Genomic DNA, 53442 nt, shown 5'->3' with positions numbered 1-53442 from the left:
CACCGACGCCATCATCGCCGCCGGCATTGCTCGCGTCGTCACAGCCCTGGAAGATCCCGATCCGCGCGTGGCAGGGCGGGGGCACCGCCTCCTCGCTGATGCCGGCGTCGCCGTGACCACGGGTCTTCTGGCAGAGGAGGCCGCCCGCGACCATCGCGGTCACGTCACCCGGGTGACAAAAGGGCGGCCGAGCGTTCACCTCAAACTCGCCCAGACCCAGGACGGCTTCGCCGGTGCGCCCAACGAGCGCCTGCGGATCACCGGCCCCATCTCCGACGGAGCGGTACATCTCTGGCGGGCTCATGCGGACGCGATCCTTGTCGGCATCGGCACCGCACGTGCCGATGACCCCTCGCTGACCGTCCGACTGCCGGGCCTGTCCGACCGCTCGCCCGTACGCGTTGTGCTCGATTCGAGCCTGCGCCTGCTGCCCTCGACCACCCTGGTCCGCAGTGCCCGCGACGTCCCAACCCTTGTCCTCACCACCCGCCGCGCGCCGGTCCATGCCAAACGCATGCTGGCCTCCTTCGGTGTGGAGGTGATCGGCGTCGATGCGGACGGCGCCGGACAGGTCGACCTTCATTCCGCGCTCCGAACTCTGGCCGAGCGGGGCGTAACGCGGCTCTGCTGCGAGGGCGGCCCACACCTTGCCGAGGCGCTGGCGGAGGCCGACCTCGTCGACGTCTTCACCCTTATCACAGGCCCGGTCAGCCTAGACGGCTCCGGCGGCCTGCCAGCCATCGGCCCGGTCCTGCAGGGGAGCCTCGACGGCGGCCGCCTCAGGGTCATCGACACCCGGATTCTCGGCCCTGACCGGGTCGTCACCTACGAGCGGAGCGCCTGAGATGTTCACGGGTCTCGTTACGGACGTCGGAGAGGTCGTGTCCGTCGCGGGCGACGACCGCCTGCGTCACATTCGCATCCGCTCGCATTATGATCCGGCGACGATCGCGCTGGGAGCCTCCATTGCCTGCTCAGGTCCCTGCCTGACAGCGGTCGCGGTCGAAGCGGTCGAAGGCGGCTGCATTTTCGCCGTCGATGCCGCGGCAGAGACGCTGGCCCGCACCCACGTGGCCCAATGGCGCGAGGGCCGACGCCTGAATCTGGAGCGCTCCCTGAAGATCGGGGACGAACTCGGCGGCCACCTCGTCACGGGGCATGTGGATGGCCTCGTCGAACTGATCGCCCGCGATCCGATCACAGGCGGCGCGGGCGATCCGCAATGGGCGCCCTCCGACCGCTTCACCCTGCGGGCGCCGGCGCTACTCGCGCGATTTATCGCCGAGAAGGGCTCCGTCTGCCTCGACGGAACCTCGCTCACCGTGAACACGGTGGACGGCGACCTGTTTTCGGTGCTGCTCATCCCGCACACGCTCGCGGTCACCACCTGGGGCGAGCGCCGAGCCGGGGACCACCTCAACCTCGAAGTCGACCTGATCGCTCGCTACGCCGCGCGCCTGTCCGAGAGCCGGGCCGCCGCAGAAGCCTGAGCAGGACGCCGCCACGCCCAGCGACCTAGGAAACAGGCATCGCGCTTGTGGGAGCGTCGCCTTCGGTCTATCGCTCGCGCCTGCGATCGAAGGGGCTCGCCCGGCGGTCGGATCCTGCGTGCCGATCATCGACCGCACCCGTGAAGGCCCCTCGATGGTATCCCTCGCCTACGCTGCCCGCACTGCTCCCGCCAACGTCAGGGGGGCGCGCGTCCTCGTGGTCGAGGCCCGCTACTACGAGGATCTCGCGGATGAGCTTCTGGCAGGCGCGGAAGCCGCACTGGTGGCGGCCGAGGCCGTCGCGACTGTGGTGACGGTGCCGGGTGCCCTCGAAATTCCGTCCGCCATCGCGATTCTGGTCGAGGCCGCCGCCCGCGCAGGCCAGCCCTACGACGCGGTGGTGGCGCTCGGCTGCGTCATCCGCGGCGAGACCGGTCACTATGACATCGTCGCGGGCGAGAGCGCGCGGGCGCTGATGGATCTGTCCGTCACCCTGCGCCTGCCGCTCGGCAATGGCATCCTGACGGTGGAAACCGAGGCCCAAGCCCAGGCCCGAGCCCGGGTCGCCGAACTGAACAAGGGCGGCGGAGCCGCCGAGGCCGCGCTCGCGGTGCTGTCGCTCAAGCGCGACGCGTCGGCGGCGTCGGTCGGAGAGGATTGAGCATCATGGCTAAGGACTCCGGGATGAAGACCGCCGAGCGCAGCGGCGCGCGCCTCTCGGTGGTTCAGGCGCTCTACGACATGGAGATCTCGGGCAAGGGCGTGATCGAGGCGCTTGCCGAGTTCGAAACCTTTTGGATCGGCCGTGAGGTCGACGGCATCGCGCATCCGACCGCCGAGATCGCCTTCTTCCGCGATCTCCTGCGCGGGGTCGTCGACGAGCAGCGCGCCATCGACCCCCTCCTCGACGGGGCGCTCGCCGCAGGCTGGCCCCTCAAGCGCATCGAGGCAGTCCTGCGGGCCATCCTGCGGGCCGGCGCCTACGAACTGATGTCTCGTCGCGACGTACCGGCCCGGGTCGTCATTTCCGAATATGTCGACGTCGCCCACAGCTTCTACGGCGGGGACGAACCGGGCATGGTCAACGGAGTGCTGGACAAGGTGGCGCGGGACGTGCGCGGCAGCGAGTTCGCCGGCCTCCCGGCCTCCGGTCGGGCCTGAACCCGCATGGCCCGGCCCGATGAGGACGGGCTGATCGCGCGCTACTTCGCGCCTCTGGCCGGCCCGGGAGCGGATGGTCTGCGCGACGACGCCGCCACGCTGTCGCCGAGACCCGGCTGCGACCTCGTCCTCACAGCCGACGCCATCGTGGCGGGCGTCCACTACTTCTCGGACGATCCTCCCGGTTCGATCGCCCGCAAGGCGCTCGGCGTGAACGTCTCGGATCTCGCCGCCAAAGGTGCGCGCCCGCGCGGCATCCTGCTGACGCTCGCTCTACCCGACGACTGGACCGAAGCATGGCTCGCCGCCTTCGCGGCCGGCCTCGGCGACGGCCTCGCCGATTTTGGACTCGACCTCCTTGGCGGCGATACCGTGCGGGCCGCCGGACCGGCGGTGATCGGCGTGACCGCGATTGGCGAGGTGCCTACGGGCGGCATCGTCAGGCGCCGGACTGCGCAGATCGGCGACCGGATCTGCGTCAGCGGGAGCATCGGCGATGCTGCCCTGGGCCTGCTGCTGCGCGGACCTCGTCCCCCGGATTGGGCTCGGGCGATGGCCGCGGCGGATTGCGATGCCCTCGTCGACCGCTACTGGCATCCCCGCCCGCGCATCGCCTTGGCTCCGATCCTGCGCCGCTACGCCCGAGCCGCTATGGACGTCTCAGACGGCCTCGCCGGCGATTTGACCAAGATGATCAAAGGGGAGGGGCGCTCCGCCGACATTGAACTCAGCAGCGTCCCGCTCTCCCCTGCCGCCGCTAATGCCCTGGCGCTGGAGCCCGCCCTGCTGCCCCTGATCGTGACCGGTGGCGACGATTACGAGATCCTTTGTGCCGTGGCGCCCGAGAACCTGGACGCCTGCCTCGCCGAAGCCGTCGCAGCCGGTACAGCGCTGGCCTGCATCGGCACGGTCACAGCCGGTTCCGGGCCTCCGGCCTTCCAGGATGCGGACGGCACGCCACGCGCTCTCTGTACCGGCTCCTTCAGCCATTTCTAAGATGCCGGCCGCTTCGCGGGGTGCCAGGTCTGAACCCACATGATACGGCCGGGAGCTTGTAAGAACTTGCGGTAAGCTCGCTTGATGCTGCGGTGCACAAATATTCACGGATGAGAAAGCTAAGCCGCATTTGCAAGCGTCGGTAAATTTTGGCACTCAGAGCAGGCATTCCTTGTAAGGAGATGCACAAGAACAGAACCGCCGCGCGTGGCCGAGACGCCCGCGCGAACGACGACCATCGCACGCCTGAAAAGCTGCGCACGCATCGAAATCACGGCCCAAAGTCCAGGAACGCCACGTCCGACCCGCACAGGCATCGCCAATCAAGGACCGTCGAATGACAGCTTTGTTGCTTATCATCCTGGGCGGGCTGTGCGCCGTTGCCTATGGCATCGTCACCATCAATGACGTGATGAAGCGCGACGCCGGCACCCAGCGCATGCAGGAGATTGCGGGGGCGATCGCGGAGGGTGCGCAAGCCTATCTTCGGCGCCAATACGCCACCATCGCCGTGGTCGGGCTCGTACTGTTCGTGGCGCTCGCCTACTTCCTCGGTCTGAAGGTCGCCGTCGGCTTCCTCATCGGTGCGATCCTGTCGGGGGCCGCCGGCTTCATCGGCATGAACGTCTCTGTGAGGGCCAATGTCCGCACCGCACAGGCGGCCTCGACCTCGCTCGGTGGCGGACTCGACGTGGCCTTCAAGTCGGGGGCAGTGACGGGGATGTTCGTGGCCGGCCTCGCGCTTCTCGGGGTCGCGCTCTACTACGGCTATCTCACCCGCGTCGCCGGCTTGTCGCCGGCCAGCCGTGATGTCATCGACGCTCTGGTGGCGCTAGGCTTCGGCGCCTCGCTGATTTCGATCTTCGCGCGCCTTGGCGGGGGTATCTTCACGAAGGGCGCCGATGTCGGCGGCGATCTCGTCGGCAAGGTCGAGGCCGGAATTCCGGAGGACGATCCGCGCAATCCCGCCACTATCGCGGACAATGTCGGCGACAATGTCGGCGACTGCGCAGGCATGGCGGCCGACCTGTTCGAGACTTACGCGGTGACGGTCGTCGCCACGATGGTACTCGCTGCGATCTTCTTCTCCGGCCAGACCGATATTGGCGGGCGCAACGTCCTCGAAGCGATGCTGCTCTACCCGCTCGCCATCGGCTCGGCCTGCATCCTGACCTCTATCGCCGGCACCTATGCAGTGCGGCTCGGGGCCAACCAATCGATCATGGGCGCGCTCTACAAAGGGCTGGTCACCGCCGGAGCCCTGTCGATCGTGGCGATTGCCGGCGTCAACTACGCCCTGTTCGGCGGCTTCAACACAGCCTTCACCACGAACGCTGGGATCACCTTCACCTCCGGTGGCCTTCTGGGTTGCGCGGTGATCGGCCTCGTCATCACGGCGCTGATCGTCGTCATCACGGAGTATTACACCGGCACCAACTTTCGGCCGGTGAAGTCCATCGCGGACGCCTCGGTCACGGGCCACGGCACGAACGTGATCCAGGGTCTCGCGATCTCGCTGGAATCCACCGCGCTTCCCGCCCTGGTGATCGTGGCTGGGATCATCAGTACCTACTCGCTGGCAGGCCTGTTCGGCATCGCCATTGCGGTCACCGCCATGTTGGCGCTGGCCGGCTTCATCGTGGCGCTCGATGCCTTCGGTCCGGTCACCGACAATGCCGGCGGCATCGCCGAGATGGCCGGCCTGCCGCCGGATGTGCGCAGGTCCACCGACGCCCTCGACGCCGTCGGCAACACCACCAAGGCTGTGACCAAGGGCTACGCCATCGGCTCGGCCGGTCTCGGTGCGTTGGTGCTGTTCGCCGCCTATACCTCGGACCTGAACTACTTCATCGCGAACGCCAGTCCGACGCAGTACCGCTTCTTCCAGGGCGTGAGCGTCGATTTCTCGCTCTCGAACCCCTACGTCGTGGTCGGCCTGCTCCTCGGTGGGCTCATCCCATTCCTGTTCGGCGGCATGGCGATGACAGCGGTGGGCCGCGCAGCTGGCGCCGTCGTGGAGGAGGTTCGCCGGCAATTTCGAGAGAAGCCCGGCATCATGCAAGGCACCGACCGGCCAGATTATGGGCGTGCCGTCGACATGCTGACCCGGGCGGCGATCAAGGAGATGATCCTGCCGTCATTGCTGCCGGTGCTGTCGCCGATCGTCCTGTTCTTCGTGATCCAGCCGATCGCAGGAAAGTCGCAGGCCTTCGCCACCGTCGGAGCGATGCTTCTCGGCGTGATCATCACCGGGCTCTACGTCGCGGTCTCGATGACGTCAGGCGGAGGTGCCTGGGACAATGCCAAGAAGTACATCGAGGACGGGCATCACGGCGGCAAGGGCTCGGAAGCCCACAAGGCAGCGGTGACGGGCGACACCGTCGGCGATCCCTACAAGGATACTGCCGGTCCTGCAGTGAACCCAGCGATCAAGATCACCAACATCATCGCGTTACTGCTCCTGGCCGTACTGGCGCATAGCTGACCTCGGGGCAACAGCACGGGACCGGTGAAACCCGTGTGAAGGGCATGTGATCCGAACATGCCCTTCACCGATTCACGGCAGGGTCCGTGGCTCGTGGATAGGACAGCCGTTATGCTCCGCCCGGAACCCGGCGGATTTTGGATAGACGGCGCGGCGCGCCCGCATGATCGATCCGAGCGGCCGGTGCGCCTCAAGGCCGTGCCAGGGATTGAAGGCGAGCCCATCATCAAGGGCCTTCACCTTGGCAGCACTCCAACTCTCCTGTCTTGGAATCCGGATGCAAGCCACCGCAACGTAGGGGCTCTCCGCCTCCGGCCAGGATACGGAAGCATCTTCCACCGGCATCGTCTCACTGTTGGTGAGGAGTTGCACTCGCAATTCCCAAGTGGCGTCGTGCTCGGCGAAGAAGGCCTTCACCGCCTCTCGTAAGCCGTCGGGCTTTCCATTCACGTTAAGCGCAGCGTTGGTCAGCGCCGTGAGTTCGGGGGAGACCGGCGCCACGGAGACCTTGGCCACATAGTCCCCCCAGCGCACCGGCACCTGGCTAAAGAACGTCTCGCCGAGGATATGGGTTTCGGGATGACCGCCGAGGCTGACCACTGTCGGGCTCTTGGTCCCGATTGATTCCAGAACTGTTTCGACGCCGCGCAGTGTGGCGGAGAACGCCTTCTTGAAGATCTGCGGCGTGTCGGTCGTAGCAGCCAGCAGCTTGAGACTTTTCAGAAATGTCGCCGCGTCCGGTGCCACGAAAGCGGGGGAATTCGCCATGACGAAGTCCTGCGTGTCACCCTCCGCATCCGGCAGACGCTCACCCGGGACTCCGAGAATTTTCAGGCCCAACCCGCGCGGTGTCGAGATGCTGTCATCGAGGATGTCGCCCGGATTGGTCGAGAAACGCATGACTACCGGGTGATCGGCCGGTTGCGCACACAGCCCCTGGGCCAGAGGCCCGGGAAGATCGGCAAACACCTCCAATCTCCCGGACAGCAATCCATGGGCCTTCGCATGGACACCGCGGACGGCGTGCCCGTAATCCTTGAGGGTCGTCCCCTGGATCTTCGCGAATTGGACGATCATGCCGTTCTGGACGTCGGTCTCGTTAGACTCGATACGCTCGAGATCGGGGGTGTAACGGACAGGCGACGGAACCGGCATGGGCAGCCCTTAAGGTGAGAGCGCGGGAGGTTTCACCGACAAACCATGCCCGCCAACCCACCGTTCCGGCATGGCAGCCGTCCCGCCGTTCACCGTCGCGTGCGCACCCGCACAAACGCATCATCCCCGCCGACCAAGTGGCTGGCCATCATCGGCGAAGCATCCACATGTTGCGGCGGCGACCGCCGCGCACGCTGCAAGTCGTCCGTTTGTCCTTGAAACAACGTGAGCTTCCCGCATGCCCTCTCTGTCCGACCCGATCCGTATCGGCGCGATCGAAGCCAAGAACCGCGTCTTCATGGCGCCACTCACCCGCGGACGCGCCACCCGCGCGCACGTGCCGACGCCGATCATGGTGGAATATTACTGTCAGCGCGCCAGTGCGGGGCTGATTCTCACGGAAGCAACCGGCATCTCGCAGGAGGGCCTCGGCTGGCCCTTCGCTCCGGGCATCTGGTCTGACGAGCAGGTCGAGGCGTGGAAGCCGATCGTCCAGGCCGTACACGAAGCCGGCGGCAAGATCGTCTGCCAGCTCTGGCACATGGGCCGCATCGTGCACCCGGATTTTCTCGGCGGACAGAAGCCTGTTTCGGCCTCGGCCACCACGGCCCCGGATGCAGCCCATACCTACGACGGCAAGAAGCCTTACGGGGAGGCCCGGCCGCTCGCGATCGACGAGATCCCGCGCCTGCGCGCCGATTACGAGCGCGCCGCCCGCAACGCCATCAAGGCTGGGTTCGACGGCGTGCAGATTCATGCGGCGAACGGCTATCTGATCGACCAATTCCTGCGCGACGGGTCAAATCTTCGGACCGATGCCTATGGTGGATCGGTCGAGAACCGGATCCGCCTGCTGACCGAGGTGACGCAGACGGTGGCCGACGCAATCGGCAAGGATCGCACCGGCGTCCGCCTGTCTCCCAACGGCGCGATCCAGGGTGTCGACGACTCGAACCCCAATGCCCTCTTCGGCGCAGCGGCTGCCGCTCTGTCGAAGATTGGCATCGCATTCCTCGAACTGCGCGAGCCTGGCCCAAATGGCACCTTCGGCACCGCCAATCATCCGCCGGTTGCCCCGACGATGAAGGCCGCGTTCAACGGTCCCCTGATCCTCAACTCGGATTACGATGGTGTCCGTGCGCAGGCTGCCCTGGACGAGGGACATGCGGATGCCATCGCCTTCGGACGTCCCTTCATCGCCAACCCGGATCTGCCGGCACGCCTCTTCGATGGCTCGCCGCTGAACAAGGACGAAGCGAAAACTTGGTACAGCCAGGGTCCCGAAGGCTACATCGATTATCCTGAACGGGACGCGGCCAAGGCGGCCTGATCCCTCACGTCCCCCTGATCACCGCACCAGCTCTTGCAGTGTTGGGCACAAGAGCTGGTGCGTACTTTTGGGGATGAAATGCCAACCTTGGCGCTATCCGCCGGAGGGAAGACATCCTATGTGTTGCGACCGTCGAGGATAGCTGCTTTTGCCTTCAGCCAAATTCTGTTCAGCCGCACCGACCGGGTGGACCGAGTCCGATCGACTGGCGGAGCTCGAAAGCCTTGATCTGACTGTAAATGGGCAGGAAGCGGTCTATGACGATCTGACCCGTATCGCCGCTCTGGTGTGCCACGCGCCCATTTCGCTGGTTAGCCTGGTCGAGGGGGAGCGTCAGTGGTTCAAGGCCCGGGTCGGGTTCGACTTGCCTGAGACACCGCGCCAAATGTCGATCTGCTCACATGCGATCGAATCAAACGCCCTCCTGGTGATCCCGGACCTGGCTCTCGATCCCCGCACTTGCGACAACCCCCTCGTCAGCGGAGAGCGGAAGCTTCGCTTTTATGCCGGCGCGGTGATCCGCTCGCCTTCGGGATTACCCCTCGGCACGCTGTGCGTCCTCGACCAAGTCGCCCGGCCAGACGGGATCACGCCGATGCAGGTCGAGATGCTGGAGGCTTTGGCGCGGCAGGCCTCGACGCTGATCGAACTGACACGGACGCGCAGCGAAGTCAGCGCACGGGAAGCGGAATTGCAGGCGAGCGAGCGTCGGTTCCGGGTCATGACGAGCGCGATGCCCCAGATGGTGTGGACCACCCAGCCGGACGGCTACCACGACTTCTACAATGATCGCTGGTACGAGTTCACCGGCGTACCCGCCGGCTCAACCGACGGCGACGCCTGGAACCATATCGTCCATGCGGATGATCGAGCGAGAGCCCTCGGCCGGTGGCGGCACAGCCTTGCCACAGGTGAACCTTACGAAGTCGCCTACCGCCTGCGCCACCATTCTGGAACCCATCGCTGGACCTTGGGCCGGGCTATGCCGCTGATCGACGCCGAGGGGCGAATCGAGCGCTGGTTCGGAACGTGCACCGACATTGAGGACCTGAAGCAAGCCGAGACTGAAACGCGCAAGCTCGCCGCCATCGTGGAACAGTCGCAGGACTTCATCGGCATCGCAGACAGAGATGGCGGTGTACAGCACATCAACGAGGCAGGGCGCCGGCTCGTTGGACTATCGGACATCTCGGCCGTAGCAGGAACGCGGATCGTGGACTACTTCATGCCCGGGAGTCAGTCGCTGATCACCGGAACGGTTCTCCCTGCCGTAGAGAGGCAGGGCTGGTGGGAGGGCGAGTTGGCCTTCCGTCATTTCGTGACAGGGGAGGGGATCTCGGTCCTCTACAACATCTTTCCGCTGCGCAACGACGAAGGCCGCTTCGTCGGATACGCCACCGTCACCCGCGACCTGCGCGAGCGCAAGCGGGCGGAGGAGGCACAGGACCTCTTGATCAAAGAGCTTTCCCACCGAATCAAGAACATCTTCGCCGTGGTGGGTGGACTTGCTGGCCTCTCGGCCCGCACCGACCCGGCTGCCCGCCCCTTCGTTTCGGCCTTCCGGCAGCGCCTCAGCGCCCTCGCTCAGGCGCACGAATACGTTAGACCGCACTCGCCCGCGAGTGCGCCTCCGGTGGAGGGCCAGACCCTGTTCGGCCTGATGCGGCTGATCATGGCCGCCTATGTTCAGGACGGCCGGGAGCGGATCACCATTGCCGGCGATGACGTGGCCGTGGGCGAGCGTGCAGCCACAGCTCTTGCTCTCGTCATGCATGAGCAGGCCACCAATGCGATGAAGTACGGGGGCTTATCGACCGAGGCCGGGAGCGTCCACCTGTCCGGCCGGCGCGATGGGGAAGCCTATACTCTGACCTGGGCCGAGAGCGGCGGACCGGCCGTCGCGGGACCGCCGAGCCGACAAGGTTTCGGGACGGTCTTGGCACAGCGCAGCGTGGCGGGACAGCTCGATGGGACCCTTCAGCAGGACTGGGCTCCGAGCGGCCTGGTGATGCGGCTCTTGGTTCCTGTGGGTAATCTTGGATCTTGACCCTGCCCCTCTATCGTCTCGTTGTGTTCGATTTCGACGGGACCCTTGCCGATAGCTTTCCCTGGTTTGCCAAAGTCATCAACGATGTGGCCGACCGCTACGCGTTTGCCCGCATCGCCGAGCATGAGACCGAGACCCTGCGGCGAATGGATGCCCGGGGCATCGTTCGGCACCTTGGGATTCCCGGCTGGAAGCTGCCGCTGATTACCCGGCACATGCATCGTCTCGCAGCCCGCGACATCGACGCAATCTCGCTCTTCCCCGAGATTTCTGAAATTTTGATCGATCTCGAGCGCGCAGGTCTCCGCCTTGGAATCGCAAGTTCCAATCGCGAAACCATCATCCGACAGGTCCTCGGACCGGCCGATGCTCGGCGTTTCACGCACTACGCCTGCGGAGCTTCCCTCTTCGGTAAGGCCAAGCGGCTGCGGTCGCTGATCCGGGAGGCGGGCGTCGTTCCCGCCGACACACTGTATGTCGGCGATGAAATCCGCGATTGGTCCGCTGCGGGTGAAGTCGGCTGCGCCTTCGGAGCCGTCTCTTGGGGGTATACAAGGGTCGAAGCCCTCGCGGCGTTGGCTCCGACGCATATCTTTTCAAATCCGGCGAGCATTCGAGATTGTGTCGCAATCACGCCGGCTCTTGCCGTTCGCGGACTGGAGGATCGCTGACCACGCGTCCCACGGAGGCAAGGCCTCCTCTCAGGCCTTCGCAAACACCGGATAGTTTCTGCATCGCATAACTGAACCGAACGAACCGAAGCAGGCGAAACCAGAAAGTCCTTCAGTCTCTGCTGCTTCGCACACGTCGGCTCCGCGACACAGCTTTCCTTAGGACGCGGGACAACTGCTCGACCGAGTACGGCTTGTGTAGCAACTCAAATCCATGCGTCCCCTCTTTTGCAAGGATATGGCTATAGCCGCTGGCAAGCACCACCGGCAGATCCGGCCGCCGTCGTGAGATCTCTTTCGCGAGTTCGATCCCGTTCATGCCCGGCATGACGATGTCTGAGAACACCACCTCGAAACGAAACGGAATTTTCTCAAGCTGATGCAACGCTTCCGCGGCCGAGGTGGCCCAGACCGTGTGGTATCCGAGTTCCGCCAATGTCTGGGTCGCGAACCCTCCAACTTCCGGATTGTCCTCCACCACAAGCACACAGGTGCCGTGCCCGTCCGTCAGAGGCTCGATCTCTTCGAGCACTGCAGGGATCTCTGCCTCTTCCGAGACGCGCGGAAGATAGAGCGTGAAGGTTGCGCCGCGGCCGGGAAGACTCTGGACAACCACCTCGCCGCCCGACTGTTTCGCGAACCCGAACACTTGGCTAAGTCCGAGGCCCGTCCCCTGGCCGACCCCCTTCGTCGTATAGAACGGCTCGAAAATTCGATGCAGATCACCCGGAGCGATCCCGGTACCGGTATCCGTGAGGGCAACGGCTACGAACGCGCCCTTTCGGATGTCCAGTGGTAGAATCCCGACAACTGGGCTGACCTCGATTGTCAGCCGGCCCTGGCCACCCATGGCATCTCGCGCATTGACCGCCATGTTCACGAGTGCAGTGTCGAACTGGCTCGGATCGGCGTTTACGAAACAGGGGGTCTGAGGCACCTGGACGACGATCTCGATGCGTGCGCCCGTCAGGGTCCCGATCATCTCGCTGATGGCCGACACTCCGGTCCCGACGTTGAAAGTTTCCGGCTTCAGCGCCTGCCGGCGTGCAAAGGCGAGGAGTTGGCCCGTGAGCTTGGCGGCCCGCGCCACCGTGTCGGAGATTGCGTCGACGTAGCGGCGGCGCCGATCCTCAGCCAAGCCAGGCCGCTTCAGGAGGTCGGTCGAGGACTTGATCACGGTAAGCAGGTTGTTGAAGTCATGCGCCACACCTCCGGTGAGTTGGCCGACCGCCTCCATCTTCTGTGCTTGGCGCAGAGCCTCCTGGGCCTGATCGAGGGCAGCCTCCCGCGCCTTCTCATCCGTAACATCGCGGGCGCTGCAATAAGATCGCCCTCTCTCCGGGACGGCCGTCCAAGAGAGCCAGCGATAGTTTCCGTCGCGCGTCCGATATCGATTCTCGAAGCGGAAGACCGGTATTGCCTGTGCCAAAGTCCGGATGGCTTCGGCGGTCCGGGCGACATCATCCGGATGGATGAGTTCGAGTACGGGACGCCCTGAAATTTCCGTATCCGTCCATCCTAAGACCACCTCCCACGCTGGGTTCACGCGCTCGAAGTACCCATCAGGATGAAAGACACCAAGGAGGTCGGGGCTGACCTGCCACGTCAGACCGCGCTCGTCGGACCGCAGGATGACCTGACGCTCGAGATCAGCATTGAGATTGCGAAGTTCCGCTTCGTTCCGACGGAGAGCGATCTCGGCAAGAGCCCGATCGGTCACATCGACGCCCTCGACGAAGATCCCGGTCACGACGCCATCGTCATCGAAAATTGGCTGATAGACAAAGTCGAGGTAGCGCTCGATCGCCGGGCCGCTCGCTTTGGTCTGCAGGGCGATCCTCGACGCGGTCGCCGTGAAAGCTTCCCCGGTGCGATAGACAGTGTCGAGGAGATCGAGATACCCCTGTGCCACGGCGTCCGGAAGCGCCTCGGCGACCGTACGGCCGACCACAGAGCGGTCGCCGACAAGGCGCCGATAAGCAGGGTTGGCGAGCTCAAATCGGTGCTCGGGCCCGCGTAGGACCGCCATGAAACTCGGGGCCTGGGCAAAGAGCATTTCGAGCCGCTCTCGCTCGGCACTGGCCTTGCGCTCGGCATGCACTCGCCCGGTGGTCTCCGCACAGGCGCAGAACATACCGACGACTTGTCCGGTCTCGTCGCGAACAGGCGTATAGCCGAACGAAAAGTAGGTCTCTTCCGGATACCCGTTACGATGCATGATGAAGGCGATGCCATCCATATGCGTCGCCTCGCCCGCGTAGGCACGGGACAGGATCGGCTCCACGCGATCCCAGATGTCGTGCCACAATTCGCGAAATGAACCGCCGAGGGCTTTGGGATGCCGAGCGCCACACATTGCGGCGTAACCGTCGTTGTAGAGGGTGATGTAGTCCGGCCCCCACACAATGAGCATCGGCTGCTGCGAGCCGAGCATCACTCCGACCAGGGTCTTGAGGGCCTGGGGCCATTCGGCTGGCGCCCCAAGCGAGGTCGCCAACCAATCGTGATTGCGCAAAAGCGCGCCGGCCTCGCCACCCTCTACGAGAAAGGCCTCGCGAAACGGCATCCTCTATATCCTCTGCCCGCCCGGGTCTGAGCCCGGGAGAGCCGATCATGCACCGAGGTCATTCCCATTGTGCAAATCTCCCCGCGTTTGGGAAGTTTGCCTCACGATACGGCGAGGCGCGTCATGCACTCGCCGCTGGACGAGTCCGATTACTGACCGCGATTGGCGCCGGGAACCACGCTCGTACCGGAACCGCTTCCGAACGGCTCATACTTGGTCAGACCTCGGAAGAGTTGGCTGATGAAGGCGCGGTCGGCACCGCTGGTGGGGGTCGTACGCTGAATGAAGTCGAAGACGCGCCCATCCTGAAGGCCGTAGAGGGCTACCCGCTCGACCTTGAAAGCGGAATTAAAATAAACCGCTGTGACCTTCTGATCCTCAACCTGCTCGCCAAGGAACAGGACGGTGCGGCGCGTGTTCTGGCTGATGTAGTACCAGGACTTGTTGCCGACGGTAGACACGGTGGAGGGTGTGCCCAGAGCCTGAAGCACCTGCTCGGCGCTCATACCGGGCTTAACGGTAGCCAGCGCCGCTTGGTCGATCTGATAGCCGTGACGAATGTCCTCGCCGATGCAGCCGGACACACCCGTTGAGATCACGCCGAGGACGGCGAGGCGAGCGAGCGACGAAACGAGACGGCGCGACATCGGCCACCCTTGCTGACAGTGAAAAACTGGACGCGTCTACCGGCTTCGGTGGCGGCTCGGCACCGAGCTGAAGAATCCCGATGGAGGTTGCACCTTGACCGTCCGCTGCCGTAACGCGGGGTTATGGTTTTGACAAGGCAAGCCCAGCCACATGCGCCGATCGTCTCTGTCGGTCATCAGCCAACCGTCGGGAGGACATACGCATGATGGCGGGACTGCTACAGCGCTTGCGCGCTTGGGGACAGCCAAGTCCGCGCCAGCGTTTGATCGAGACGCTGCACAGGCGGATCAATGATGCGGCGCGGCGCCCGGAATTGTACACCGATATCGGCGTGCCGGACTCGTTGGAAGGACGGTTCGAATGCCTGATCCTCCACGTCATCCTGGTGTTGCGGCGTCTGAACGATATGCCTGAGCCGGCGGCGGACGTGGCTCAGGACCTGATCAACTCGGTCTTCCTGCAACTCGACTCGTCGCTGCGTGAATCCGGCATCGGCGATTTTGGCGTGCCGAAGCGCATGAAAAAGCTCGGCTCCGCCTTCTATGGGCGTGCAGAGAGCTACGAGACCGCACTCGATGCCGGAGACGCAGAAGGCCTGAAAGCGGTCCTGGCCCGCAACGTACTCGGACAGGATACGCCTGCGGCGGCTGCAGGTTTGGCGAATTATGTCCTCGCCAGCGATGCCGCTCTGGCGCGCTCCGATCTCGACGGGCTGATCGGCATCGGCCCACAGTTCCCACCGCCTCGATCCTTTGCGATGCCCTTCGCGAAGTCGAACGCCGATCCGACACGGACAGCATCATGACACGTTACGAAGAAGCCGGGCCACTTTCACGCATTGTCAGCGTCGATCGCCTCAGGCGTAGCGACGGCAGATTGATCGTGACGGCGAGCCCGGAGGAATGCGCGGCTCTTGCAGCGGATTTCGGGATTCCGTCCATCCAAGACCTGGTGGGGACTTTCGAGACGAGTGGGCAGCTGTCGGCCTTCCGAGTGCGTGGAACCGTCGCCGCTCTGGTGACCCAGGTCTGTACCGTGACCCTGGAGCCATTCGAAGGCCCGGTTTCGGAGTCCGTAGACCTGCTGTTCACGGATACCGACCGCCTTGAAGGGACTGATGCGGAGGATGCCGACATCCCCGACCCCATCGTCGGCGGCAAGATCGATTTCGGAACGATCACGGGCGAGTTTCTGGCGCTCGGGCTGGATCCTTATCCGCGAAAGCCGGGCGTGGCCTTCGAACCCCATATCGAGGACGCGGACGAGGGACCGCTCGCAGCCCTGCGCGGCCTGAAGTCCGCCGAAGACTGAGTCCATGAGCCGCCTCGATGGGTCGGCATGCGAACGAAGGCTCAGATTTCGTTTGCCCGGCGGTCATCAATCGCTATTTTCCGGCGCGCCGGGGAGGGGGCCGGTTTTTCGAAACCACCCCGCCACCTTGCCCGTCCGCCTCGCTGTCTCTTCGTAGAGAGGCATTCCTTTTCCACGATCAGAGGCCACCGGCCACCCGATATGTCCCAGAGAGTGTGCATCTCGCTCGACGCCATGGGCGGCGACCATGGCCCCACCACCGTGGTGCCGGGCGCTGCCATCGCCCGCGAGCGCCATCCCGAGATGACGTTCCTGATGTTTGGGGATGAGGCAATCCTCACACCCTTGGTGGCTGCCGAACCGCGCCTGAAAGGCGCCGTGGAGATCCGCCACACGACGATCGCGATCGCGATGGACGAGAAGCCAAGCCAGGCGGTGCGCTCTGGACGCGGGAAATCCTCGATGTGGCGCGCCATTCAGGCCGTGAAGGATGGCGAGGCCGACGCGGCCGTCTCGGCCGGCAACACCGGCGCCTTGATGGCGATGTCGAAGATTTGTTTGAAAACGCTGGCGGGAATCGAGCGTCCGGCCATTGCCTGTCTCTGGCCGACGGTCCGAGGCGAGAGCGTCGTCCTCGACGTTGGTGCGACTATCGGCACCGATGCCGAGCATCTCGTCGAAATGGCCGTCATGGGCTCGGCCATGGCCCGGATCGTGTTCGACCTCGACCGGCCCACGGTCGGACTGCTCAACGTCGGCACCGAGGAGATGAAGGGCAACGAGGCGGTCAAGGAAGCCGCCCGCTACCTGCGCGAGACCGATCTGCCGAACCTCAGCTATTATGGATTCGTCGAAGGCAACGATCTCGGCAAGGGCACGGTCGACGTCGTCGTCACGGAAGGATTCACCGGCAACATCGCTTTGAAGACCGCAGAGGGGACCGCCAAGCAGATCGCCAGCTACCTGCGCAGCGCCATGAGCCGGACGCTCTCAGCCAAGATCGGCTACTTCTTCGCCCGCCAAGCTTTCAAAGCCCTGAGGGACAAGATGAATCCGAGCCGAGCCAATGGTGGCGTGTTCCTCGGGCTCGAGGGCATTGTCATCAAGAGCCACGGCTCCGAGGACGCGAACGGCTTCGCGGCGGCCGTCGACCTCGCCCACGATATGGCTCGGCACGACTTGATGCGCACAATCCGCGATATGCTCGACCTGACACCAGCCGCGGCAACGTCATGACGGGAGCAGCGAACAAAAGGACGGAACCATGACGGTTACCACCGGGACGGTTACCGCTGGGAAATTCTTGCGGTCCGTCGTGGTCGGCTGCGGCTCCGCCCTACCGGCCCGTTGCGTCACCAACGAGGAACTGAGCCGTACCGTCGATACCTCCGACGAATGGATCGTGCAGCGCACGGGAATACGGCAGCGCTATCTCGCGGATGCCTCGGAAACGACAGCCGTCTTGGGCACCCGAGCCGCGCAAGCAGCGCTCGACCAAGCTGGACTGACCGCCAACGACATCGATCTCATCATCTGCGCCACCTCCACGCCCGATCATACCTTTCCGTCCACCGCAACCGAGATTCAGGCGGCACTCGGTCTGAGAGGTGGATTCGCTTTCGACGTCCAGGCAGTCTGCGCCGGCTTCGTCTATGCTGTGACCACCGCCGACAAGTTCCTGAGCACCGGAAGCGTCAAGCGCGCACTGGTCATCGGGGCCGAAACGTTCTCGCGAATCCTCGACTGGGAGGATCGTACGACCTGCGTTCTCTTCGGCGACGGCGCTGGCGCCATCGTCTTGGAAGCGCGCGAAGGCGAGGGCAACAACGGCGATCGCGGCGTCCTGAGTGCAAGCCTGCGCTCGGATGGCCGACACCGGGACAAGCTTTACGTCGATGGCGGCCCTGGCTCCACTGGTACCACGGGCCACCTGCGCATGACCGGCAAGGAGGTGTTCCGGTTCGCGGTCGGCTCGGTCACCGATGTCATCGACGAAGCCTTTCGCGGATCCGACACCACCGCGGAGGACCTGTCCTGGTTCGTACCCCACCAGGCGAATCGACGGATCATCGAGGCCTCGGCCGATAAACTTGGGATTGCTCGCGAGAAGGTGGTGCTCACGGTCGACCGACACGGCAACACATCTGCAGCCTCGATTCCATTGGCCCTCGACGTCGCTTGTAAGGATGGCCGAATCCAGCGCGGCGACCTCGTGATGATCGAGGCGATTGGCGGTGGGTTCACCTGGGGCGCAGCCCTCATCCGCTGGTAAGCGGGTCACCACCCGCCACGGGGTGCCTCACGCACTGTTGACCCCAGACTGAACGCCGATTAGCGTGCGCAATCATAGAGATACTAAGAAAACACGAATCGCTTCGGGGAATGTTTCATGACGGGAAAGACGGTCACACGCGCCGATTTGAGCGAGGCCGTCTATCAGCAGGTTGGCCTGTCACGCACTGAGTCTTCAGCCTTGGTCGAGACGGTTCTATCCGAGATTTGTACCTGCCTCGCCAGCGGCGAAACTGTGAAGCTATCCTCGTTCGGATCCTTCGTCGTTCGAAGCAAGGGCCGCCGGGTCGGCCGCAATCCCAAAACCGGTGTCGAAGTTGCGATCGAACCGCGCCAAGTCATGGTCTTCAAGCCCTCAAATGTGCTGAAGGCCCGCATCAACGGCATCAATGGCGCGGGCGAACACGACGACGAGTAGGCTTGCGATGTCCCTCGCCACGCGGATCGACGACATCAACGAGTCCCATTGCGAGGGGGGGCCTCCCGTGCGGGAAGCGCCTGAGAAGAGCGCTGGGGCATTCCGCACCATCAAGGAGGCCGCCGACGAATTGGACGTGCCTCAGCATGTCCTGCGCTTCTGGGAAACGCGCTTTGTCCAAATTCGTCCGATCAAGCGGGCGGGCGGGCGGCGCTACTATCGGCCCGAAGACGTTGCCCTGCTGAAGGGCATCAAGCGCCTCCTCCATGGGCAGGGCTACACCATCAAGGGCGCCCAGCGGGTGCTGCGTGAACGCGGCCTCCGCTTCGTTCAGTCGGTGGGACGCGGCGAAGCCGTCGTGGCCGCACCGTCGATTCAGGATGCCGACGTGGATGTTCAAGGCGTCGAGCTCCCCGCGGCCGAGCCCCTGAGCCCAAACCAGCGGGCAGCCCTGGTCGACGTCCTCGGTGATCTACAAGCGTGCCGCGAAGCCATCGCCCACCTGCGGCGGCTGCCCGAGAGTAAAGCCGGCTCCTGAGGGATCGAACCATCGCCCACTCGACGGTCGCGCTCACGATCCCCACATTCTCAACAACCGGACCGAATCCACCGCGTCCCGCGCGGATCGTCCGGCGTGATCGGAGTTCGTCCGCATGCTGCTTGCCCGTTCCTTCACCTTCCTGGCCACCAGCGTCGTTCTAGCCGGACCGGCACTGGCGCAGACCACGGTCACCCGCAGCGAGACCGCCGCCAGCGGCAAAAGCGTACGCCTTGCCATCGTACCAAACCTCAAGAAGGATTGTTCGACAGGTCCGATGCCGGAGATCCGGGTCAGCGGTGCGCCCAAGAACGGCTCGCTCATCACGAAGGTCGGCAAGCTCAAGACGCCGGCGAAATATCGTTGCCCGGGCAAGGAGGCCGCAGTGCAGGCCGTGTTCTACCAGAGTAAGGACGGCTTCACTGGCGCCGACGAAGTGACGGTGGACGTCAAGGATTCTGACGGGAACGTCCAGACCCAGAACATCAAGATCACGGTCGGCGCAGCAAAACCTGATTTGACGGCGAAGAAGGATGCTACCGACCTCTGAGCCGCAGTCGGGGCCGCGGCGTGGCGTTGTCCGCGTGCCCCCACACCGAACCCAAGGGGCAGGCCGGAGTGTTGCCCTGTCGCACGCATCGCGCGGTCAAATTCCGCCGTGAATGCGCTGCGACAAAACTGGGCCTGTCAGTTGCATCCAAGGCGAGACAGGATGAAGCTGTCGCTGTCGTGAGGGGATCGGAAAGCCTATGCCGTCGACGAACGACCTGTTCCAGAGCTTCGCCCGTGGCTACGAGGCGCGTCGCGATACGGAGATGAGCCTCTCCGAGTATCTCGAGGCGTGCCGCGACGAGCCGCTGATGTACGCCTCCGCAGCCGAGCGCATCCTGGAGGCCATCGGCAAGCCAGAATTCGTAGACACCGCGAAGGACCCGCGCCTCGGGCGCGTGTTCATGAACCGCACCATCCGCATCTATCCCGCCTTCGCCGAGTTCTACGGAATGGAGGAGACGATCGAGCGCATCGTGTCGTTCTTCCGCCATGCGGCGCAGGGATTGGAAGAGCGCAAGCAGATTCTCTATCTGCTTGGGCCCGTCGGCGGCGGTAAGTCATCTCTGGCCGAACGCCTCAAGGCGTTGATGGAGACCCACCCCATCTACGTTCTGAAGGCCGGCAACGAGGTCTCCCCGGTCTTCGAGAGTCCCCTTGGGCTGTTCGACCCCGAGGCGATGGGAACCGAAATCCAAGAGCGCTACGGCATCCCCAAGCGCCGCCTGACCGGACTGATGAGCCCCTGGGCCCTGAAGCGGCTCGACGAGTTCAACGGCGACATCTCGAAATTCAAGGTGATCAAGGTTCGGCCGTCGCGCCTTCGCCAGATCGCCATCGCCAAGACCGAGCCCGGCGATGAGAACAATCAGGACATCTCCAGTCTCGTCGGCAAGGTCGATATCCGTCGCCTGGAGACCCTCTCGCAAGCCGACCCCGATGCTTACTCGTACTCGGGTGGCTTGAACCGGGCGAACCAGGGCGTTCTCGAATTTGTCGAGATGTTCAAAGCCCCGATCAAGATGCTGCACCCTCTCCTGACCGCCACGCAGGAGGGCAACTACGTCGGTACCGAGAACATCGGGGCGATCCCATTCACAGGCATCATCCTGGCTCACTCGAACGAGTCCGAGTGGCAGACCTTCAAGACCAACAAGAACAACGAAGCTTTTATCGATCGCATTTACGTGATCAAGGTGCCGTACTGCCTCCGGGTAACCGAGGAACAGCGGATTTACGAGAAGCTGGTCTCCGGATCCGAACTATCCGACGCTGCCTGCGCGCCGGGTACCCTGGAGATGCTGGCCCGCTTCTCGGTGCTCTCGCGCCTACGCGAGCACGCCAACTCCAATGCTTTCTCGAAGATGCGGGTCTACGACGGTGAATCCCTCCGCGAGGTCGATCCTCGCGCCCGTTCGATGCAGGAATACAAGGACGCTGCCGGCGTTGACGAGGGCATGGACGGGATCTCCACCCGCTTCGCCTTTAAGGTGATGGCAGCGACCTTCAACCACGATACCACGGAAGTTTCGGCCGATCCGGTCCACCTCATGTACGTGCTGGAGCAATCCCTGCGGCGCGAACAGCTGCCTCCGGAAACCGAGAAGCGCTACTTGGAGTTTATCAAGACGGAGCTGGCTCCGCGCTACGCGGAGTTCATTGGACACGAGATCCAGAAAGCTTACCTCGAATCTTACCACGACTACGGACAAAACCTGTTTGACCGTTACATCGACTACGCTGATGCCTGGATTGAGGACCAGGACTTCAAGGATTCCGAGACGGGCCAACTCCTCAACCGCGAACTCCTCAACCAGGAACTGACCAAGATCGAGAAACCGGCGGGCATCGCCAATCCGAAGGACTTTCGGAACGAGGTGGTCAAATTCGCGCTGCGCTCTCGAGCGCAACACGGCGGCCGCAACCCGTCCTGGACGTCCTACGAGAAGCTGCGTGAGGTCATCGAGCGACGCATGTTCAGTCAGGTCGAGGAACTCCTGCCCGTTATCTCCTTCGGCTCTAAGAAGGACGGCGAGACGGAGAAGAAGCACGGCGAGTTCGTCGACCGAATGGTGTCGCGCGGCTACACCGAGCGGCAGGTGCGCCGTCTGGTCGAATGGTACATGCGGGTGAAGCAGGCAGGCTAGGGCGCGCAATACGTCCCGTCCTACAGGTGAAGGGGCGGCCACTCCGGTGGCCGCTCCGGCCAGTCGATCCCACATTGATTCCGAGGGTGAAGGCACACACACCGGATGCACATCGTCGATCGTCGCCTGAACCCCGGGGGCAAAAGCCTCGCAAACCGCCAGCGCTTTTTGCGCCGGGTGAAGGATGTGGCCCAGCGGGCCGTGCGGGAATCCGCGCGGGAAAAGGACATCAAGGATCTCGGCAAGGACGGCCGCGTCTCGGTCCCGGTCGATGGGGTTCGGGAGCCGCGCTTCGCACGCCAACCCGGCACCGGCCTGCACGACCACATCCTGCCGGGCAACAAGACCTACGTGGAGGGCGACCGCATCGAGCGTCCGCCATCGGGTGGCAGCGGCAAGGGGTCGGGGGAGGGCGGAGAGGGCTCCGAGAACAGCGAGGATGCCTTCCGCTTCGTGCTCACCCGAGACGAGTTCCTCGAACTCTTCCTTGAGGACCTCGAACTGCCGGATCTGGCCAAGCGCCGCCTCTCGGTGGTGGAGACGGAAGGGCTGCGCCGCGCTGGCTACACAACCTCGGGCTCCCCCGCCAACCTCGCGCTGACACGCACCCTCCGTAACTCGATGTCGCGCCGCATCGCCCTGAAGCGGCCGAAGCCCGACGAGATCGCGGCCCTCGAAGCGCGGATTGCCGCCGCGCCGTCAAGCGATCCCGACCTGCCTGACATGTTGCTGGCTCTATCTGCTCTGAAGGAGCGTACGAAGCGCATTCCTTACGTCGATCCACTCGACCTCCGCTATCGCCGCTTCGAGCCATATCCCCGACCGGTAGCGCAGGCAGTGATGTTCTGCCTGATGGATGTGTCGGGTTCGATGACCGAGCATATGAAGGACTTGGCCAAGCGGTTTTACATCCTGCTTCATATCTTCCTGACCCGGCGCTACCGACACGTGGAGATTGTTTTCATCCGCCACACCGACAAGGCGACCGAGGTGGACGAGGAAACGTTCTTCGGATCGCGCGAAACCGGCGGAACCCTGGTGTCCTCGGCGCTGGTCGAGATGAAGCGCGTCATCGCCGAGCGCTACGACCCGAACGACTGGAACATCTACGCCGCGCAGGCCTCCGACGGCGACAACGTCTCCAGCGACGGCCCGACCTCGACCGAACTCCTGCGCGCCCATATCCTGCCGGCCTGCCAGCACTTTGCCTACCTGGAGGTCGGCGACGAGAACGGCCCTCGGGCCGGCTTCGTCGAGCACCGCACCACCCTGTGGCGCACCTACGAGGGCTTGGCGAAGACGGGCGCGCCCATCGCCATGCGCAAGGTCAATCACCGCCGCGACATATACCCGGTGTTCCGCGAACTGTTCGGACGCAAGGACACCCGGGCGGAAGCCGAGGCTTAGGCACCCGCGTATCGCCACACTGGCCGCGCGGGACAGTCACCCTCCAGGAAGGCGTACATCGCATGGTCGGCAGCATCATCCGCCCCACGCCCCAGATTATCCCCGGCGGACAGGATCCGCTCTACACTGGGAACGATTGGGACTTCGACACGATTCGGCGCATCCATGACGCCTGCGAAGCCGAGGCGCGGGACCTCGGCTTGTCCTGGTATCCGAACCAGATCGAGATCATCACTGCCGAGCAGATGCTCGACGCCTACGCGTCGATCGGCATGCCACTGTTCTACAAGCACTGGTCGTTCGGCAAGCACTTCGCCCAGCACGAGGCCGGCTACCGGCGTGGGATGATGGGACTTGCCTACGAGATCGTCATCAACTCGGACCCGTGCATCTCCTACATCATGGAGGAAAACACGGCGACGATGCAGACGCTGGTCATCGCCCACGCGGCCTTCGGCCATAACCACTTCTTCAAGAACAACTACCTGTTCAAGCAATGGACTGATGCTGAAGGCATCCTCGATTATCTCGACTTCGCCAAAGGTTTCATCTCGCGCTGCGAGGAGCGCTACGGCCATTCGGCAGTGGAAGCCGTGCTTGATGCCGCTCATGCGCTGATGAGCCAGGGGGTCCACCGCTACCCGCGAAAGAAGCGACCCGATCTCGCTTCCGAGCAGCGCCGCGAGCGCGAGCGCGCTGAACACGGCGAGCAAATCTACAACGACCTTTGGCGCACCCTGCCGCAGAAGGTGTCGACCGGGCGACCGGATGCGGCAGCGGAGCGGCGCAAGGCCTTGCTCGAACTTCCGCAGGAAAACATCCTCTACTTTCTCGAGAAGGCCGCGCCCCGACTGCGCCCTTGGCAGCGTGAGATTCTGCGCATCGTGCGCCTCGTGGCTCAATATTTCTATCCGCAGCGCCAGACCAAAGTGATGAATGAGGGCTGCGCCACCTATTGCCATTACCGGATCATGAACTCTCTTTCCGAGAAAGGTCTGATTGGGGAGGCAGCTTATCTTGAGTTCCTGCAGTCTCACACCAACGTCGTGCGTCAGCCAAATTACAATGAGCGCGGCTATAACGGCCACAATCCTTACGCCATCGGCTTCGCCATGATGCAGGACATCGCCCGTATCGTGGAGCAGCCGACCGAGGAGGATCGGGAGTGGTTCCCAGAGATCGCCGGCACAGGCGACGCGATGGCGACCCTACGCGACATCTGGGCGAACTATCGCGACGAGAGCTTTATCGCCCAGTTCCTGTCGCCTAAGCTCATGCGCGACATGCGCCTATTCCACGTTGTTGACGATCCGGACGAGTCGGAGCTCTACGTCGAGGCGATCCACGACGAGCGCGGCTACCGCAGGATGCGTCGCTCCTTCGCCCGGCAATACGATGTGGCTTGGCTAGATCCGGACATCGAAGTGGTGGATGTCGACCTCGAAGGCGATCGGCGCCTCATCGTGCATCACCGCGCTTTGAACCGCATCACGCTTCAAAAAGACGATGCCAAGCGGGTGCTGCAGCATTTGGCCGATCTCTGGGGCTACGATGCGGTTCTGAAAGAAATCGATCCGGCCAACGACACGGTCCTTGTGGAGCATCACGCCACCGCAAGACCGATCTTCTTTTAAGCTCATGTCACTAACAAACGAGAAGCAATTTTTCGACTCGGGCGACAACGTTTTGCCCAAGGTGGATTGGCGAAGCCGCCGAGGCGAGATAGCCTATTCCCATGATGAATAACGATCTGCGCGAATCGCGTGCCGCTTTGATCCTGCTTGCCGTGGCCGTCGGCTCAGTCCTGATCTTTGGCGCAGTTACGGTTCTGATCCAGCTTTGACGAGCGCAACACTTCGTCTTAATGGGTCCACGGTGCCGTTCTATTGAACTTGAAGTTGTCCGAATAGGACAATCCTTTACGCAAAATCGGTTTCTGCGGCTCCTCGACCCGGTAGGAAAGACCTGAGCGGGTTGCGTATGCCACCGCCTCTTCCTTGCTTTCGAATTCGAGATGAACCTGTTGCAGCATATCTGACGAGCCGATCCAGCCCATGAGCGGGTCCGTTTCGCGTGGCGAGGTCTGATCGAACTCGATTACCCAAACCTTCGCACGCGCAGTTCCGGACTGCGTCGGATCCTTCGCAGGTTGATAAATGCGGGCGCTCGACATCGGATGGTCCAACTCCGGAAAGCCGCGGCAAACGAATGGTCGGGGCGATAGGATTCGAACCTACGACCCTCTGGTCCCAAACCAGATGCGCTACCAGACTGCGCTACACCCCGACACGCTTGCGCGTAGAGGGGACGTACGGTTTCGAGACGCAAATGGCAACAGGTGCCGAACAGGATGTCGGTGATGAGGCTCACCAACTGACCCGTTCCCTGGAGAAAACGAAAAACGCCGGTCCCCCGCATGATGCCCCTTTGGCGATTGATGCTGCGGGCAACCGCAGGACCAAGTACCGACCCGAGATGTTGCTGAATGCTCCGGTAAGACTGCCCGTTACCAGCCAGGATTCAATAACCAGAAAAACGCACCTTAACTCACTGGTCACGATAATCGCAGTCGAAGGACCAATTGAGGTCGGAGCATGCTATGGAATCTCTAACGAGGGCATAGCGATGATTTTGATCCTACTGGCAGCCATCAGTGGAAGCGTGTTGACGATGGCGATCTTGCTGCCGCAAGGCATCTGGACTGTACTAATCTGTGCTCCTTTGATGGGAAGCCTCTTTGGTGGCGTGGCAGCCTTCGTGCTCATGGCGCGGCGTGGCGAGGATTGGGCTACCGGAACCGGCTTCGACCAGAGCGGCAGCGACCAGACCGACGCGATGGTCAAATCTCTGCGTGACATCGCCACGAAGGGTCGGGTTTCCGGTGAGATGATGCAACAGGCGACTACCGCGGGCGGGAAAGATTCCAAGGCAGCATAACAAGCTGCCTTGGGCGGTGGAGATTGGACGTATACACAACTCGAGAACGACACGGATCCCACCGAGCTCTCGGCTTGGTCGGATCGGTGTCGTTCTCGAATTTTCCGTTGCGTTGCTGCCTAGCTTGGACGTTTTAAACCCAGAACGAATGACGGCTTTCCGCCTTCGCCCGCCTTCAGATCACGAAGGTGATCCCGAGCTTCCGTCCATCCCGCCAAACGACGTGGCAGCGGCGCGGCTTAGCATAGGCGGACATCATCAAGGTGAACTGATCCGGCACGGCTGCAGGTGACTCGACCTCAATCTGCGCACCAGTCTCCGACTGATTCCAAACAAGGCAGTCAATTGCAGAGGTACCAACGTCCAGTGCCAACGAACCGATACGGAAAGCATCCGAGCGCCGGGCCGCCCGACGATTCTGCTCCACCCTACGTCTCCCGGCTTAGTGTCTAAAGGCAGTAGACGCGGCGGACGTTAACGATTTTTCGTCGAGACCGCGGAAATCCACCTACTGGCCTCGAAGGTCAGACGCGCACATCGACAAGGCGACTCTGCCCAGGCACCTCATCGTCACCTCTCGCATCCAGGCTCTGCTGAAACGGCTCAACGACAACTGAAACAGTTCGCGGCTCGGTCTCGTGGCGGAGAGCCGCGGTATTTCGGACATCGTGCAGGATCTCTGTGGCTCGGATGAGACCCACTTGCGTGATGGGAATGGTGATTGCCATAGGCGTCGATCCTTCGAAAAATTTCGATGGTCTCCGCTTCGTTACGCCAGGATATCGAGAACTTGGCGTTCCGAATCGATAGTCGACTTTAGAACTGCCGTATTCAGACCAATATTCGCTTGTTCTTGAATGAGCTGAACAGCCGTTGTCGAAAGATCGACCTGGGTTGCACTCGGCAGGCTGGTACCGAAGGTTGATATTCCCTCGGCCGCAGTGGCGTAGCGCTGTGTTGCCGCCAGAAGACCGCCGCTGCTGGCCGAAATTGAGCTGACCATTGCTTCCTCCTCGCACCAAAAGTGAGGCAAGCATGACAGCTCTGAATTTATCGTTCTGCAAATACATCGCATTGGATAGACCGAGCGCCTGTACCCGCTGCCATGCGAGAAGCTTGACCTAACGCTGTGGGAACACCACGTCACCGACGGGCGCGATCGGTCCCGCCCATCGTGCACCTGCCACGGAGAGCTCAATGATCGATCTGTATTACTGGCCGACCCCGAACGGCCACAAAGTGACGATGTTCCTTGAAGAAGCGGGCCTTTCCTACACTCTTCATCCCGTAAATATCGGCAAAGGTGATCAATTTAAGCCGGACTTCCTGAATATTTCGCCAAACAACCGAATGCCGGCGATCGTCGATCGTGAGCCAACCGGTGGCGGACCACCGATCTCGCTCTTTGAATCCGGCGCGATTTTGCTCTATTTGGCCGAAAAGACTCAGCGCTTCTTCGCCAGTGATATTTCAGGCCGCGCGGAGGTCCTGCAATGGCTATTCTGGCAAATGGGTGGTCTCGGACCAATGCTCGGTCAGAACCACCACTTCACCCAGTACGCGCCGGAGACCGTGCCCTACGCCATCGAACGATACGTCAAGGAAACCAACCGACTTTACGGCGTTCTTGATCGACGCCTTGCGGACCGCTCCTTTGTCACCGGGGCAGATTACACCATCGCCGACATGGCATGTTATCCGTGGATCGTACCGCACGAGAAACAGAGGCAGTCCCTGGAAGATTTCCCGAATCTCAAACGCTGGTTCCATGCCATCGCAGAGCGGCCGGCAACCAAGGCTGCCTACGCTCGGGCCCCGGAGATCAATCCTGACTTCGGTAAAGCGCTGAGTGAGGATGCCAAGAAGGTCATGTTCGGCCAGACGGCGGCGACGCGAGGATAAGAGGCGTCAACGCTTGAGGCTGTCGAGCGGCACGGGGGCGGCATGCGGACGCGTTGCCAACATACCGTCCAGAAGAGCCAGAACCTCGGCCCGGCCGCAATTCGCAGCCGGTTCGAAAGGTGTCCAGGTCTGGGTGAAGTCAAGTTGCGCGAAAACGTCCCGATAGCGTCGTAACTCTTTCGTGGTCAGTGGCACTCCGCGCACGAAAGCCTTGTGCGCGGAAATGGTGAGTGCCTTACGAAGATCGTGCGGATCGAGTTCGAACTTCAGCGCGTCGCCGCAGAACACGATTTTTCGTGCTCGATCGAAGAGGATCGCATGGCCGTCGAAATGGCCGGCGGTCCGGTGCAGTTCTAGGCCGGGGAGGGGCTCCAGGAAATCATCGTAGGGCCAGGAGACCTGCAGGGCAGCACTCCAGACAAAATCCGCCGCAGGCAGGCAGAGTTCGGGGTCGAAGCGATCCTGTAATTGCACAAGCGCCCCGTACGCATGCGGATGGGACGAGGACAACACCTGCATTCCTCCGAGGGCAGCGATGTGCTGGAGCGCCGCCTCGCTGAAGACCGGACAGGCCTCGAAGCCCATGTTCCCGGTTGGCGTTTGGATCAGGTAGGCGCTGGGACCGATCCCGGAGACGGGATCATTCCAAAAGCGCCAGATCCCAGCCTCGAGTTCTTCCCAGTGACAGGGGAATCGGTCCTGGGCCTCGCGTTCACTCCAGAACTGCCAGCCTTTCTGTGGCACCACGTGGCGCGCGTCGAGGCACATCGGGCAAGCCGGTGGCTTCTCGAAGTGGCGCTGCCAAAATCCACAATTGTCGCAGGTGTAAGCTGGCAGATCGAGGGCGCCGGCGAAGGGCAGATATCCGGGAGACACGGGACCGTCGCTCTCGTTGGCGGCAAAGGCCGCGGGTAGCCTCAGGCTGAGGCATCGGCATATAGGCCAAAGTCGGACCGTGGCCATACGGCCGTCTGCCTGAACTCGACCGGAGGATCATGCCTGTTCCCAATTTGCCGCTCGCGCATCGACCCGTTCCGAGCCTTGCCTTCGACCTGACGCGCCTGATCACGCGGCTGCGGCACGCGAGCCCGAGCGGGATCGACCGGGTGGATCTGGCCTATGCACGCCATTTTTTGGGGCAGGCCGGTGAACGCTTCGGGTTGGTCTCGACCGTTCTCGGACCGAAGGTCCTCAACAGGGAGGATGCGATCCGCATCGTCGATGCGGTGACAGAGGGCTGGGTCGAGGATCTCAATGCGCTGCAGGACCCGATCTATCGCCGATTGGCTTCCGAGCTGAGTGACAGCCCGACGGAGATTGGCACGAAGCAGACGGCGCGCAGGCAGGGCAGCACGACACGGCGCCGTATCCAGGCTGAAACGGCAGCGACCGTGTTGCCCGCTTGCGGACCCGACATACTGCCCCAGGGCACGATCTATCTGCACACCTCACACCTGCGCCTCGACAAGCCCGAGCGTTTCGACTGGCTCTACGACCGCCGCGATATCCGCGCGGTCTTCTTCGTCCACGACCTGATCCCGATCGACTACCCGGAATACGGTCGGCCGGGGGAAGCGGAGCGGCACCGGATCCGGATGGACACCATCGCGCGCCACGCCTCGCATGTGCTGGTCAATTCGCGGGATGTCGGTAACCGCTTCTCCCGATACTGTAAGGCACGTGGCTTACCAAAGCAGTCCGTCACGACGGCCCTGCTCGGCGTTGAGCCAGTGTTCCAGCCCCTCGGAGAGGGGACCTACGGAATTCCCCATCGACCGACTTTCGTCGTCTGCGGCACGATCGAGCCGCGTAAAAATCATCTCTTGCTGCTGCATCTCTGGCGCGACCTTCACGAACGCCACGGCGCGAACACGCCACGCTTGGTGCTCGTCGGCCGACGGGGTTGGGAAGCAGAGAACATCATCGACATGCTGGAGCGCTGTCCCGCGATGGCGATGCACGTCACCGAAGTGAGTGGCCTGTCGACCCACGGTCTCGCGGCACTCCTGCGCTCTTGCACGGCGCTGCTGATGCCGTCCTTCGCCGAGGGGTATGGGCTTCCCATCGTGGAGGCGGCAGCCAGTGGACTTCCCGTGGTCGCGTCGAACCTTGCGGTGCATCGCGAGATCGGCGGCGAATTTGCACACTTCCTAGATCCCCTCGATGGTCTTGGCTGGAGACAAACCGTGGAGGACCTCGCGCAGCCCAATTCGCCAATGCGTCGTACCTTGGTCGAACGGATGGCGGGCCGGTCTCTGCCGACCTGGACAAATCACTTCGCAACGGTCGAGGGTGTGTTGGCGCGGGTCGTTTGCGGTCCTGACGTCTGACGAATAAGAACAGGCGTCACCCGGGGTCGCCGGCACTGGCAGGCATCAGACAGGGACCGAACGGATGAAGGTTGTCGGCTTGGACCGGGATACGATCAAGGCCGGCTTAGCCGACCGATCGCTCCTGTTGATCGATGTACGGGAACAACACGAGTTCGATCAGGGACATATCCCTGGATCGATCACGCATCCCCTCTCGACTTTCGACGCCGCAGAAATCGCTGACTTGGTCGTACGCGACGGCCGGCGTCCGGTTTTTTCCTGCATGTCGGGCGTGCGCTCCGTCCATGCTCTGTCCGCGGCGCAGCAAGCCGGTCTGTCCATCGAGGAACATTATGCCGGCGGTTTCAAGGATTGGGCCAGCTCAGGCGAGCCAATCGAGATCTGATCAGAATCAGTTCGAGTCGAAAGATCGTCCAGCCGAACATCTGCGTTCCGCTGATCATGTGTGGCAGCGCACGACACGCCACGCGCCGTACCTCTAGCTGGCGCATCGTAGGGAATAACCATATGCGCATGCGCTCGCTCTTCCGACTTCTTCCGCTCCTCGGCCTCGTCGCGACCACCGGCGCCGGACCAGCCCTGGCACAGGCGCCGGGGGGGCCGCCGCCGAAGGTCACCACCGCCAAGCCGGTCGTGCGTGAGATCGTCGAGACCGACACCTATACGGGCCGCTTCGACCCGGTGGACATCGTCGATGTCCGTGCCCGGGTCACTGGTTACCTCGATAAGGTGAATTTCACGGACGGTGCCACGGTCAAGAAGGGCGACCTGCTCTTCGTCATCGACCGTCGCCCCTACAAGGCTGCGCTGGATCAGGCGCAGGCTGCACTCGTCTCGGCGAAAGCGCGCCTGAATTTCTCGCAGACCGACCTCGACCGTGCGCAGACCCTGAGCAAATCCGGCAACATCTCTGAACAGGTCACCGATCAGCGCCGTCAGGCCTCGCAGACCGCGCAGGCCGATGTCGACAGCGCCGATGCGCAGTTGCGCCAAGCCCAGCTCAACTACGACTTCACCGAGGTGAAGGCACCGATCTCGGGCCGCATCAGCCGGCGCCTGGTCACCGAAGGCAATATCGTCATCACTGATCAGACCCAGCTGACGACGATTGTCTCCCTCGATCCGATCTATTTTGGCTTCACGGTCGATGAGCGCTCGTTCCTGAAATATCAGGGTAGCCTCGGTATCGGCATGGGCCAGACGCAGAAGGGCAAGGGCGTACCGATCCTTGTGGCGCTGACGGGCGATGAGAAGCCGACTCGCAAGGGCACGCTCGACTTCGTGGACAACCGCGTGGACAATGCCACAGGCACGGTACTGCTGCGCGCTACGGTCGAGAACCCGGACGGCTTCATCAAGCCGGGTCTTTTCGGCGTGGTCTCCCTGCCGGCAACGAAGCCCTATCAGGGCATCTTGCTGCCCGACGAGGCAGTTTCAGCCAACCAGGATAAGCGCATCGTCTATGTGGTTGCCGATGACGGCACGGTATCGCTGCGCGAGGTCAAGCTCGGTCCGAAAGTCGATGGCTACCGAGTCATCCGCGACGGCCTCAAGGGCGACGAGAACGTGGTGGTAAACGGCGTGAGCCGCGTTCGTCCTGGCGCGAAAGTCACGGCTGAAGCGTCAACTCTGCCGCCGAGCAAGACCTGATACGCATCCCAATGCGATAGGCCCCGGCCGTCCGCGGCCGGGGAGCGGCCAACAGACCGCGGACGAAGAAACGGTGCCGCCTCGGACCCGCGCGTGCGGTCCGTTTGCGGCGAGAGGTTCAAGCGATGCGTTTTGCCCACTTCTTCGTCGATCGGCCGATCTTCGCGTCGGTCACGTCGATCGTCTTCCTGATCCTCGGTTACGTCGCCTACCTGGCCCTGCCGGTGGCGCAGTATCCGGAGATCGTGCCGCCGACGGTGACGGTGCGCGCGAGCTTCCCGGGCGCCAATGCCGAGACGGTTGCGGCGACCATCGCGACGCCGATCGAGCAGGAGGTCAACGGCGTCGACAACATGCTCTACATGACGTCGCTGTCGACCAATGACGGCAACATGCTGCTGACGGTGACCTTCAAGGTCGGCACCAACCTCGATATCGCCAACGTCCTCGTCCAGAATCGGCTCTCCGTCGCTCAGCCGCGTCTGCCGCCAGACGTACGCAACCTCGGCGTCACCGTGCGCAAGGCGTCGCCCGACCTGATGCTGGTGGTGCACCTGCTGTCACCGAAAAAGACCTACGACCAGAACTACCTTGCCAACTACATCTACCTGAACATTCGCGACGAACTCCTTCGCCTCGACGGCGTCGGCGACATCACGATCTTCGGCGGCAACGAGTACGCCGAGCGCGTCTGGCTCGACCCGAACAAGCTCGCTGCCTACGGCCTGACCACCTCGGACGTCATCACATCCTTATCCGAGCAGAACGTGCAGGTGGCAGCCGGCGCCCTGAACTCGCCGCCGGCCGCCACGGGCCAGGCCTTTCAGCTCATCGTGCAGTCTCAGGGCCGCTTCCAGAGCCCTGAGGAATTCGCCGACGTCATCGTCAAGGCCTCCGATGGTCGACTCGTTCGCGTGAAGGACGTGGCGCGCGTCGAGATGGGCCAGAAGGACTACACGACCAATTCGTTCCTGAACGACACGCCGGCCATCGGCATCGGTGCTTTCCAGCGACCCGGGACCAACGCGTTGGATGCAGCGGCATCCGTGCGCAAGGTGATGGACAGCCTCAAGAAGAACTTCCCACCGGACATCGAGTACCGCATCGCGTACAATCCGACCGAGTTCATCGAAGAGTCGATCCACGAGGTCTACAAGACGCTCTTCGAGGCCGTAGGGCTCGTGGTCATCGTGGTGCTGGTGTTCCTCCAGAGCTGGCGCACGGCGCTGATCCCCGTCATCGCCATTCCGGTCTCACTGGTCGGCACCTTCGCCGCCATGTCGGCCTTCGGGTTCTCGCTGAACAATCTGACCCTGTTCGGCCTCGTGCTTGCCATCGGCATCGTCGTCGACGACGCGATCGTGGTGGTGGAGAACGTCGAGCGCAACATGGCGGAAGGCTTGTCGCCTGGCGACGCCGCCCACAAGACGATGGATGAGGTCGGCGGCGCGGTCATCGCCATCGCGCTCGTGCTGTCGGCGGTGTTCATTCCCACCGCCTTCATCCCCGGTATTACCGGCCAGTTCTACAAGCAGTTCGCGCTGACGATCGCGGCGTCGACCATCATCTCGATGTTCAACTCGCTGACGCTCTCGCCCGCGTTGTGTAAGCTTCTGCTGAAGCCCCACCACGAGCACGCGAAGCCGAAGTTCTTCCTCTTCCGCTTCGTCGCCTGGCTGGCGGACATGTTCAACAAAGGCTTCGACTGGCTTTCCAACACCTATGGCCGGATCATCTACGGTCTGACGAATTACGCGATCGGGTTGATCGCCATGATGATCGTCTATGCAGGGGTCATCGCCGCGACCCTGCATCTCGTCCAGACCACGCCCACTGGCTTCATTCCCGACCAGGACCAGGGTTACCTCATCGGCGTGGTGCAGTTGCCCTCGGGTGCCTCCCTCGACCGTACCACCGCTGTGGTGAACCGGGCGGCGGCGGCGGCACGCAAGATCGAAGGCGTGACCAACACCGTCATCATCGCGGGCTTCGATGGCGCGACCTTCACCAACACGACGAACTCGGGCGTGATGTTCATCACCCTGGCGGGTGCCAAGGAGCGCGCGACGCAAGGACGGAGCGCGGCGGTGATCACCAACGAGGTGATCAAGGCCACCGCCGACATCCAGGAGGCCCGCGTCATCGTCATCCCGCCTCCGCCGGTGCGCGGCCTCGGTCAGGGCGGCGGCTTCAAGATGCAGATCGAGAGCCGACAGAGTTCGGCCATCGGTCCGTTGCTCGGCGCCGTCGGCGAAGTCCTCGGCAAAGCAAACCAGAGCAACGACGTCCAGCGGGTGTTCACCACCTTCGGCAATGATACTCCGCAGCTCTATCTCGATATCGATCGCACCGTGGCGCGAATGCTCAACGTGCCGCTGTCCAACGTCTTCTCGACCGTGCAGACGGCATTGGGAGGCGCCTACGTCAACGACTTCAATACGCTGGGCCGCATCTATCAGGTTCGCGTTCAGGGCGATGCGCAGTTCCGCGTCTCGAAGCAGGACATCGAGCAGCTGAAGGTCCGCTCCTCCACCGGCGCCCTGGTGCCCATGGGGACGCTGGCCACGATCCGGGAGATCACGGGTCCGCAGATCGTCCAGCGCTTCAATCTGTACTACTCGGTCCCGGTCCAGGGGACGGCCAAGCCCGGCATCTCGACCGGTCAGGCCCTCGACGCCATGGAGGCCATCGCCAAGGACACGCTGCCCGATGGCTACTCCTATGACTGGACCGAAATCGCCTATCAGCAGAAAGCCGCAGGCAACACCGCGATCTATGTCTTCGCCCTCGGTGTTCTCCTGGTGTTCCTGGTGCTCGCGGCACAGTATGAATCCTGGGCGTTGCCTCTCGCGATCTTGCTGGTGGTACCGACAGGTGTGCTCGCAGCTTTGTTCGGGGTGCAGTTGCGGGGGCAGGACAACAACATCCTCACCCAGATCGGTCTGATCGTGCTGATCGGTTTGGCCGCCAAGAACGCCATCCTGATCGTGGAGTTCGCGCACCAGCTCGAGGAAACCGAGCGCAAGGGGCCGGTGGCCGCCGCCGTGGAAGCTTGCCGCCTGCGCCTGCGCCCGATCTTGATGACCGCCTTCGCCTTCATCCTCGGCACGGTGCCGCTGGTGATCGCCACGGGCCCGGGCGCCGAGATGCGTCAGGCGCTCGGAACCGCCGTGTGCTTCGGCATGATCGGCGCCACGGTGTTCGGCCTCTTCCTGACCCCGGTCTTCTACGTGGTGATCCGTAAGCTCCTGATCTGGATCGCGAAAAAGCGCGGGAAGGATCCGCACGACACCACGCCGGACAAGCACGATCCGCACGCGGCGCCCTCCCACGCCTGATACGACCCAACAGCCCGGACGCGGATACCGCGCCCGGGCTTCACGTTAGGGGTTGCGCCCCGCAGACCGGAAAGCTAAAGACCCCTCAGCCCGAAGGGGCCGTCGGAGCGTAGCGCAGCCCGGTTAGCGCACTAGTCTGGGGGACTAGGGGTCGGAGGTTCGAATCCTCTCGCTCCGACCAATTAGATCAATCACTTAACCCCAAAGTGACCGATCATTCAGAGCCGGTTTGCAGGATGGTTTGCATCCTCCGGTTCCTACGATGCTCGTCCAGCTTCGCGATCGCAGAGCGCGCGAGGGCACGGGTTCGAGCAAGATACCGATCCAAAATCTTCTGAGCGTGGGCCTGCGAGTGCCCCGTAATGGTGGCGATCTCCGGCACCGTGCAGCCGGCCTCTGCCAGCATCGTGACCGCCGTTCCACGCAAATCGTGGAAGTGCAGCCTCTCGCTGATTGCGGCGGCTTCGAAGGCTGCGGTCCATTCCTCGTGAAAGCGGCGCTTGCCCCAAGCGACGCCGGCTTGCGTCACGAGAACCGTCGTTGCGCGTCGGGGCGCGGCATCCAGAGCAGCTTTGAGAGCTTGTGTCGCCGGAACGTAGATCATTCTGCGGCTCTTCCCCTGGCGCAGGGTGATCGCCGACCCGTCGTATGCGCTCCAGGGTAGGGCGAGGAGATCGCCCTGGCGCTGCCCCGTATGCAGGGCCAGCATCATGGCAAGGCATACCTCGGGTCCAGCTGCGCGCTCGAACGCCTCAACGTGCTCCGGCAGCCAGATCATCTCGGATCGGTCCGATCGATAGGCACGCTCAAACGTTGCCACCGGATTGTGCTTCAGGTGCCCTCGGTCGACGCCCCAGGCGAACACGCGGGCGAGGCGAGCCAGCTTCGCGTCGGCGGCGCGCGGGTGCGTCTCGGCCAGATCCTCGTGCCACTGCAGGAAGGCAGGCCGGCTCCGAGGATTCTCGACGATCGTGAGAGGAGTCGTGCCCCAGCGGGCCTCGCACGCCTTTAGGTCGAAAGTTGCGATCTCCCTGGTCGAATCGGCCAGCTTCTTGGTCCAGGCGTTCGACGCCTTGTACTGTCGGATAAGCCACTCGACGGTGCCGGCACTGCGCGCCATCGCGGCGGTACGTCCCGCAGCCTCGAACGACGCAACGAACTCTGCGGTCCCAGGTTCGCCTTGGAGCTTCGTACCGGTGGCCCGGTGGTAGTAGTAGAACCGCTCGGACCCGTCGGCGAGCTTCTTGCGGACCTTGTTGATCCCCCTCAGCCTAACGCGCATTTTGAGCCAGCCACTCGTCGATTGACGGGGCGGCATCAGCGACGAGACCTGACCGCCGGTCAAGCGCCCGGTCGATAGCCCTTCGATCCCAGCGCTGCGTACCCGAAATAGGGCCGGGGATGATGCCGCGGCGGCGCCAGTTGTCGAAGGCTTCAACGGTTTCGCAGCCACAATACTCGGCAGCCTGCTCTCGGCTAAGGCCGCGTGGGAAGAGGCCGATCGGAAGCGTGGTCAATCCGTCCTCCTGTCGGCCTGCGGTCTCTCCCCCTGACGGGTTGTTTCGGGCGGGGTGGCGAGGATCTGGGAAGCTACCCACGACCGCATCCGCGACCAGCGTTCCTCGGGCGTCTGCCTGCCCCATGCTTCATCGTTCTCGAAGACGATTTCCTGCGCCAAGGCGGGCGCGATTTCGAAGGTGCTGGCGACGGCTTGGTAGTTTTCGGGGTCCAGCTTTTCCATGTTGACGCCGCGCGCTTTGCCGAGCGCACCCAGTGCGCAGACGTTCTCAAAGCCAGTGCTGTCCTCGCGCACAAGGTCGTCGGCGATCAGGCGCTTTGCGGGCATTGCGTCTAGTGCGGCCAGCAGGTCGCGAAGAAACGCCTGGCCTCGCTTTCCGCGCGCTGCTGAGTTGACGGCGCCGCGCCAACGGATAGAGGTCCACTGATCGTCGCAATCATCGTAGTACCCAGACCGGCTCATCGATCGCTCTCCCCCGTCTCGGGCTTCTGCGTCTCGGGTGTGTTGGTGGCGAGGGCCGTCATGACTGCCTCCGCTCATGTCCGGTGAGACCCTGAAGCTGCACCTTCGGCTCAAGTGGCAGCATGGCGTCCAGCGCGGCCTCTGCATCGGCTTCAGGGCATCGCGAGTGCCCATGTCGGATCTTGGTGAGTGCGTCGCGAGCGATCTTGAGTGATCGCTGCAACTCGATGACGCGCTTCTTGTCGCTCATCGGCTCTCCCCCGTCGCGTTGTGGGCGGTAGCAAGGCACCGGATGGCGGCGGCCACATCTCGCAAGACGACAGAAGCGAGGTCCCAACGCCCATGCCCTATTTCATTTTCCAGAAGCGCGTCTCGCAGCTTTATCGCCAGCGCCTGCTGCTGATCCGCGACCTTCGCCGCCTCCTCAAGGCCCTGCCGTCTCCCCTCGGCGCGGGCTTCTGCGAGAGCGGTGGCGATGCTTTCCAGCGGCCAGAGAGGGCGTGACAGCTCGCCGTCCTTGCAGCATTTTGCGTCGATGAACCCGTAGTCGTTCGCCGTGTCGCGGCCGGGAACAACCCAGCAGTGAGGTTCGCCAAGGCTCTCAAGCATCGGTCTGCTCCTGGTTGGATAGGGCGGTGCGGATCATCCGGGCGACGTCTTTAAGGGCGAGGGCTTGGCCGGCGTAGTGAAGCGGCGCGACCTCGCTTTCGTCCTCATGGGGCTGGGCAGCTTTCATCCGGCAATAGGCCCGCTGGTCTTCAATTCTTTGCAGCAGCCTCTCCGTCTCTGCTCTCATGCGAGTGAGGTCGGCTTCGGCGGCGCGCATGCGGTCGTTCTCGATGACATGCTGCGCCAGCAGCTCACCGATCTGCTTGGCCTGCGCAGCGTTGGCTTCCTTAAGCAACGCAATGTCAGCTTGGTCTTCGTCCCGCTCTCCCGTGAGGCGGGCGATCTCCGAGGCGATGGGGCCGGAAGGATCACAGAGGGCCTGAGCGATAAGCCGGGCGGCCCGCTCCAGTCTCGCGGACGGATCTCCGCCAGTCAGCACATCATACGCCGTGCGCGCCACCGCCTCGCGCAGCGCCTCCGAGACGGACGGGTGAGTTTTGGTGGTCATGCGGATGCCTCTCGATTGGTGAGGCTGATGTTCCGTGGTAACGTAACGGCATGATTTCGCGCGGCTTCCGCTACCAGCTGGAACCGACGCCAGAACAGGGAGACCTGTTCCGGCAGTTCGCAGGCGTATGCCGTCTCGTGTACAACCTCTCTCTGGAACAGAGAGAGACCTGGGGCCGGAGACATCGGCTTGGTTACGTTAGTCAAGCTGCGGAATTGACCAGACTGCGCGCTGAGTTTGACTGGGTGCGTGCCGTTTACGTATCCTGCCAACAGCAGGCGATGCGCGATCTGGATAGAGCCTTCCAGAATTTTTACGCTGGCCGATCTGCTTTCCCTCGCCCTCGTCGTCGCGGTGTGGATGACACCTTCCGTTTCCCTGGCCGCGAGATCGCAACGAAGCGGCTCAATGCTGACTGGTCGGCAGTTCGATTGCCAAAAATCGGATGGGTGAAATACCGCGATAGCCGTCCGATCCGAGGTGTGGTCAGAAACGCTGCTATATCCCTCGACCCGCTCGGCTGGCACATCTCCTTCGCCTCCGAGATTGTTCACGAAGCGCCCGCGCCGCACCCGGATGTCGTCGGCATCGATCGTGGCGTAGCGACAACCCTCGCCCATTCTTCGGGTGAGACCGTGAGCATGCCTGAGACCTTGGAGCGGATCGAAATTCGCAAGCGTAAGGCGCAGCGGGTCGTCGCTCGACGCAAACGCGGGTCCAATCGTCGCCGCCGAGCTTTGGCCCGCGTCGCCCGCCTTCAGGCTCGCCAAGCTCGTATCAGACGCGAATTCCACCATCGTGCAGCTCTTGATATCGCCAAGCGCTTTGGCATTGCCGTGCTCGAAGATCTCAACACGAGGGCAATGACGAGTGCTGCGCGGGGCACAGTTGAAGAGCCGGGCAAGAAGGTTCGGCAAAAAGCCGGCCTGAACCGGGCCATCCTGAGCGCAGGGTGGTATCAGTTTGCGACCATCCTGAGGTACAAGATGGAGGAGCGTGGCGGTCAAGTCGTCACTGTACCAGCTCGCTTCACGAGCCAAACCTGCGCTGCGTGCGGTGTCGTTGATGCAAGGAGCCGCGAGAGCCAAGCGCGCTTCGTCTGCATCTCGTGTGGTCACGCCGACCACGCCGACATTAACGCGGCGATCAATATCAAACGGCGGTGGAGCACACCGTTGCTGGACGTGGAGGGTTTGCATAGGCTGCCCTTTGAAGCGTCAACTGGAGGAGGTCTCGCGATCTCTGAAAATCCCCGACTAAGCAGTCGGGGAGGATGTTAACGTCCGCCCTCCTGGGTCTGAGCGTCGGCCTGCGAGCGGTTTGCTACGGGGAGGCGAACCGATATGCCGACCTTGTCCGAAGTGGCGTTGAACTTGGCGACCACGGCGGCGCTCAGGTCGATGCCGGCCGTCACGGCGCAGAGGTCCGCGCAGATCACGACGTCGGCCAGTTCCTCAGCGAGATCGGCTGGCGTCGCTCGGCTCCCACGCCAGCCCTGGCGCTCGCGCTCCAGCTTCTTGATGACGTTGCAGGCTTCGCCCGTCTCGCCCGCAAGCTCGTTGCCTCGGAACGAGAGGTCTGGCACCTGCTCGGGGCACCATTCGGCCTGACGTGCGATGTTCGCCGCATGCAGAGCCGTCAGGGTCAGAGACCCGTCCCCCTGCTCCGTGCTGTCGGCCTGGGGAGGCGTGGGGGTGGCGGCGCGCTCTCGAAGCGATGTGAGGTGCTTTTCGAAAGCGATGCCGTCAGCGATGCGCGCAGCCTTTTCTACCGCAAGCGCAGTCTGTTCCATCTCCATCGCCCGGAGGTAGGCAACGGCGTGCTCGCACTTGAACCAATCCTGGCGGGATAGTGTCTCCACGGGGCGGCTCGCCTCGGTCCCGGTGGGCTGGGTGGCGAGGGCGGGTTTCAGATCAGGTATAGGGGCCGGGGCCGGGGCCGGCTTGAACCGGCCGTCGTCCATCTCGGACAGCGGGCGAACCCAGGTCGCCCCGGTGATGACGTTCCGATAGACGGCCACGAAGGCGTAATCGGCCAGCGGTTCGCCTGTTTGCACCTGAGCTTCGCGCGTCACGATCTCATACCAGCCGCCAGACTTGACATGCTGGACGTACTCCACCCCTCCCGCATCGACCGGGCGAGACGGGGCCTGTGCGGGGGCTGTCGGGGCGGCGGCGAGCAAAGCAGCACGCATATCGCATAGAGACGTATCCAGCGCGCAGCCAAGGTCTTTGCGCCAATCTTCGCCGGGATAGAATGCGTCCATTGCGGCGTGGAGCTGCTGTTCGGTCGGGTAGCTCTCCAAACCTGCCGCGTCTGAGGCCGGAGGCGCGGTGAGCGCGGCGGAATGCACGGCCCGGATCGCACGCGAGAAAGCTTCGAGGACGTGCGGCTCTGCCGAGAAACGAACCGGAAGCAGCGTTTGCCAAAACAGCTCTTCGGCTTCCCGCACCCGGTTCTGGCTCATGGGGGAGTGGGTCATGGGGCTCTCCGGATCAGGCTGCATCGCGCTTGGCGACAGGCGAAGGGCTGGAATCGCCACGGCCAAGAAGCGCCATGGCTCGAGCGAAGATGCCGGGACGGGGAGGGCCCGGGACCGGGACGGCGCGTAGGTGGGTGACCGTGGCCGACGGCCGCGCGTGGCCCTCGTCGGCCGCGAAGCTGCGGAGCAGGCAGACCAGGCGGTGAGCCTCAGCTGTGGCGGCCGCGTCAGCGTCCACAGCAGCCACGGCGCGGGCCGTCTCGGGATTGATCGCCTCATCCACGCCGATGCTGTTGGCGAGGCGCCTGCAGCGATCCTGGCGCAGCGCAGAGGCCTCTAAGCTGCCGGCCAGCGCGGCGAGGTCGAAGCCGGAGAGATCGGGATGGCTCAGCATGCCGGAGCCTCCGGAGCCGTGATGATGACCCGGCCGCCCCAGGCGGTGGCGACGCCGATACCGAAGGGTCGCAACAGGTGACGCACCTGCCGGATGCGCGTCGAGAAGTCGTCCGTGTTCGAGATCCCGGCCGCCTGCCGCACATCCTCGCGGGACAAGTCGGTGTTGGGCAGCGACTCCAGGATGAACTTCGCCATCTGGAAGACCCGTCGATTCCGCAGGGTGACCCGGATGTCGTCGCAGAGGAGGCTCTGTGCCTGGCGGTCGAGCACGAGGACGCCGCGGCGCCGGCGGGCGACCGCATCGGCATCCTGGTCGACGAAGACCACCTTGGGCGGCGATCGCAGCGGCGTGAGCATGTCGAGCTTCCTCATGGCGAAGGGGGCAGGGGGACGGACGCGGGGCTGTCCGCGAGCGGTGGTCAGCATTCCGGCCTCCGGTATCCGAGGGTGAGCTTGGTTACGGGCGTCGTGGCTCGGCGTGCTGGCGCGAACTTCCGGAAGCCTTGGCCCTGGATCTTCCCAGGTCGCGTGATGCCGAGGCGCGTGTCTTCGAGGCGCTTGGCCTTCGCGATGTCGGCGACGTCCTGCCGGGTCTTTTCCAGGTGGCACGGCGCGCACAAAACCTGGCAATTCTCCAGGGTGGCCTCACCGCCCATCTGATCCGGGATGACGTGATCGTAGGCGAACTTCTGAGGGGTCAGCGCGCACCCGCAGCGAACGCCGGTGTCGAGCAATCCTTCGCAGAGGCCGCCTGAGCGCTTCCATGCCTCGCGCCGGACAGGTTTTGAGAACTCGGTGCGTGTGCTCATGCCCGGACCTCGCGGACTTCCAGGTTCGCGATCCGGATGTCGTGACGAGGCTCACGGATCAGGTGGACTCGGCGCCCGACCGGGACGTCGGCCCCATGATGGAGCGCCCAGGCGATGCGCTGGCCGTAGAGTTTCCGCCCTTGCAGGTGCAGGGCGAGATAGCCGTTCTCTGAGATGGAGCCGGCCGGGGTGCCCGCGAGCTTCGCGTTGCTAACGGACCAAGCCCGGGCGTTGGCGAAGTGCGACAGGGGCCGCCGGCGCCATGTCAGCGCTCCGGTCTCGGGATCGTAGTCCAGACACTCGGCGAGCAGCCGGGGGTCGAGAGGCAAGGTGCTCATGCTGCCCTCCGCTCGACGTAATCGGCATAGGCGCGCTGAACCTCTCGGCGCTTCGCCCAGGCTCTGATCTCGGCGTAGGTCGTCCCGCGAAGGAGGCAGATTGCCTCCATGCACTGGTCGAAGCTGAAGCGGGCGACGTGACAGTCGTCGGTGGTCAGCCACATCTGTTCGGCGAGCCAGGCGTAGACCCGCTCGCGAGCGGCCTTCCGGGCGGCGTAACCGGACCGACGCAGGTACTCGAGTTGCTTGCCGTGGTAGCCGCCGGACTCGACAGCGCTGATCCAGATCGGGTCGAGGACGGCGTGAACGTCGTCGCGAAGTTCGGGGGTCGGGAGGTGGATCACCTGAGCCCCCCTCAGTACGTGATGGCGACGTGCGGGACCGCCCGACGGGCGATCATCGTCACGGCGAGCTTGGCGAGGTCCTCGGGCACGCCACCGGCCACAAGGGCGGCCATAGCCTCGCGATTGACCTTGCTGCGGCGGCGGCTGTCGGCCTCCCGGCGGGCGGCCTCTTCGGCTTCCTGCCTAGTCCTGTCCTCAGCCTCGCGCTTCAGCCGGAGTTCGGTTTCGGCGGCGCGGCGCTCCGCAGCTTCTGCCTGGAGACGCAGGTCGCGCTCGCGGCGGTCCGCGGCATCACGCTCAGCCTGCGCCGCGGCCTCCACGCGGGCGGCCTCAGCCTCGACGCGGCGACGCTCGGCGGCCGCTTCCCGCGCGACCCGGTCGCGCTCCGCGGCGGCCGCCTGCTCGGCACGGTCGCGCTCGGCGGCGACGGCCTCGGCACGGATACGATCCTCCCGTTCTGCGGCGGCGCGTTCCTCCGCCTCACGCTGAATCCGCGCGCGCTCGGCCCTCTCCGCTTCCAAGCGCTGACGCTCCGCCAAATTGGCGCGCAGCTCACGCAAGGCGGTGTCCTTCGCCATGGCGTATTCCGTGGTGAACTCCTCGAGATCCGGGCCGATGACGAAGGCTTCGGTGCTCGCGATGGCAGCGGCTATCTCGTCGACCGACGTGGCGCCGCCCGGCAGGCCGTAGAGTTCGGCGATGGCGGACCGATGCCGGAAGACGCGGGCTTCCTCGGCAAGCTCCCAGTCGGTCAGCGGCTTGCGGACCTCGTCGCGCCAGCCGTTTAGGATGCTCCGGACCCGCGCGCGGGATGCGTCGATCTTGCCCGGGATCAGCTTCTGTTCGGCAGCGAGGGCCTTCCCGACGCCCTCCAGGTAGCTCTTGGTCTGCGAGACCTTGTAGGCCATCGCCGCGACCGCCTTCCGGCCCTTTGCGGTGGTGATGTCGGGCGTGAAGCCGTCGATCTCCTGGCGCACGCGGGCCAGGAAGGGGTCCATCGCTCCGTCGGTCGTGAAGACATGCAGCGCGGTCTGCGCCGGGATCGTGACGAGTTCGGTCTGGCTCATAGTCGCTCTCCCAGCGCCCGAAGCGCGTTCTCGACGAGGTCACCGGTGGCGTTCGACACGCCAGAGTCGGTATCGGGGTCACGGCATTCGCTGCGGACGGCCTTCAGCGCCTCGAGGATCACCGGCAGGCCGTTGAGCGCTTGAGCGAAGGCGGCCGCGTCCCTGGCGGATCCTGGGAAATCCATCTGCAGGTGTGCGACGAGCGGCACGCCGAAGCTGATCCACATCGTGTCGTCGTCACGTCGGCCGAACTCGACGGGCATGGGCACGCCGCAGATGCGCTCGACGGGCTTCGCGGCTGCCTCGGCCTTCGCCTGGATCTCCGCGCGGTCGCTGTCCATCTCGGCGAGCTCGCGGGCGTTCCTGGCCTCAATGACCAGCGCAGCCTGGCGCCCAGAGGGCCGGGTGTTAGCGACGATCACCTCGGCGGGAAGCGGGCCGCGACCGGTGCCCTTGCAGGGCTTGCAGCGGCGGAAGGTGCGGCCCCTCGGGCCAGCGACCCGGCCCTTGCCTTCGCAGTGCTTGCAGGCCTCTCCGTTCCCGACCAGGAACTTGTCGTGATAGGCGACGGGCTCGGCGATCATGGCCGGACCTCCGGCATGCCGTTGTGCTCGACGCCATCGAGGAGCCGCCCGGCGAGCTTCTTGCCGACCTTGGAGACGAAGGCTGCGCCGGCTTCGGGGTAGAGCTCTTCGCGTCGGGCCGGGCCGTTCGTGTGTGCCCTCAGGGCGCGCCACCCGTTCGGGAAGGCGCTCGGGTTGCTGGGATCGTCCAGAATCCACTCGCCGTTCTGCTTGTGCAGGTACGGCACCCCGGCCTTGGCGCAGGCGTCCCGGATTGCGCGGTTCCAGTCCGGGTGTGTCGGTCGGGCCCGATGGGCGCCCTGGTCCGTCTCTCCCCCGGTGATGACCCAGTCGATGCGCTCGATGTCGGTGTCGGCCAGGGCGTCGCGGACCACCGTGAAGTCGCCCGCCGGGCCGTAGACGATGCGCGTGAAGTCGATCGGCCCTAGAAGCGGCTCAGCGGACACGAAGGTGAAGCGCGGGCGCAGGTCGTAGGCTGCGTCGAGCAGGTGCCGCACGTTCCGGTTCGCGCGCTCCTGGTCCTCGCACGTCGTGCCGAGCGCCGCGTTGCTCGGCAGGCCGCCGGCTGCCTCGGACATCGCGACGGCGTTCTGCGGCCGCTTCGTCAGCAGGAGCCACGTCAGGTGCGGCGTGGCCCGCATCAGGTCGAACCACTCGCGGCGCACGGCCGGGTCGGCGCGATTGTCGAAGGGATCGCACAGGCTCGGGAAGACGGTGGCGACCCGCCCTGCGGCCGCGGCCTGCCGGTTCCAAGTGAGCGGCTTGCGCCAGTAATCCGCGCTCGTCCGCGAGCGCTCGCCGTGCGGTCCCCAGGCGACCCGGCCGAGCCGAGTATCCATCAGGTGTTCGGCGTAGCATCCGTCGCACGCCGGGCTCACCTTCGTGCAGCCGATCCAGGGCGACCAGGTGTGGTCCGTCCATTCGATGGTGCTGTTCTCGGCCATCACCACACCTTCACGAGGAAGAGGACGGCAGCGACGAGAGCGACGATGAGGCTAGGGCCGAAGGCGTACATCGTCAGCGCGGTGACATCGTAGGCGGCGCGGTTGTCGTTGGCCGTTGGGCCGAGGCGCGGAAAGGCAATCATCGGCAGGACTCGTCTGTCGGGAGGTGGGGGAAGGAGCGCTCGTCCTCGCGGAGCGCGCTCGTCAGGGAGGCGACGACCAGCCAGGAGAGGCCGGTGAGGAAGCCGACGGTGACCGCGGCTGCGATGATCGCGCCGATGCCCATGGCTCACCCGGCCATCGGGCTGTGAAAGCCGGCGTCGAGGTCACCGAGCCGAGGGAATCGGACGCCGGCGCCGTGGGCCGCGGCGACCAGGCTGCGCTCAGCGGCCTCGGCCTCGTCGACCCGGCGCATCGCGGTAGCGAGCGGATCCTTCGGCCGGCACCCGGCTGCGATCTCGTTCTCCTGGAGACGGGACCGAAGGGCGACGACGAGCGACGGAATGGACCCATTCACCGCACCGGGCCCGCCCAGCGCCTCGGCGAACATCGAGCGCAGATCCTCAACGGTGCCCTCGAAGGTGGCGCGCAGGCCCTCGATCGCCCGAGCCCCGTTCAGGCCGTCGAATTCAGCACTCGTCGCATTCTTGAAAGCGAGCTTGTTGACCGCTCCCATGAGCCGGTGAGCGGCCACGTTCAGGATGTGCACCTGCGTTGCGAGGTCGTCGGCAGTCAAAGTCGGGTCGGAGTTGCGGAACGGAGCGCTCATGGCGGCCTCGGGCGATGTTCTGGATGGGATAGGGCGGCGCACCGTCAGCCCCGGCGCGGAGGCGGGGGGATCAGTGCGGGCGCGGCTCGGGCCGGCCGGCGATGCGGTCCAGGCTGTTCACGAGGCTGCGCGCGAGTCCGAGAGCGTGGAGCGTGTCCGCGATGGGCGCGGCCGCCTCCGGAAGGACGTAGAAGCGGGCGGCTCCACCCACCGTGCCGGCTGAGCGAAGATGACGGGCGGCAGCAACCGCATCGGAAGCACTGGAGCGCTCAAGGGCACCGAGCGTGCTGACAAGCTCGGTCACGGGGAGGTCGACGGCCGCGCCATCGGGCACCGCTATGCCGGCGATGGCGTCGAGCTGCGTCAGCGCCAGGCCGAACTCATCGACGCCAGGGCTGCGGAGCCAGGATGCCAGAAGCGCGGCATCCTCGGGGCTCGGCGCGATGGCGATGAAGCCCGCGCTGCGATGCTTCACGGTGCGGGAAAGGATGGTGTCGATGCGGGCGGCATCCAGCCGGCCGGCGCGCATCTGGCGAGCCGTCAGCCCGTGAAGCCGAACGGTCGTCTCGACCATGAAGGTGACGATCTGGTCGGGCTTCAGTGCAGCTTCACGGCGGCGCTTCGCGGCAACAGCGTAGCGGCTCTCGGTGGCGCGCTCGAGGGCCCGCTTGCGGCGACCCTGGCCCGTCCCATCGTTGCCGAAGGTGCGAAGGCTCAGCTCGCGGGAGGAGACCGTATCCGATGGGTGTTGGGGAGGCACTGGCGACTCCATCTGCCGTGAGGCGATGGACTACCGATACCGATATTTCGGTAGGCATGTCAACCGGTATTCCGGTTGTGTTCTACCGTTTCGGTTATATCAGGTCGGCGCAGCGGCTCTTCCCCATAACTATGATCGGTTGGTTATCCACACCGGCGGCAGCTATACCTCGTAGGAATTGGCGAAATTTGAACGGCCATCGCGTGAACGAGGCATGCATGCGACACCTAAAGAGCGGAACGGCTATCGCTCTTATGATTGTCTCGACGACATCATTGCGGGCGGCAGCGATCAGTGAAGGCGCTCCGGGGGCGGAATGTCGTGATATTGCGACGCCGAAAGCTCGACTTGCCTGCTTCGATAAAGTGTTCTCAAAAGCGGATGCGGCTACTCCTGGCTCGAAATCTCAGCCAAGCAAGCCTACTAGGCTTACCGCGATTGACCTCAAGCAGGTCAGCACATGCGATCAGAAAAAACTTTTTACGGAGCTTTCTGCGGCTCTGACACCAAAAACACAGTTCGAAAGCACTCAAGATTATGCGACGCGTCAAGGCGCCCAGATTAGAGATGCCCGTATTAAAACTGACGGAGTGTTCTGTGAGGCAACGCCCCCTCATCTTCTAAGCTATAATGCCGACACTAAAGAAGTTAAGATTTTCGTATTGGGACCTAAGCGCTCTTACGTCGAGATGCCTCAGGGTTCATATCAAGGCCAAAACTCTTTCGGGGCATCGGTTTTAATAACGAAATCAACTGAAGAAGTGTGGGAACTGGAGATGCCCCATTTCTCTGGGGATGTTATGGTCCCAATGTCGGTAGAGCAGGCTAAGACCGAGATGCAGGATCTGCGACTCGGAATGATGGGTGACATAGTGCAGCCGTACGCGAGCGATGCCACAATCAAGAACTCTCCGACTATTCAGGATCCGAGAGACCGCACAACTGTGACTCATAGCGTTCACTATAGGCCAAAAATGTTTGTGCTCTATAATGATAGAACGAAGGACGTTCACTGGACGTCAGCGGTTGTAAGCTGCAAATACTCTGAATACAGCACGACGACCTATCCGAAAATAGGTAGGTGTTAAGCCCCTACATCCTCGAAAATCTGGCCGCTACCCTTCCAATAATATGGGCGTTGCCGTCGATTAAGATATGTATGGGTTTGTAGTTGGTGTTCCGAGACGTGCATACGATCTGTGGCGGCTCGGTTCCTCTAACTATTTCAACCTGCTTAATGATCACCCCACCACCATCCCAGACTGCGAAGATACCGCCCTGTCGAGGGTCAACATCTTTGCGGTCAATGATGACCCGATCCCCAGATCGCAGGGCCTGCGCAGAGCCATCGTCCATCGAATCGCCCCGAACTGAGAGGACGTCGGCGAACCCATAGCTGAGCCCCAACTCGCGCTCGACGTATGCCTGTGGGAGCCCCCAGCTAGCGACCGGCTCATGCCCCGAAATATCACCATCCTGCCAGGACTGGTCGTCCATGCCGCCGCCATAAGCCGCGCCTGCTCGAATATCGTACTCAGGTAGGGACTTACGGGATACGGGATGGGCTTGACGAGATGAGCGCGCAGAGCGCAAGGGCGGCTCGGAGTCCTGAGAGGAATTGCGATCGGCGCTTTGCCCGAGAAGCCATTCTGGGCTGACACCACAGGCACGGGCGATTTCGATCAACTTGCGAGGACGACCGCCCTTCGTTTCGATGTCTGCGACGCCTTGCTGAGACATTCCAACTCGCTCCGCCAGTTCTGCCTGAGACAGACCAGCAGCTTCGCGCGCTGATTTCAATCGGTGCCCAAGGTGCTCCATGATTCCTGCTAGCGCCACGATTACCGACAGTCTCAACCGTAATTTCGGTTGCAGCTACCGTTTTTCCGGTATATTCCGGTCTCATGAGCCCTGCCCATGAAGCCCTCGCACGCGCTACCGAGATCGCGAAAGGCCAGCTTGGCCTAGCGAACGCGATTGGCACGACGCAGTCGAACGTCTGGACTTGGCTCAACAAGAGTAAGCGAGGGACGCCGGCAGAATGGGTACTGGCCATTGAAGCCGCGACTGGCGTTTCTCGCAGCAAGTTGCGCCCCGACCTGTACCCCACCCCCGCAGAAGCGAGCGCTGCCTAATGTGCGAGCAGCTGCGCATGTCTATTCTTGGCCCCGACCCACGTGTCCTCGCGTGGATCGGAGAGCTTGCAGCGAAGCTTTCAGCGCTTCCCGAAATTCCGCAGCGCGCGGTCGAGATCATCGAGCGGCCCGACGGCGTCATCCCCTTCGGACTGTATTTGGATCTCTGCGCCACAGGACGGACAGGTGAGCTTCGGACTGTTCTGAAGATTTCTCAGGCTCTCAGAGATTTCGGTCTGGCACTTGGGGCAAGGGATCTCGACCTTGAACTCGTCGGCGAGGGACATCGATTCATCTCCATCGGTAGTGTCACAGCATCCGATGTAGCGCACCCGGCCGCGCAAGACCTGTCGCGCGCGCCGCGTGTCGCTCTTTCGTCGGGAGGCGCATCATGAGCGCCACCGACATCAAGACCCGCCACGATGCCGGCATCCGGCGGCTGACCATGGTCGGTCAGTCCGTCCGTGAGATCGGGTACGAGCTGAAGCTGAGCCCACGCTTCATCCGCGCACGCCTGCCGATACTCGGCCTCGTGGAGAAGTCTGCTGAGAACGGTCGCGCGCGCTGGATCGAAGCGCGGATGGCCAGGACTCCCGATACGCGGGTCAAGCGCGGCGGCGGCAAGGTCGGGCGCTTCATTATTGGCGCCGCACGGCGCGACGAGACCGCATCGCGTCTGCTGAGCGTCATCGCCTCCGCGCCGCGTGACTCGTCCCTGCTCAGCGATCACGCGATTGCCTGCCTTCACCAGAGCGGGCTGACGCTGGTCGATCTTGAGGGCGCCTATGGCCTCCCGCAGATCGCTGCGGTGGCCGCCATCCGACGCGCTCACGGTGCTCGCCCGTGACCCGCGCCGTCGGCAGCCGCCCGGTCGGCATCTCTGTCCTGCGTAGCCGGCCGGGCGCTCACCCGTGCAACTGCAGGAACATCGGCCGCTCGCCGATGGCTCGGGCCACGACGCCGCGTGCCGCGTGCGCCGCTTCTGCGAGGTCAGGATCCAGCTGCGTCACGCCCATCATTGCCTCGGCAACGTGTCGGCTGAGTGATGCTCCGGCTTCCTCGTCCCTCGCCAGTTCCCTCTTCACCAGCCACGACACCATGGCATGCATCGCCAGGATCGTCGCGGTTCCGTTCGTCTCGTCGTCGGCCATGTCTCGGTCGTCCTCGGTTCGTGTTTCGCGCTTCGGCTCCAGCCTGCCAGCCCATGGCCGCCGCGCGTCCCTGCCCAGTGTTGCGTATCGGGTTTCGTCTCAGTCCTCGGTCTCGGCCTGCACCCCCTCTGTCGATGTCCAATCGACCACGGAGGGTTGTTCAGGTGCGGACAATTTTTGCCCGGAAACGGACAATGCAGAGCGCTGCTGATCTCACCAGCCCGATGCTGGACGCGCTCGTGCGCCATGCCGAGCGGCGCACCGGTTCGCGGATGCTCGCCTACGACACCGTCGCCCGCACGATCGGCGCGACGGGCTCTTGGGTCCGGAAGTTCCTCGGCAATCAGCCCGTGCGGCTGGATGCGGACACCTTCCTCCGGATTCACGCGACCTACCAAGCCAATTGCGACCGCTGGGACGCTCAAGCCGACGAAGATCGAGCGGCGTTCTTCGCCCTCGGGAGGGAGGACGATGGAATGGATCCGAGCTCGAACGAGGGCCTTCATGTGGCGCCGCGCGCGCGCGCTGAGGGAGGCCGGAAAGCCTCTGCCGTGGTGGCTCCGCTGGTGGGTCAGAGCGCATCGCGACTGAGCGGCCGCCCATGAGTGACGCCCGCGCCACCATCCTCGTCCTCACCGCTGATGGCGACCGCATCAAGGTACCTGTGCGCAAGCCGCACCGCCCGTGCGTGCCGCGCCCGGGCGCCTGACCCTTCCCGCCGGCGGGCGGCTCCCGCCTTCACCACCACAGAGAGCGTCCCATGCCCGATACGATCGCCGCACACCCGGAGACCGAAGAGACTGTCGCACGAGACCTCGCCGGCATCGCCCCGCTCAATGAAATCCTGATGATGACCGTCGGCGTCGTCGTGGCCTACGTCGGCAACAGCCATGTCTCGCAGGCCGATCTGCCGGCGCTCATCCACTCGACCTACGGCGCCCTGAAGGCGGTCAGCGAGGGCGTGAACTACGCGCCCGCCGCCGAGGCCGCAGCGCCGGTGCCGGCCGTCGCGATCAAGCGGTCCATCACCCCCGACGCCATCATCTGCCTGGAAGACGGGAAGAAGTTCAAGTCGCTCAAGCGCCACCTGCGCACGCACTACGACATGACGCCCGCGCAGTATCGGGCTCGGTGGAACCTCCCCTCCGACTACCCGATGGTCGCCCCGAACTACGCAGCCGCGCGGTCCGAACTCGCGAAGAACATGGGCCTCGGGCAGCAGCGCCGCGCCACGCCGGCCGCCGAGCCGATGCAGGCCGCAGCCTGAACGAAAGTCGCCCGGTCTCTCAAGCTGTAACGGGGCCGAAACAGCGAAAGACCGGGCGAAACGCTCCCCGTAGATCCCACGGAAAGCACCCTGACATGACCACAGGTCAGACGTCGTCGCAATCGAACAGCAATGCCGCAGGCATGCTGCGCTCCTACGCCGAGCGCATCGTCCGGCTGAAGGGCGAGATCAAAAACCTGCAGCAGGACGCGAAGGAAGTCGGCGCCGAAGCGGCCGGTAACGGCTTCGATAAAAAGGCTCTCGCGATCGTCGTGAAGCGCATGATGGAGGACGAGTCGGAGAAAGCCGCCCGGCAGGAGACCGAAGCGCTCGCCGACCTCTATCTGGCTAGCCTCGGTATGCTTGACGGCACACCGCTCGGCGATGCCACGCGCCGACGCGCAGATGATCCGCCGCCACTGCCGCCGCCCGCCGCGGCAAAGGGCGACGATGAGGAGGGTCCGGCCGAAGCAGGACCCGACGACGAGCCTGAGAGCACAGACGCTCCGCCGTCCGGCGCGATGGGTCAGGACGTAATCGATGCCGCCAGGGTCGAGGGCGAAGAAGCCGCCACCGCCGGCGCCAAGGTGTTCGCTAACCCCTACATCGCGGGCGATCCCCGTCGTGCTGCCTGGGATGAGGGCTGGTGTCGTGGAACGGGCTCGGACGGCATGGACCTCCCGGCCGCATTCCGCCGGAAGCCGAAGACCCCGGCTGAGAAGCGCTCGGGCGAGGGACGCTGATCGATGCGACGCGATCCTATCGCCGACGATTCCAGCCCCCGGAAGCGCGAGAGCAAGGTCGAGGCCGCTGTCTCGCACCTAACCGGCAAGCTGCGCGGGGTGGCCGAGGTGCGCAGTCCAACTGAAGCGGAGGAGCCAATCCTCGGCGCCAACGTCCGCGCTGCCATCTTCGGCTGGCTGGCCGAGATCAACGCGGCGGACGAGCTTGCAGCCGTCGGCGTAAAGCCGCGCAACACCGCGCTTCTGTTCGGCCCTCCTGGGTGCGGGAAGACGACGCTCGCACACCACCTCTCAGCTCGTCTCGGCGTGCCTCTCGTGTGCGTCGGCGCCGAGAACATCTTCGGCAAGTACCTCGGTCAGTCCGAAGGCAACGTGGCCAAGCTTTTCGACGCGCTCGCCTTGGCGGACACCCCGGCCGTCGTCTTCATCGACGAGATCGACGCTATCGGGATGAAGCGCGCCTCTGATTCCGGCGGTGGCGCCACTGACGCTCGCAACTCGATGCTGACGGTGCTCCTTCGCCGGATCGAGGAGTTCAAAGGCGTCCTGATCGGGGCCACGAACCGGGCGGACTCGCTCGACCCCGCACTGTGGCGGCGGTTCGGTATGCAGATCGTGGTCGACTTGCCTGACGACGACGCGCGGTTCGCAATCCTGAAGCGCTACGGCATGCCGTTCGACTTCGGCGAAGATGCCATCGAGATCCTGACGGACCTCACTGATGGCGCAGCACCGTCGCTCCTGCGCGATCTGATGGAGGGCGTAAAACGCTCCATCGTTCTCGGCTCACGCCTGCGCAAGCCGGCCGGCTCAGCGTCCGAGGCCTTCGCGAACGTCATCGCCCAGTCAAAGCCGCATCCGGACTACGAGCCGCCGCCGCTGTGGCGCTCACCCAACCTTGTCTCGAAGCTGAGCGACGTCGCTTGGCCGCCGGCGCGGGAGGCCTGACCCATGCGAACCTTCGCGCATCACCCCATTTCACGCCGCATGCCCATCAAGGGCGTGAAGATGCGCGAGTCCGACATCCAGTCGGCAGTGTGCCAGCACTGGCGCATGTTCGGTCTTCCGCACACCCTGGTGGCGGCGATCCCGAACGAAGCCGCGAAGGGTCAAGCCGGCCTCACCAAGGGCCTGCCAGACCTCCTGGTGATCGGCGGCAAGGTCCGCATCGGCTTCATCGAGCT

At 63.9% G+C, this 53442-nt stretch carries 62 protein-coding genes and 2 tRNA genes (2 of these 64 cut by a window edge); 36 read left to right on the top strand and 28 right to left on the bottom strand.

The features are described 5' to 3' along the window. From ribD to ACV7NL_RS19625, 6 genes are all read left to right on the top strand, one after another. Positions 1-844: the 3' portion of a bifunctional diaminohydroxyphosphoribosylaminopyrimidine deaminase/5-amino-6-(5-phosphoribosylamino)uracil reductase RibD gene (gene ribD / locus ACV7NL_RS19650; RefSeq protein WP_463356594.1), read on the top strand. 269 nt of this gene lie to the left of the window's left edge; only the last 844 of its 1113 coding nucleotides appear in the window; its start codon lies off the left edge, out of view; its stop codon occupies positions 842-844. 1 nt (position 845) lies between these two features. Next, the gene (locus ACV7NL_RS19645) at positions 846-1490 is read left to right on the top strand and encodes a riboflavin synthase (protein WP_463356593.1); all 645 of its coding nucleotides are present in this window, start codon (positions 846-848) and stop codon (positions 1488-1490) included. A 154-nt stretch (positions 1491-1644) separates the two neighbouring features. Continuing rightward, positions 1645-2151, top strand: a complete 507-nt coding sequence (gene ribH / locus ACV7NL_RS19640) for a 6,7-dimethyl-8-ribityllumazine synthase (protein WP_056184363.1) — start codon at positions 1645-1647, stop codon at positions 2149-2151. 23 nt (positions 2152-2174) lie between these two features. Beyond that, positions 2175-2651: a transcription antitermination factor NusB gene (gene nusB, locus ACV7NL_RS19635; protein ID WP_463357173.1), complete on the top strand. Its 477-nt coding sequence runs from the start codon at positions 2175-2177 to the stop codon at positions 2649-2651. Positions 2652-2657: 6 nt separating this feature from the next. Next, on the top strand, positions 2658-3647 hold the full coding sequence (thiL, locus tag ACV7NL_RS19630; RefSeq protein WP_463356592.1) for a thiamine-phosphate kinase: 990 nt from the start codon (positions 2658-2660) through the stop codon (positions 3645-3647). Between the two features lie 337 nt (positions 3648-3984). Beyond that, positions 3985-6132 carry a sodium-translocating pyrophosphatase gene (locus ACV7NL_RS19625; RefSeq protein ID WP_463356591.1) on the top strand — a complete coding sequence of 716 codons (2148 nt, stop codon included), beginning with the start codon at positions 3985-3987 and terminating at the stop codon, positions 6130-6132. Between the two features lie 72 nt (positions 6133-6204). On the opposite strand, the gene ACV7NL_RS19620 is transcribed toward ACV7NL_RS19625, so the two are convergent. Beyond that, positions 6205-7287, bottom strand: coding sequence for a catalase family protein (locus ACV7NL_RS19620; RefSeq protein ID WP_463356590.1), 1083 nt, complete (start codon positions 7285-7287; stop codon positions 6205-6207). Between the two features lie 238 nt (positions 7288-7525). Between ACV7NL_RS19620 and ACV7NL_RS19615 the strand changes: the two genes are divergently transcribed. The 3 genes from ACV7NL_RS19615 to ACV7NL_RS19605 all read left to right on the top strand — a co-directional run bounded on the left by ACV7NL_RS19615 (position 7526) and on the right by ACV7NL_RS19605 (position 11335). Next, the gene (locus ACV7NL_RS19615; protein WP_463356589.1) at positions 7526-8617 is read left to right on the top strand and encodes an alkene reductase; all 1092 of its coding nucleotides are present in this window, start codon (positions 7526-7528) and stop codon (positions 8615-8617) included. Positions 8618-8765: 148 nt separating this feature from the next. Then, entirely contained in the window at positions 8766-10664 is a 1899-nt protein-coding gene (locus ACV7NL_RS19610) for a PAS domain S-box protein (RefSeq protein ID WP_463356588.1), read from the top strand. Further along, the gene (locus tag ACV7NL_RS19605) at positions 10661-11335 is read left to right on the top strand and encodes an HAD-IA family hydrolase (RefSeq protein WP_156376030.1); all 675 of its coding nucleotides are present in this window, start codon (positions 10661-10663) and stop codon (positions 11333-11335) included. Before ACV7NL_RS19610 ends, ACV7NL_RS19605 begins: the two co-directional genes overlap by 4 nt. Before the next feature lie 112 nt (positions 11336-11447). On the opposite strand, the gene ACV7NL_RS19600 is transcribed toward ACV7NL_RS19605, so the two are convergent. Together ACV7NL_RS19600 and ACV7NL_RS19595 are read right to left on the bottom strand one after the other, a co-directional pair. Next, positions 11448-13901, bottom strand: coding sequence for a PAS domain-containing protein (locus ACV7NL_RS19600; protein ID WP_463356587.1), 2454 nt, complete (start codon positions 13899-13901; stop codon positions 11448-11450). Positions 13902-14050: 149 nt separating this feature from the next. Then, the gene (locus ACV7NL_RS19595) at positions 14051-14548 is read right to left on the bottom strand and encodes an outer membrane protein assembly factor BamE (RefSeq protein ID WP_056482105.1); all 498 of its coding nucleotides are present in this window, start codon (positions 14546-14548) and stop codon (positions 14051-14053) included. Between the two features lie 203 nt (positions 14549-14751). Here ACV7NL_RS19595 and ACV7NL_RS19590 point away from each other — a divergent pair, with 203 nt between their 5' ends. The 10 genes from ACV7NL_RS19590 (at position 14752) to ACV7NL_RS19545 (ending at position 24845) form a co-directional block, all read left to right on the top strand. Continuing rightward, on the top strand, positions 14752-15354 hold the full coding sequence (locus ACV7NL_RS19590; protein WP_056482108.1) for a ubiquinol-cytochrome C chaperone family protein: 603 nt from the start codon (positions 14752-14754) through the stop codon (positions 15352-15354). Next, a complete protein-coding gene (locus tag ACV7NL_RS19585; protein WP_463356586.1) occupies positions 15351-15860 on the top strand; it encodes a YceD family protein in 510 nt (169 codons plus the stop codon). Before ACV7NL_RS19590 ends, ACV7NL_RS19585 begins: the two co-directional genes overlap by 4 nt. 201 nt (positions 15861-16061) lie before the next feature. Beyond that, positions 16062-17096 carry a phosphate acyltransferase PlsX gene (plsX, locus tag ACV7NL_RS19580; protein WP_056482113.1) on the top strand — a complete coding sequence of 345 codons (1035 nt, stop codon included), beginning with the start codon at positions 16062-16064 and terminating at the stop codon, positions 17094-17096. Positions 17097-17124: 28 nt separating this feature from the next. Continuing rightward, entirely contained in the window at positions 17125-18132 is a 1008-nt protein-coding gene (locus ACV7NL_RS19575) for a beta-ketoacyl-ACP synthase III (protein WP_463356585.1), read from the top strand. A 117-nt stretch (positions 18133-18249) separates the two neighbouring features. Beyond that, complete coding sequence (locus tag ACV7NL_RS19570) at positions 18250-18570, top strand: integration host factor subunit alpha (protein WP_056184209.1); 321 nt, start codon at positions 18250-18252, stop codon at positions 18568-18570. 7 nt (positions 18571-18577) lie between these two features. Next, complete coding sequence (locus ACV7NL_RS19565; RefSeq protein WP_463356584.1) at positions 18578-19108, top strand: MerR family transcriptional regulator; 531 nt, start codon at positions 18578-18580, stop codon at positions 19106-19108. 115 nt (positions 19109-19223) lie between these two features. After that, positions 19224-19658 (top strand): 4-aminobutyrate aminotransferase, encoded by a 435-nt coding sequence (locus ACV7NL_RS19560; RefSeq protein ID WP_463356583.1) that lies wholly within the window; start codon positions 19224-19226, stop codon positions 19656-19658. 199 nt (positions 19659-19857) lie between these two features. Next, positions 19858-21804 (top strand): PrkA family serine protein kinase, encoded by a 1947-nt coding sequence (locus tag ACV7NL_RS19555; protein WP_247636792.1) that lies wholly within the window; start codon positions 19858-19860, stop codon positions 21802-21804. 105 nt (positions 21805-21909) lie between these two features. Continuing rightward, complete coding sequence (locus ACV7NL_RS19550; RefSeq protein WP_463356582.1) at positions 21910-23211, top strand: YeaH/YhbH family protein; 1302 nt, start codon at positions 21910-21912, stop codon at positions 23209-23211. A 62-nt stretch (positions 23212-23273) separates the two neighbouring features. Continuing rightward, on the top strand, positions 23274-24845 hold the full coding sequence (locus tag ACV7NL_RS19545) for a SpoVR family protein (RefSeq protein ID WP_463356581.1): 1572 nt from the start codon (positions 23274-23276) through the stop codon (positions 24843-24845). Positions 24846-25072: 227 nt separating this feature from the next. Here the strand turns inward: ACV7NL_RS19545 and ACV7NL_RS19540 are convergent, their stop codons facing one another. Further along, entirely contained in the window at positions 25073-25384 is a 312-nt protein-coding gene (locus ACV7NL_RS19540; RefSeq protein WP_463356580.1) for an ETC complex I subunit, read from the bottom strand. A gap of 36 nt (positions 25385-25420) precedes the next feature. Next, positions 25421-25497 (bottom strand) — tRNA-Pro (locus ACV7NL_RS19535). A 42-nt stretch (positions 25498-25539) separates the two neighbouring features. Between ACV7NL_RS19535 and ACV7NL_RS19530 the strand changes: the two genes are divergently transcribed. Beyond that, on the top strand, positions 25540-26148 hold the full coding sequence (locus ACV7NL_RS19530; RefSeq protein ID WP_463356579.1) for a hypothetical protein: 609 nt from the start codon (positions 25540-25542) through the stop codon (positions 26146-26148). A 175-nt stretch (positions 26149-26323) separates the two neighbouring features. On the opposite strand, the gene ACV7NL_RS19525 is transcribed toward ACV7NL_RS19530, so the two are convergent. After that, entirely contained in the window at positions 26324-26575 is a 252-nt protein-coding gene (locus ACV7NL_RS19525) for a pilus assembly protein PilZ (protein ID WP_056184196.1), read from the bottom strand. A gap of 342 nt (positions 26576-26917) precedes the next feature. Next, positions 26918-27151 carry a hypothetical protein gene (locus ACV7NL_RS19520; protein WP_463356578.1) on the bottom strand — a complete coding sequence of 78 codons (234 nt, stop codon included), beginning with the start codon at positions 27149-27151 and terminating at the stop codon, positions 26918-26920. Positions 27152-27345: 194 nt separating this feature from the next. On the opposite strand from ACV7NL_RS19520, the gene ACV7NL_RS19515 reads away from it, so the two are divergent. Then, positions 27346-28050 (top strand): glutathione binding-like protein, encoded by a 705-nt coding sequence (locus ACV7NL_RS19515; RefSeq protein WP_463356577.1) that lies wholly within the window; start codon positions 27346-27348, stop codon positions 28048-28050. Between the two features lie 6 nt (positions 28051-28056). Here ACV7NL_RS19515 and ACV7NL_RS19510 read toward each other — a convergent pair whose 3' ends face one another. Beyond that, entirely contained in the window at positions 28057-28926 is an 870-nt protein-coding gene (locus ACV7NL_RS19510) for an MBL fold metallo-hydrolase (RefSeq protein WP_463356576.1), read from the bottom strand. A gap of 119 nt (positions 28927-29045) precedes the next feature. Between ACV7NL_RS19510 and ACV7NL_RS19505 the strand changes: the two genes are divergently transcribed. The 5 genes from ACV7NL_RS19505 (at position 29046) to ACV7NL_RS19485 (ending at position 35552) form a co-directional block, all read left to right on the top strand. Continuing rightward, positions 29046-30380, top strand: coding sequence for a glycosyltransferase family 4 protein (locus tag ACV7NL_RS19505; protein WP_463356575.1), 1335 nt, complete (start codon positions 29046-29048; stop codon positions 30378-30380). Positions 30381-30444: 64 nt separating this feature from the next. Beyond that, entirely contained in the window at positions 30445-30768 is a 324-nt protein-coding gene (locus tag ACV7NL_RS19500; protein WP_056184185.1) for a rhodanese-like domain-containing protein, read from the top strand. Positions 30769-30896: 128 nt separating this feature from the next. Then, a complete protein-coding gene (locus ACV7NL_RS19495) occupies positions 30897-32033 on the top strand; it encodes an efflux RND transporter periplasmic adaptor subunit (RefSeq protein WP_200935840.1) in 1137 nt (378 codons plus the stop codon). Positions 32034-32158: 125 nt separating this feature from the next. After that, on the top strand, positions 32159-35371 hold the full coding sequence (locus tag ACV7NL_RS19490; protein WP_463356574.1) for an efflux RND transporter permease subunit: 3213 nt from the start codon (positions 32159-32161) through the stop codon (positions 35369-35371). 103 nt (positions 35372-35474) lie between these two features. Then, positions 35475-35552, top strand: a tRNA-Pro gene (locus ACV7NL_RS19485). 33 nt (positions 35553-35585) lie between these two features. Here ACV7NL_RS19485 and ACV7NL_RS19480 read toward each other — a convergent pair. The 5 genes from ACV7NL_RS19480 to ACV7NL_RS19460 all read right to left on the bottom strand — a co-directional run bounded on the left by ACV7NL_RS19480 (position 35586) and on the right by ACV7NL_RS19460 (position 38469). Next, positions 35586-36716: a tyrosine-type recombinase/integrase gene (locus ACV7NL_RS19480; RefSeq protein WP_463356573.1), complete on the bottom strand. Its 1131-nt coding sequence runs from the start codon at positions 36714-36716 to the stop codon at positions 35586-35588. 168 nt (positions 36717-36884) lie between these two features. Further along, positions 36885-37352: a hypothetical protein gene (locus ACV7NL_RS19475; protein WP_463356572.1), complete on the bottom strand. Its 468-nt coding sequence runs from the start codon at positions 37350-37352 to the stop codon at positions 36885-36887. Positions 37353-37410: 58 nt separating this feature from the next. Further along, positions 37411-37602 (bottom strand): hypothetical protein, encoded by a 192-nt coding sequence (locus tag ACV7NL_RS19470; RefSeq protein WP_463356571.1) that lies wholly within the window; start codon positions 37600-37602, stop codon positions 37411-37413. Beyond that, positions 37599-37961 carry a hypothetical protein gene (locus tag ACV7NL_RS19465; RefSeq protein WP_463356570.1) on the bottom strand — a complete coding sequence of 121 codons (363 nt, stop codon included), beginning with the start codon at positions 37959-37961 and terminating at the stop codon, positions 37599-37601. The genes ACV7NL_RS19470 and ACV7NL_RS19465 overlap by 4 nt, the downstream gene beginning before the upstream one ends. Next, positions 37954-38469, bottom strand: a complete 516-nt coding sequence (locus tag ACV7NL_RS19460; protein WP_463356569.1) for a hypothetical protein — start codon at positions 38467-38469, stop codon at positions 37954-37956. The genes ACV7NL_RS19465 and ACV7NL_RS19460 overlap by 8 nt, the downstream gene beginning before the upstream one ends. Before the next feature lie 50 nt (positions 38470-38519). Between ACV7NL_RS19460 and ACV7NL_RS19455 the strand changes: the two genes are divergently transcribed. Next, positions 38520-39749, top strand: coding sequence for an RNA-guided endonuclease InsQ/TnpB family protein (locus tag ACV7NL_RS19455; protein ID WP_463356568.1), 1230 nt, complete (start codon positions 38520-38522; stop codon positions 39747-39749). On the opposite strand, the gene ACV7NL_RS19450 is transcribed toward ACV7NL_RS19455, so the two are convergent. The 13 genes from ACV7NL_RS19450 to ACV7NL_RS19390 all read right to left on the bottom strand — a co-directional run bounded on the left by ACV7NL_RS19450 (position 39746) and on the right by ACV7NL_RS19390 (position 46962). After that, the gene (locus ACV7NL_RS19450) at positions 39746-40951 is read right to left on the bottom strand and encodes a MazG-like family protein (RefSeq protein WP_463356567.1); all 1206 of its coding nucleotides are present in this window, start codon (positions 40949-40951) and stop codon (positions 39746-39748) included. The two genes, ACV7NL_RS19455 and ACV7NL_RS19450, sit on opposite strands and share 4 nt — an antisense overlap. A gap of 13 nt (positions 40952-40964) precedes the next feature. Next, entirely contained in the window at positions 40965-41345 is a 381-nt protein-coding gene (locus tag ACV7NL_RS19445; protein ID WP_463356566.1) for a hypothetical protein, read from the bottom strand. Beyond that, positions 41339-41773, bottom strand: coding sequence for a hypothetical protein (locus tag ACV7NL_RS19440; RefSeq protein WP_463356565.1), 435 nt, complete (start codon positions 41771-41773; stop codon positions 41339-41341). The genes ACV7NL_RS19445 and ACV7NL_RS19440 overlap by 7 nt, the downstream gene beginning before the upstream one ends. Beyond that, positions 41767-42156 carry an HNH endonuclease gene (locus tag ACV7NL_RS19435; protein ID WP_463356564.1) on the bottom strand — a complete coding sequence of 130 codons (390 nt, stop codon included), beginning with the start codon at positions 42154-42156 and terminating at the stop codon, positions 41767-41769. Before ACV7NL_RS19435 ends, ACV7NL_RS19440 begins: the two co-directional genes overlap by 7 nt. Next, the gene (locus ACV7NL_RS19430; protein WP_463356563.1) at positions 42153-42494 is read right to left on the bottom strand and encodes a hypothetical protein; all 342 of its coding nucleotides are present in this window, start codon (positions 42492-42494) and stop codon (positions 42153-42155) included. The genes ACV7NL_RS19435 and ACV7NL_RS19430 overlap by 4 nt, the downstream gene beginning before the upstream one ends. Then, positions 42491-42838 carry a zinc-finger-containing protein gene (locus ACV7NL_RS19425; protein ID WP_463356562.1) on the bottom strand — a complete coding sequence of 116 codons (348 nt, stop codon included), beginning with the start codon at positions 42836-42838 and terminating at the stop codon, positions 42491-42493. The genes ACV7NL_RS19430 and ACV7NL_RS19425 overlap by 4 nt, the downstream gene beginning before the upstream one ends. Positions 42839-42849: 11 nt before the next feature. Further along, positions 42850-43905 carry a hypothetical protein gene (locus ACV7NL_RS19420; RefSeq protein WP_463356561.1) on the bottom strand — a complete coding sequence of 352 codons (1056 nt, stop codon included), beginning with the start codon at positions 43903-43905 and terminating at the stop codon, positions 42850-42852. Next, positions 43902-44489, bottom strand: a complete 588-nt coding sequence (locus ACV7NL_RS19415; protein ID WP_463356560.1) for a hypothetical protein — start codon at positions 44487-44489, stop codon at positions 43902-43904. The genes ACV7NL_RS19420 and ACV7NL_RS19415 overlap by 4 nt, the downstream gene beginning before the upstream one ends. Then, positions 44486-45433, bottom strand: coding sequence for a DUF5131 family protein (locus tag ACV7NL_RS19410; RefSeq protein WP_463356559.1), 948 nt, complete (start codon positions 45431-45433; stop codon positions 44486-44488). The genes ACV7NL_RS19415 and ACV7NL_RS19410 overlap by 4 nt, the downstream gene beginning before the upstream one ends. Beyond that, positions 45433-45576: a hypothetical protein gene (locus ACV7NL_RS19405; protein WP_463356558.1), complete on the bottom strand. Its 144-nt coding sequence runs from the start codon at positions 45574-45576 to the stop codon at positions 45433-45435. The genes ACV7NL_RS19410 and ACV7NL_RS19405 overlap by 1 nt, the downstream gene beginning before the upstream one ends. Beyond that, a complete protein-coding gene (locus tag ACV7NL_RS19400; protein WP_463356557.1) occupies positions 45573-45719 on the bottom strand; it encodes a hypothetical protein in 147 nt (48 codons plus the stop codon). Before ACV7NL_RS19400 ends, ACV7NL_RS19405 begins: the two co-directional genes overlap by 4 nt. A gap of 3 nt (positions 45720-45722) precedes the next feature. Continuing rightward, positions 45723-46202, bottom strand: coding sequence for a hypothetical protein (locus tag ACV7NL_RS19395; RefSeq protein WP_463356556.1), 480 nt, complete (start codon positions 46200-46202; stop codon positions 45723-45725). 70 nt (positions 46203-46272) lie between these two features. After that, a complete protein-coding gene (locus ACV7NL_RS19390) occupies positions 46273-46962 on the bottom strand; it encodes a hypothetical protein (RefSeq protein ID WP_463356555.1) in 690 nt (229 codons plus the stop codon). On the opposite strand from ACV7NL_RS19390, the gene ACV7NL_RS19385 reads away from it, so the two are divergent. Further along, on the top strand, positions 46944-48050 hold the full coding sequence (locus ACV7NL_RS19385) for a hypothetical protein (protein WP_463356554.1): 1107 nt from the start codon (positions 46944-46946) through the stop codon (positions 48048-48050). The genes ACV7NL_RS19390 and ACV7NL_RS19385 overlap by 19 nt on opposite strands. Positions 48051-48054: 4 nt before the next feature. Here ACV7NL_RS19385 and ACV7NL_RS19380 read toward each other — a convergent pair whose 3' ends face one another. Further along, positions 48055-48783 carry an XRE family transcriptional regulator gene (locus tag ACV7NL_RS19380; RefSeq protein ID WP_463357172.1) on the bottom strand — a complete coding sequence of 243 codons (729 nt, stop codon included), beginning with the start codon at positions 48781-48783 and terminating at the stop codon, positions 48055-48057. 83 nt (positions 48784-48866) lie between these two features. Here ACV7NL_RS19380 and ACV7NL_RS19375 point away from each other — a divergent pair, with 83 nt between their 5' ends. Genes ACV7NL_RS19375 through ACV7NL_RS19365 form a run of 3 tightly spaced genes read left to right on the top strand, consistent with a single transcriptional unit; the run spans position 48867 to position 49944 of the window. Continuing rightward, positions 48867-49097: a YdaS family helix-turn-helix protein gene (locus ACV7NL_RS19375; protein ID WP_463356553.1), complete on the top strand. Its 231-nt coding sequence runs from the start codon at positions 48867-48869 to the stop codon at positions 49095-49097. Next, entirely contained in the window at positions 49097-49492 is a 396-nt protein-coding gene (locus ACV7NL_RS19370) for a hypothetical protein (protein ID WP_463356552.1), read from the top strand. The genes ACV7NL_RS19375 and ACV7NL_RS19370 overlap by 1 nt, the downstream gene beginning before the upstream one ends. After that, positions 49489-49944, top strand: a complete 456-nt coding sequence (locus ACV7NL_RS19365) for a hypothetical protein (RefSeq protein WP_463356551.1) — start codon at positions 49489-49491, stop codon at positions 49942-49944. The genes ACV7NL_RS19370 and ACV7NL_RS19365 overlap by 4 nt, the downstream gene beginning before the upstream one ends. 58 nt (positions 49945-50002) lie before the next feature. On the opposite strand, the gene ACV7NL_RS19360 is transcribed toward ACV7NL_RS19365, so the two are convergent. Beyond that, on the bottom strand, positions 50003-50248 hold the full coding sequence (locus ACV7NL_RS19360) for a hypothetical protein (protein ID WP_463356550.1): 246 nt from the start codon (positions 50246-50248) through the stop codon (positions 50003-50005). 224 nt (positions 50249-50472) lie between these two features. Between ACV7NL_RS19360 and ACV7NL_RS19355 the strand changes: the two genes are divergently transcribed. From ACV7NL_RS19355 to ACV7NL_RS19335, 5 genes are all read left to right on the top strand, one after another. Next, positions 50473-50853: a hypothetical protein gene (locus tag ACV7NL_RS19355; protein ID WP_463356549.1), complete on the top strand. Its 381-nt coding sequence runs from the start codon at positions 50473-50475 to the stop codon at positions 50851-50853. A gap of 242 nt (positions 50854-51095) precedes the next feature. Beyond that, on the top strand, positions 51096-51515 hold the full coding sequence (locus tag ACV7NL_RS19350) for a Ros/MucR family transcriptional regulator (protein WP_463357171.1): 420 nt from the start codon (positions 51096-51098) through the stop codon (positions 51513-51515). Positions 51516-51610: 95 nt separating this feature from the next. Continuing rightward, the gene (locus ACV7NL_RS19345; RefSeq protein WP_463356548.1) at positions 51611-52258 is read left to right on the top strand and encodes a DUF2312 domain-containing protein; all 648 of its coding nucleotides are present in this window, start codon (positions 51611-51613) and stop codon (positions 52256-52258) included. A 3-nt stretch (positions 52259-52261) separates the two neighbouring features. After that, positions 52262-53206, top strand: a complete 945-nt coding sequence (locus tag ACV7NL_RS19340) for an ATP-binding protein (protein WP_463356547.1) — start codon at positions 52262-52264, stop codon at positions 53204-53206. Between the two features lie 3 nt (positions 53207-53209). Then, a protein-coding gene (locus ACV7NL_RS19335) for a VRR-NUC domain-containing protein (protein ID WP_463356546.1) crosses the window boundary here: on the top strand, positions 53210-53442 show its 5' portion. It continues 199 nt past the right edge of the window; the window shows 233 of its 432 coding nt (coding positions 1-233); its start codon is at positions 53210-53212; the stop codon falls past the right edge of the window.

This window comes from Methylobacterium sp. Ger2507, from assembly GCF_055231875.1.
Note: the sequence above shows the minus strand (reverse complement) of the source record. Positions and strands in the feature narration are given on the sequence as shown.

Excerpts from the sequence above, each read along its gene's own strand:
- ACV7NL_RS19645 (WP_463356593.1), top strand. The coding sequence starts at position 846 with ATGTTCACGGGTCTCGTTACGGACGTCGGAGAGGTCGTGTCCGTCGCG.
- ribH (WP_056184363.1), top strand. The coding sequence starts at position 1,645 with ATGGTATCCCTCGCCTACGCTGCCCGCACTGCTCCCGCCAACGTCAGG.
- nusB (WP_463357173.1), top strand. The coding sequence starts at position 2,175 with ATGAAGACCGCCGAGCGCAGCGGCGCGCGCCTCTCGGTGGTTCAGGCG.
- thiL (WP_463356592.1), top strand. The coding sequence starts at position 2,658 with ATGGCCCGGCCCGATGAGGACGGGCTGATCGCGCGCTACTTCGCGCCT.
- ACV7NL_RS19625 (WP_463356591.1), top strand. The coding sequence starts at position 3,985 with ATGACAGCTTTGTTGCTTATCATCCTGGGCGGGCTGTGCGCCGTTGCC.
- ACV7NL_RS19620 (WP_463356590.1), bottom strand. The coding sequence starts at position 7,287 with ATGCCGGTTCCGTCGCCTGTCCGTTACACCCCCGATCTCGAGCGTATC.
- ACV7NL_RS19615 (WP_463356589.1), top strand. The coding sequence starts at position 7,526 with ATGCCCTCTCTGTCCGACCCGATCCGTATCGGCGCGATCGAAGCCAAG.
- ACV7NL_RS19600 (WP_463356587.1), bottom strand. The coding sequence starts at position 13,901 with ATGCCGTTTCGCGAGGCCTTTCTCGTAGAGGGTGGCGAGGCCGGCGCG.
- ACV7NL_RS19595 (WP_056482105.1), bottom strand. The coding sequence starts at position 14,548 with ATGTCGCGCCGTCTCGTTTCGTCGCTCGCTCGCCTCGCCGTCCTCGGC.
- ACV7NL_RS19590 (WP_056482108.1), top strand. The coding sequence starts at position 14,752 with ATGATGGCGGGACTGCTACAGCGCTTGCGCGCTTGGGGACAGCCAAGT.
- ACV7NL_RS19585 (WP_463356586.1), top strand. The coding sequence starts at position 15,351 with ATGACACGTTACGAAGAAGCCGGGCCACTTTCACGCATTGTCAGCGTC.
- plsX (WP_056482113.1), top strand. The coding sequence starts at position 16,062 with ATGTCCCAGAGAGTGTGCATCTCGCTCGACGCCATGGGCGGCGACCAT.
- ACV7NL_RS19575 (WP_463356585.1), top strand. The coding sequence starts at position 17,125 with ATGACGGTTACCACCGGGACGGTTACCGCTGGGAAATTCTTGCGGTCC.
- ACV7NL_RS19570 (WP_056184209.1), top strand. The coding sequence starts at position 18,250 with ATGACGGGAAAGACGGTCACACGCGCCGATTTGAGCGAGGCCGTCTAT.
- ACV7NL_RS19565 (WP_463356584.1), top strand. The coding sequence starts at position 18,578 with ATGTCCCTCGCCACGCGGATCGACGACATCAACGAGTCCCATTGCGAG.
- ACV7NL_RS19560 (WP_463356583.1), top strand. The coding sequence starts at position 19,224 with ATGCTGCTTGCCCGTTCCTTCACCTTCCTGGCCACCAGCGTCGTTCTA.
- ACV7NL_RS19555 (WP_247636792.1), top strand. The coding sequence starts at position 19,858 with ATGCCGTCGACGAACGACCTGTTCCAGAGCTTCGCCCGTGGCTACGAG.
- ACV7NL_RS19550 (WP_463356582.1), top strand. The coding sequence starts at position 21,910 with ATGCACATCGTCGATCGTCGCCTGAACCCCGGGGGCAAAAGCCTCGCA.
- ACV7NL_RS19545 (WP_463356581.1), top strand. The coding sequence starts at position 23,274 with ATGGTCGGCAGCATCATCCGCCCCACGCCCCAGATTATCCCCGGCGGA.
- ACV7NL_RS19540 (WP_463356580.1), bottom strand. The coding sequence starts at position 25,384 with ATGTCGAGCGCCCGCATTTATCAACCTGCGAAGGATCCGACGCAGTCC.
- ACV7NL_RS19530 (WP_463356579.1), top strand. The coding sequence starts at position 25,540 with ATGGCAACAGGTGCCGAACAGGATGTCGGTGATGAGGCTCACCAACTG.
- ACV7NL_RS19520 (WP_463356578.1), bottom strand. The coding sequence starts at position 27,151 with ATGGTCAGCTCAATTTCGGCCAGCAGCGGCGGTCTTCTGGCGGCAACA.
- ACV7NL_RS19515 (WP_463356577.1), top strand. The coding sequence starts at position 27,346 with ATGATCGATCTGTATTACTGGCCGACCCCGAACGGCCACAAAGTGACG.
- ACV7NL_RS19505 (WP_463356575.1), top strand. The coding sequence starts at position 29,046 with ATGCCTGTTCCCAATTTGCCGCTCGCGCATCGACCCGTTCCGAGCCTT.
- ACV7NL_RS19500 (WP_056184185.1), top strand. The coding sequence starts at position 30,445 with ATGAAGGTTGTCGGCTTGGACCGGGATACGATCAAGGCCGGCTTAGCC.
- ACV7NL_RS19495 (WP_200935840.1), top strand. The coding sequence starts at position 30,897 with ATGCGCTCGCTCTTCCGACTTCTTCCGCTCCTCGGCCTCGTCGCGACC.
- ACV7NL_RS19490 (WP_463356574.1), top strand. The coding sequence starts at position 32,159 with ATGCGTTTTGCCCACTTCTTCGTCGATCGGCCGATCTTCGCGTCGGTC.
- ACV7NL_RS19475 (WP_463356572.1), bottom strand. The coding sequence starts at position 37,352 with ATGAGCCGGTCTGGGTACTACGATGATTGCGACGATCAGTGGACCTCT.
- ACV7NL_RS19470 (WP_463356571.1), bottom strand. The coding sequence starts at position 37,602 with ATGAGCGACAAGAAGCGCGTCATCGAGTTGCAGCGATCACTCAAGATC.
- ACV7NL_RS19465 (WP_463356570.1), bottom strand. The coding sequence starts at position 37,961 with ATGCTTGAGAGCCTTGGCGAACCTCACTGCTGGGTTGTTCCCGGCCGC.
- ACV7NL_RS19460 (WP_463356569.1), bottom strand. The coding sequence starts at position 38,469 with ATGACCACCAAAACTCACCCGTCCGTCTCGGAGGCGCTGCGCGAGGCG.
- ACV7NL_RS19455 (WP_463356568.1), top strand. The coding sequence starts at position 38,520 with ATGATTTCGCGCGGCTTCCGCTACCAGCTGGAACCGACGCCAGAACAG.
- ACV7NL_RS19450 (WP_463356567.1), bottom strand. The coding sequence starts at position 40,951 with ATGACCCACTCCCCCATGAGCCAGAACCGGGTGCGGGAAGCCGAAGAG.
- ACV7NL_RS19445 (WP_463356566.1), bottom strand. The coding sequence starts at position 41,345 with ATGCTGAGCCATCCCGATCTCTCCGGCTTCGACCTCGCCGCGCTGGCC.
- ACV7NL_RS19440 (WP_463356565.1), bottom strand. The coding sequence starts at position 41,773 with ATGCTGACCACCGCTCGCGGACAGCCCCGCGTCCGTCCCCCTGCCCCC.
- ACV7NL_RS19435 (WP_463356564.1), bottom strand. The coding sequence starts at position 42,156 with ATGAGCACACGCACCGAGTTCTCAAAACCTGTCCGGCGCGAGGCATGG.
- ACV7NL_RS19430 (WP_463356563.1), bottom strand. The coding sequence starts at position 42,494 with ATGAGCACCTTGCCTCTCGACCCCCGGCTGCTCGCCGAGTGTCTGGAC.
- ACV7NL_RS19420 (WP_463356561.1), bottom strand. The coding sequence starts at position 43,905 with ATGAGCCAGACCGAACTCGTCACGATCCCGGCGCAGACCGCGCTGCAT.
- ACV7NL_RS19415 (WP_463356560.1), bottom strand. The coding sequence starts at position 44,489 with ATGATCGCCGAGCCCGTCGCCTATCACGACAAGTTCCTGGTCGGGAAC.
- ACV7NL_RS19410 (WP_463356559.1), bottom strand. The coding sequence starts at position 45,433 with ATGGCCGAGAACAGCACCATCGAATGGACGGACCACACCTGGTCGCCC.
- ACV7NL_RS19405 (WP_463356558.1), bottom strand. The coding sequence starts at position 45,576 with ATGATTGCCTTTCCGCGCCTCGGCCCAACGGCCAACGACAACCGCGCC.
- ACV7NL_RS19400 (WP_463356557.1), bottom strand. The coding sequence starts at position 45,719 with ATGGGCATCGGCGCGATCATCGCAGCCGCGGTCACCGTCGGCTTCCTC.
- ACV7NL_RS19395 (WP_463356556.1), bottom strand. The coding sequence starts at position 46,202 with ATGAGCGCTCCGTTCCGCAACTCCGACCCGACTTTGACTGCCGACGAC.
- ACV7NL_RS19385 (WP_463356554.1), top strand. The coding sequence starts at position 46,944 with ATGGGTGTTGGGGAGGCACTGGCGACTCCATCTGCCGTGAGGCGATGG.
- ACV7NL_RS19380 (WP_463357172.1), bottom strand. The coding sequence starts at position 48,783 with ATGGAGCACCTTGGGCACCGATTGAAATCAGCGCGCGAAGCTGCTGGT.
- ACV7NL_RS19375 (WP_463356553.1), top strand. The coding sequence starts at position 48,867 with ATGAGCCCTGCCCATGAAGCCCTCGCACGCGCTACCGAGATCGCGAAA.
- ACV7NL_RS19370 (WP_463356552.1), top strand. The coding sequence starts at position 49,097 with ATGTGCGAGCAGCTGCGCATGTCTATTCTTGGCCCCGACCCACGTGTC.
- ACV7NL_RS19365 (WP_463356551.1), top strand. The coding sequence starts at position 49,489 with ATGAGCGCCACCGACATCAAGACCCGCCACGATGCCGGCATCCGGCGG.
- ACV7NL_RS19360 (WP_463356550.1), bottom strand. The coding sequence starts at position 50,248 with ATGGCCGACGACGAGACGAACGGAACCGCGACGATCCTGGCGATGCAT.
- ACV7NL_RS19355 (WP_463356549.1), top strand. The coding sequence starts at position 50,473 with ATGCTGGACGCGCTCGTGCGCCATGCCGAGCGGCGCACCGGTTCGCGG.
- ACV7NL_RS19350 (WP_463357171.1), top strand. The coding sequence starts at position 51,096 with ATGATGACCGTCGGCGTCGTCGTGGCCTACGTCGGCAACAGCCATGTC.
- ACV7NL_RS19345 (WP_463356548.1), top strand. The coding sequence starts at position 51,611 with ATGACCACAGGTCAGACGTCGTCGCAATCGAACAGCAATGCCGCAGGC.
- ACV7NL_RS19340 (WP_463356547.1), top strand. The coding sequence starts at position 52,262 with ATGCGACGCGATCCTATCGCCGACGATTCCAGCCCCCGGAAGCGCGAG.